The organism is Sphingopyxis panaciterrulae (assembly GCF_014199295.1).
Classification (GTDB): domain Bacteria; phylum Pseudomonadota; class Alphaproteobacteria; order Sphingomonadales; family Sphingomonadaceae; genus Sphingopyxis; species Sphingopyxis panaciterrulae.
In genome coordinates, this window is the sequence record NZ_JACIJH010000002.1 from 429,416 (window position 1) to 487,086 (window position 57,671).

The following is a 57,671-nucleotide window of genomic DNA, read 5'->3' on the forward strand; positions in this document are numbered from 1 at the left end:
GCAGGCGCCGGTCAAGGTCAAGCTGACCGGCGATCTCGACGAGGATATATTGCGCGTCGCCGCGATCCGCGCCGCGCGGCCGCGGGCCTGGATCGGGGTCGATGCCAACCAGGGCTATGACCGCCGGACGCTCGAGGCGCTGCTGCCGCTGCTCGTCGAACAGGGGGTTGCGCAGCTCGAACAACCGCTGCGGCGCGGGGCCGAGGCCGATCTCGATGGGCTGAAGCGGCCCTTGCCCTTCGTCGCCGACGAAAGCGCGCTGTCGCTCGCCGACACGCCCTCGCTCGTCGGGCGTTTCGACGTCGTCAATATCAAGCTCGACAAGTGCGGCGGCCTGACCGAGGGACTGGCGATCGCGCGCCAGGCGCGGCAACTGGGGCTCGACGTAATGGTCGGCAACATGATGGGCACCAGCCTGTCGATGGCGCCTTCCTATCTTGTCGGCCAGCTTTGCGACATCGTCGACCTCGACGGCCCGACCTTCCTCGCACGCGACCGCGAACCGGGTGTCACCTATCGCGACGGCATGATTCACTGCCCCGACAGCATATGGGGCGGGGGGAACTGATTTCATCCTATTTGGATTGACATTTTTCCGATTAGGACAATAGTCGTTAAAACGAAAATTGGCTGAGCCGTCCGGGGCTGGCTGGGGCTGCCATGGCTCCATATCCGCTCCGGGCAGGCATTCGGTAGGGGGAAGAGGATGAAGCAGGGCCTCTGGATGGCGGTCAGCCTTGGCGCCGTGGCCGCGAGCCTGCCCGTACAGGCGCAGGAAACGCTGGATAGCGAGATCGTCGTCACCGCGCAGAAGCGCGAGCAGGCGCTGATCGATGTGCCGCAATCGGTCTCGGTGGTCAGCGGCGCGACGCTCGAACAGCAGCAGGCGGTGACCTTCCAGGACTTCGCCAAGCTCGTACCCGGCCTGCAGCTCGAACAGAGCAATGCCGGCGAGGGGCGTCTGGTGCTGCGCGGGATCAACACCGGCGGCGTCGCCTCGACCGTGGCAACCTATATCGACGAAACGCCTTTCGGCTCGTCGAGCGGGCAGAATAATGGCGCGATCCTCGCGGGCGAGTTCGACACGTTCGACGTCGCGCGGGTCGAGGTGCTGCGCGGCCCGCAGGGGACGCTCTATGGCGCAAGCTCGCTCGGCGGCGTCGTCAAGTTCGTCACCAACCGCCCCGATCCCGATGCGTTCGAAGGCCGGGCGCGCGGCACGGCGGAATCGACGGACGGCGGCGACATGTCCTGGATGGGTCAGGCGCTGGTCAATCTGCCGCTGTCGGACAAGGCGGCGATCCGCGCCTCGGGTTTCTATCGATCCTATGGCGGCACTGTCGATTCGATCGGGACCGGCGGTTCGGACGTCGCAAAGAATATCAACGATTCGAAAAGCTATGGCGGCCGCATTTCCGCCCTGATCGCACCGAGCGACAGTTTTTCCATCCGCCTGACCGCGCTGCTCCAGGACTTCGACAGCGACGCGGCCGGCGTCGTCGACGTCGATCCGGCGACGCTGGGGCGGGTCACCGCGGGCCTTACGCAGTCGCAGTTCGTGCCCGAATTCACCAAGGTGAAATACCGGCTCTACAACGGCACCCTCGACTGGGATCTCGGCTTTGCCGAACTGCTCTCCTCGACCAGCTATGCGGTCCAGGACGTGACGCTGCGCGACGATCTGACCACCGCCTATGGCGCCGCGCTCGGCGTCCCCAGCGATATCGGGCTCGCGCAGATGACCAACCTGACCAAATGGACGCAGGAACTGCGGCTGCAATCGCCCGCGCACGAGACGTTCGAGTGGCTGCTCGGCGGCTATTACACGCACGAGAAGGGCGGCATCTTCCAGCGCATCGACCTGTTCACGCCGGGCACGCTGACCGTCGATCCGGACATGCCGCAGGTCGCGGACATCTTCACCACCTCGACCTACGAGGAATATGCCGCCTTCGCCAATGCGACGCTGCATGTCGGGCCGCGGTTCGACGTGACGCTCGGCGGCCGCTACAGCCACAACAGTCAGTTCGCCGATCAGGGCGGCACCGGGCTGCTCGCGCCGCCGGCGCTCGAATCGACCTCGTCGGAAAATGTCTTCACCTGGTCCGGGTCGGCCCGATACAAGGTGTCGGACACGGTCGCCCTCTATACGCGGGTCGCCAAGGGCTTCCGGCCCGGCGGTCCGAATCTGCTGCCGCCGGGCGTCCCGGCCGGCACGCCGCAGGCCTATGGCTCGGATTCGCTGATTAGCTATGAAGCGGGGATCAAGGCGGAGACCGCCGACCGGAGCTTCGCGATCGACGCCGCGGCCTTTCACATCGACTGGACCGATATTCAGTTGTTCACCGTCATCAACGGCTTCGGCCTCAACGCCAATGGCGGCAAGGCGAAGAGCGACGGCTTCGAATTCACCGCGACGCTAAGGCCCGCACGCGGCTTCGTCTTCTCGCTGAACGGCGCCTATACCAATGCGCGGCTCAAGGCCGATACCGACCCCAATGTCGGCGGCCTGTCGGGGGATCGCCTGCCCTTCACGCCGAAATTCAACTGGAACGCCAATGTCGACTATAGCTGGAGCCTCGGCGGCGACACCGAGGCCTATGTCGGCGCTTCGCTTCGCTCGCTGTCGAAGCAGCGGGCGAACTTCGACGGCGGGTTCGGGGCGCTGTACGGCGTCGACCGGCCCACGGTTCCCGCCTATGAGGTGATCGACCTGCGCGCCGGCCTCGACTTCGGCCGCTATTCGGTCGAGCTGTTCGCCAAGAATCTGGGGAACAGCCACGGCATCACCGATGTCGCCACCGGCGGCGGCCTGCCTGTCGCGCCGGGCGGCGCGATCACCGCGGGCATCATCCGCCCGCGCACCATCGGCATCACGCTGGGCGCAGGGTTTTGACGCCATGACCGTTCCGAAGGTGGCGCTGGCGCCGCATGGCATGACCGACACAGCCGCGCCGCGGCTACCGTACCCCTATCTGCTCTTCCTCGGTGACACGACGGAGCCGAGCTTCGCCAAGACCGCCTTCGGGCTCGCCGACTGGGCGGCCGACCGCTGCGTCGGCGAGACGGCGGCGCCGGGCTGCACCGTCTCGACCGGGCTGCCGCGGCTGACCTCGGCCGAGGCGCAGGCCGCGGGCGCGCGCGCGCTGGTCATCGGCGTCGCCAATCAGGGCGGGGTGATCGGGGAAAGCTGGATCGCGGTGCTGGTCGAGGCGATGGAGGCGGGGCTCGACATCGTCAGCGGCCTTCATGCCCGCCTCGCCGACGTGCCCGCGCTCGCCGAGGCGGCCCGGCGCACCGGGCGGCGGCTGATCGACATACGCACCCCGCCGGCGGGCATTCCCGTCGGTACCGGGCGCAAGCGTAGCGGCAAGCGGCTGCTGACGGTCGGCACCGACTGCGCGCTCGGCAAGAAATATACCGCGCTTGCGCTGCATCGCGCCTTCGCCGAGCGCGGCCTCGCCGTCGATTTCCGCGCCACCGGTCAGACCGGCATCATGATCGCGGGCGGCGGCATTCCGATGGACGCCGTCGTCTCCGACTTCGAGGCGGGGGCGGCGGAGATGTTGAGCCCCGACGCCGCGCCCGATCATTGGGACGTGATCGAGGGGCAGGGGTCGCTTTTCAATCCCGCCTATGCCGCGGTGTCGCTCGGGCTGCTCCACGGCAGCCAGCCCGACGTCTTCGTGGTCTGCCACGATCCGGCGCGCAAGGTCATCCTCGGCATGGAAAGTTTCGCGCTGCCCTCGGTCGAAGAGGTGATCGAACTGACGATCCGCCTCGGCAGCCGCACCAATCCTGCGATCCGCTGCGGCGGGGTCAGCCTCAACACCGCAAGCCTCGGCAGCGGCGAGGCCGAAGCGCTGCTCGGCGCGGAAAGCCGGCGGCTCGGGCTGCCGGTCGCCGACCCCATTCGTGGCGGAACCGCCTTCGCCGCGCTCGTCGAGGCGTGCCTCGCATGACCGCCGTGGCGGCCGGCGGCAGGGCGAGCTGGTTCCAGCGCTTCCTGCTGCCCGGTTTCGCGCTGAAGGCGGTCATCATCGGCGGCGGCTATGCGACCGGGCGCGAACTGGCCGAATATTTCGTGCCCGCGGGGCCGTGGGGCGGGCTCGCCGCGATGCTGCTCGCGACCGCGGTGTGGAGCCTCGTCGCCGCGCTGACCTTCGCACTGGCGCGGGCGCTGGGCGCCTATGACTATCGCGCCTTCTTCAAGGGGCTGCTCGGACCCGCGTGGGTGTTGTTCGAGGCCGCCTACATCATCTTCGTCATCCTGATCCTTGCGGTGTTCGGCGCCGCGGCGGGCGCGATCGGCGCCGCGACCTTCGGCTGGCCCGAACCGGTGGGGTCGGCGCTGCTCGCGCTGCTGATCGTCGCGGTCACCGCGCGCGGAACGGGGGTGGTCGAGCAGATGTTCAAATATGTCTCGATCCTGCTCTACACCGTCTATGCGCTGTTCCTGATCCTCGCGCTCGCGCGCTTCGGCGGGCTGATCGGGCAGGGGTTCGCCGATGCGCCGCCGCCGTCGGGCGACTGGATGACCGGCGGGCTGACCTATGCGAGCTACAATATCGTCGGCGCGGTCGTGATCCTGCCGGTGCTGCGTCATCTGACGAGCCGGCGCGACGCGCTGGTCGCGGGGCTGATCGCGGGGCCGCTGTCTATGCTGCCCGCGATCCTCTTCTTCGTCGCGATGATGGCCTTCTATCCCGCGATCGGCGCCGAGGTGCTGCCCTCCGACTATCTGCTCCGCCAGATGGAGGTGCCGGGCTTTCACATCCTGTTCCAGGTCATGATCTTCGCCGCGCTGCTCGAAAGCGGCGCGGGGGCGGTCCATGCGATCAACGAGCGTATTTCGGGCGCGGTCGAGAGCCGCGGGCATGCGCCGCTGGGGATCGGGGCGCGGGCGCTGATCGGCGCCGCGATCCTGACCGGCTGCATGTTCGTCGCGGGTGCGATCGGCCTCGTCGACCTGATCGCCAGCGGCTACCGCTTCCTCGCCTGGCTGTTCCTCGCCGTCTATCTCGCGCCGTTGCTGACCATCGGCACGTGGCGCCTGCTGCGCCGTCCTCCCATGCTTCAGGAGAATGTGTCATGAAAGCCCTGCATATGCTCGCCGCATCGCTGTCGCTCGCGTTCGCGGCGCCGGCCTTTGCCGAACCGCCCGCCGATATTGGCGAAAGTGTCGAGGCGCTGCGGCAGAAGATCGGCGCGGTCGGCGTGTCGATCGCGATCGTCGAGGACGGCAAGACCACCCTCGCGCGCGGCTGGGGCCCGCGCAAGCTCGGCGAGACGGCGCCGGTCGATGCCGAGACGCTGTTCCAGACCGGGTCGACCGGCAAGGCGATGACGGTCGCGGCGCTCGCGATCCTCGTCGACCAGGGCAGGATCGCATGGGACGATCCGGTCATCCAGCACATGCCCTGGTTCCGCATGTACGATCCGTGGGTGACGCGCGAGATGACGATCCGCGACCTGCTCGTCCACCGCAGCGGACTGGGGCTGGGGCAGGGCGACCTGATGTTCGTGCCGCGCACCAACCTGACCCGCCGGCAGACGGTCGAACGCGTCGCGTACCTCAAGCCCAAGACCAGTTTCCGCTCGGCCTATGCCTATGACAATATCCTCTATGCGGTCGCCGGCCAGCTCATCGAGGAGGTCACGGGGCAGCGCTGGGAAGAGTATATGCGCGACCATGTGCTGCGCGCGGGCGGGATGAAGAATGCCACCGCCGACAGCGAGGACCGCTTCCGCACCGCCAACCGGAGCTGGCCGCACGCGCGTCTGTCGGGCGCCTTGCGCGGCCTCGGGCCGCAGCAGGTGCTCGACGAGCGCGACGAGCTCGGCCGCAACGGCGCCCCGGCGGGCGGGCTCGCGCTCAGCGCCGAGGATATGGCGACCTGGCTCAAGATCCAGCTCGCGCACGGCGCGCTGCCGACCGGCGGCCGGCTGTTCAGCGAGGAGCAGGCGAAGCAGATGTGGACGCCGGTGACGCCGATGCCGATCACCCCGCTTCCCGACAGCCTGAAGCCCGCGCAGCCGCAGCAGCAGAGCTATGCGCTCGGCTGGCAGGTGCAGGATTATCGCGGCCACCGCATCGTCCAGCACAGCGGCGGCGTCTTCGGATCGATCACCCGCGTCGTGATGATCCCCGACCGGAATGCCGGCTTCGCGATCATGATGAACAGCGAGGACAGCGGGATGATTCTCGGCCTGACCTATGAGCTGCTCGACCATTATCTGGACCAGCCCGATTTCGGCTGGCCGACCAAGTGGCAGGACTGGTTCGAGGCGCGGCTCGCCGACGGCAAGGCCTATCTCGAACAGACGCAGGCGTCGCCCGCGAAAATCGGGCCGTCGCTCGACCTTGCGCGTTACGCGGGGCGCTATCGCGATCCCTGGTATGGCGATGTGGTGATTGGATCGACGGCCAAGGGGCTGACGATCGACTTCACCTCGACCCCGCGCATGGCGGGGCGATTGAAGCATTGGCAATATGACAGCTTCGTCACCGATTTCGACGATCCGGCGATCGAGCCCGCCTATGTGACCTTCGCGCTCGACGCCGACGGCAAGGTCACGCGCGTGACGATGAAGCCGGTAAGCAAGATCGCCGATTTCAGTTGGGATTATCAGGACCTCGACCTGAAACCCGTGGAGGATAAGAAGTGAAGACCATCGCGCTCCTGCTCGCCGTCCCCGCGCTCGCGTCCTGCACGGCGGGCGACGCGCCGCCGGCGGCCGAAGCGCCGCTGCACGGCCGGCTGCTGACGCTCGACACCCATCTCGACACGCCGATGCATTTCGAGCGCGCCGGGTGGAACTTCGCCGACCGGCACGAGCTCGCGACCGACCTGTCGCAGCTCGACATCCCGCGGATGAAGGACGGCAATCTCGATGGCGGCTTCTTCGCCATCTACACCGAACAGGGGTCGCTGACCGCCGAGGGCTATGCCGCCGCGCTCGCGCACGCCCGCAAGCGGTCGGACGAGATCGACCGGATGGTCGCCGACAATGCCGGCGTCATCGGCGCCGCGCGCACCGCGGACGATGCGCGGCGGCTGAACAAGGAAGGCAAGCTGATCGCCTTCAAGTCGATGGAGAACAGCTACCCGCTCGGGCTCGATCTGTCGCTGCTCAAGGAATTCTACGAGCGTGGCGTGCGGCTCGCGGGCCCGGTGCACGGGCTGAACAACCAGTTCGCCGACAGCGCGACCGACAAGCCGAAATGGAACGGCCTCAGTCCGCTCGGCAGGCAGTGGGTCGCCGAAATGAACCGGCTCGGCATCGTCATCGACGCGAGCCATTCGTCCGACGCGACCTTCGACCAGCTTCTCGCGCTGTCGAAATATCCGATCCTGCTCTCGCATTCGAGCCTGCGTTCGGCGCACGATCATCCGCGCAACCTCGACGAGGGGCGGCTGAAGGCGCTTGCGGCAAAGGGCGGCGCGATGTGCATTTCGACCATCTATATGTCGGAGATGAACATGTCGCCCGAGCGCGCGAAGCTGTTCGGCGAATATGAGCATATCGGCGAGATGACGCCCGAGGCGCAGGCCGAACTCACCCACCAGTGGCGCGAACTCGACAAGAGCGAGCAGATGTGGGCGGCCGATTTCGAAGATTATATGACGATGGTGCTGCGCGCGATCGAGGTCGGCGGCGTCGACCATATCTGCTTCGGCGCCGACTGGGACGGCGGCGGCGGTCTACCGGGCATTGCGGACATATCGGCGCTGCCAAAGGTCACCGAGCGGCTCAAGCAGGCCGGCTATTCGGACGCCGACCTCGAAAAGATGTGGAGCGGCAACATCCTCCGCGTCCTCGCGGCGCAGGGGAAGGTTTCAGACTGACCTCTATGTCCGTTCGTGTCTCGACTTCGCTCGACACGAACGGGAAGGGGGGACAGATTTAGAGCGCCATGCGTTAAATCTGCATCATCTTTTCTTCCGTTCGTGCTGAGCTTGCCGAAGCACTGTCCTTCCTCTTGCGGCGCCAAAAGAAAGAACGACCCTTCGACAAGCTCAGAGCCTGCCCCCGCGGAGGCGGGGGGCGAACGGTTCAGATCAACCGCACGCCGCTCTGAGCCCGCCGCACGCAAGGACGCGATCGTCAGGCCGTCCCCTCCCACTCGACCGCCGCCACCGCGACCGCTTCGCCCAGCTTGGCGGCGATCACCGCGGCCTGCTGCGGGGCGAGGCCGGCGACCGCGACCTCGATCCGCATCCAGCCCTGGTCGCGTTCGGCGGACAGGCCTGCGGGGATGATCGCGCGCTGCGCGAAGAAGCCGGCGACGCGCGCCAGCGACTGCGGATCGGCGAGCGCGTCGATGCGGAAGCGGTGCATTCAGGCGGCGACCCGCTGCGCGCCCGCGATGGCCTCTTCGGCCATTTCGTCGGCGACGACCGCCGGCGAGCGTCCCTCCCGCGCTGCGCGGGCGAGCAGGTCGGCGACGCGCGGCGCGATCGCGCCGACGCGGACTTCGACGTCGCTCTCGTCCTCGCCCAGATATTCGGCGGATACGCTGATGATGCCGCCCGCGTTGGCCACATAGTCGGGAACATAGGCGATGTCGCGGTCGAGCAGCAGGTCGGCGACCTCGGGGCTGGCGAGCTGGTTGTTCGCGGCGCCGCAGACGAGGCGCGCCTTGAGCCGGCCGACGCCGTCCCGGTCGAGCGCGCCGCCGAGCGCGCAGGGGGCGAAGATATCGGCCTCGACCCCGGCGATCTCGTCGACCCCGACGACCGCGGCGCCGTGGACCGCGCTCAGCCGGTCGCGCCGCGCCGGGCTCGGGTCGGCGACGACCAGCCGCGCGCCGGCGGCTGCGAGGCGGCGGCAGAGCTCGGCGCCGACATTGCCGGTGCCCTGCACCGCCACGGTCAGCCCGGCCAGCTCGCTGCCGAGCGCGAAGCCAGCAGCGGCGCGCATCGATTCGAACACGCCCTTCGCGGTCCATGGCGACGGATCGCCGCCCGCGCGTCCCTTCGCCGGGGGCAGCCCCGCGACGTGGCGCGAAACGCTCGCGATCTCCTGCATGTCGGCGACGGTGGTGCCGACATCCTCGGCGGTCACATAGAGCCCGCCCAGTGCCTCAACGGCGCGGCCGAAGGCGCGGAACAGTTTCGTGCGATCGAATTCGCCTGCGGGCCGGCGCAGCACCGCCTTGGCGCCGCCCAGCGGCAGGCCGGCGAGGGCATTTTTGTAGCTCATCCCCTCGGCGAGCCGCATCGCATCGGCAAAGGCCGCGTCGAAGTCGGGATAGGACCAGAAACGGCACCCGCCCGCGCCCGGGCCCAGCGCGGTCGAATGGATGACGATCACCCCGTCGAGCCCGGCCTCGGCGTCGTAAAGGCGCACGCATTCGACCGGCGGGGTCAGGCGGGTGGGACGGGAAACCATCGAATCTCTCCTTGCAGTCGGCGAGACGATTGATCGCATGCCCGGGTGGAACAAACTTGCTCGCTTTTGCGGCCCCGATCGCGAAGTTCGGGATTTTCCGACCCATATTTATCAGCTATCGGGAAGGAATGACCGATCTTGATCCGTTCGAGGTAAAAATTCTTCGCGAACTGCAGCGCGATGCGAGCCAGACCACGGCCGAGATCGCCGAGCGCGTCGGCCTGTCGGTGTCGCCCTGCTGGCGGCGCATCGACCGGCTCGAACGCGAGGGCTATGTGCGCAAGCGCGTCGCGATCCTCGACCGGCGCAAGGTCGGGCTCAACGCCCATGTCTTCGCGCAGGTGAAGCTCAACGCCCACGGTCGCGCCAATCTCGACGAGTTCAGCGCGGCGATCCGCGGCTTTCCCGAGGTGCTCGACGCCTATGTGCTGATGGGCACGACCGACTTCATGCTGCGGATCGTCGCCGAGGACATCGACGCCTATGAGCGGTTCTTCTTCGACCAGCTCAGCAAATTGCCCGGCGTGCAGGAAATCAATTCGACCGTCGCGCTGTCGGAGATCAAGGCGACCACCGAGCTGCCGCTGCGATAGAGCCTATTCGGGTCTCAGCCGCCGCAGCACATCGTCGAGCGCATGGTCGAGATTGTCGATGACCCCGTCCCGCGTCACCGTGCGGAAGACCTGTTCGTTGATGCCGCCCCGCGTTTGATGCTCGTCCGCGAGCGCGGCGAAACCGGCGTCCGGAGCGATGGCCGCGGTTTCGCTCAGGCCCTTCAGCATTTGCGCGACGAACCGGTGCGCCTGGGCCGCGTCGGTTCCGTGGCGCTGCATCCATGCCGTGATGCTGTGCGCGAAGGCGAAATAGCTCGCCATCGTCGCGGACGCCGCAGTGAAGATATCGAACGCGCTTTCGTCCGCGAGCTCGATCGCGGTGCCGAGCCGGTCGAAGAGCGCGCGTGCCTCCTTGTCGGGCGGGAAGATTGGCGTCGGCCCTTCGCCGCGGGCGACAGGGGGCAGGGGCACCCCGCGCACGACCGTGGCGGCGGGCGCCGTCCACTCCCGAAGGCGCGCGAGCGATACGGTCGCGATCAGGCTCAATATCCGGTGGTCGGGGCGAAATTTCAGGTCTTCGAGCACCGAGTCGGCGATCTGCGGGCGAACCGCGAGGATGACGAGGTCGCTCTGGTCGAGTACGGCCTGATTGTCGTTCGCCACGCCGACATGGGAAAAGCGGTCCGAAAGGCGGGCCGCGATATCGGCGTTGCGCGGTGAAAGAAGGATCGGCTCCTCGCCGGACAGCGCCAGTCCCTCGACGATCGCGGCCGCGATCGTGCCGGTTCCGATGAAGCCGAGGCGGGCCGGGGTGCTGTCGGTCATGGTCGATTCCGTTTTTTCGTGCATGCGGTGATCCTGGTCAACAGGTGAGCCAGCTATCATTCAGGCGGTAGCCGGTCGGGAAGGGGTCTTCGGGATCGCAGCCATAGTGTGAGATGCCCGTCAGCCATGCCCGTCCGCCGACCCGCGTCACCACCGCGTCATGGCCGCCGACGGTCGCCTCCTCCTCGATCGCGCATTCGAATATCGTGTCGAGGATCGAGCTATGGACGAAGCGCTCGCCGACCGCCAGTTCGCCGCGGGCGTGCAGGGCCGCCATCCGGGCCGAACTGCCGGTTCCGCAGGGGCTGCGGTCGATCCGCCCCGGTGAGACGACGACGGCGTTCTTCGCGGTCTTGACGCCGTCCCGTTCGTGCAGTGGCCCTGCGAACAACGTCTGGTTGATCGTGTGGATGCCGGGATTTTCGGGATGGATCGACGGCAATTGCTCGGCCGCCGCGATCTTGATACGCTCGCCCGTCTCGACCAGCGACCGCGCCTCCTCGCGTGCCAGGGTGAAGCCCAGGGCTTCGGCCGACACAATGACATAGATCATCCCGCCATAGGCGACGTCGACCGTGAGGAGGCCCAGTCCCGGCACCTCCACCATGGCGTCGCGATGCATCAGAAAGGCGGGGACGTTGCGAAAGGACACGCGCCGGCATTTGCCGTCCGCGCATTCCGCTGCGACCCGCACGAGGCCGGCCGGCGTGTCGACGCAAAGCCGGGTGACCGGCTCGGTCATCGGTACCATGCCGGTCTCGAGCGCCACGGTGACCGTGCAGATCAGGTTCGATCCCGACATCGGTGGATAATGGTCGGATTCGATCACGATCATGCCCAGGTCGGCGTCGGGGGCGACCGGCGGGGTAATCAGATTGACCGCGGCATTCACGCTGCCGCGTGGGTCGGAAAGGAGCATGCCGCGCAGCCCGTCCTGCTCGGCGATGATCTTCTGCTGGCATTCGAACATCGAGCTTGCGGGCGGCGCCAGCACCCCGCCGGTAATCACGCGGCCGACTTCTCCCTCGGCGTGGGCGCCCACCACCGTGACCAGTTGTTGCAGGCGCATACGAAACCTTCCGGGACCGAGAGACGGACGCATCGGCTGGCAGCCGTGATGCTAGGGGTCAGTATATTGTATACATCAATCGGTCAACGCGGAATCAGAGGGCCGTCTGAGCGCGGTGCGCGCGCAACGCCGCGACGAGGCTGGTGCCGGTGTCGAGGATATGGGCGCGCAGGAAGATGCGTGCGCCTTCGATGTCGCGGTGCGCGCAGAGGCGCAGTAGCTCGCGATGGTCGCGTGCGGCGCCGGCCTGGCCTTCGGTCATCAGCAGGTGGAGGCGGATATAGCGTTCGGTCTGAAGGTGGATCGCCTGCAGCATGGCCAGGGTGCGGGGGCGCCGCGCGGGTTCATAGAGGCGGCGGTGGAAGGCCCAGTTCAGCCGGCCCCAGGCGGAAATATCCTCCTTCCGATAGGATTCCTCGAGGCCGTCCAGCGCCTCGCGGCTTCCGGCGACATCCCTGTCGGTCATGGCCGGGATCGCGCGGACCAGAAGGTCGCATTCCAGCATCGCGCGGACCTCGAACAATTCCTCGACTTCTTCGGTCGGAATCGTCGAGACGACGGTGCCCTTGTGGGTCTCCATCGACACGAGCCCGCAGGCTTCGAGCTGCCGCAAGGCTTCGCGCACGGGAATCCGGCTCGCGCCATATTCCTCCGCGACCAGCTCCTGGATCAGCGCATCGCCGTCGCGGAACTCGCCGGCGACGATCCGCTCGCGGAGCGAATCGCGAATTTCCTCCGCGAGGCTTCGCCGGTCGACCTGATGCCGAACCCTGGACTGCTTCTGCTTCGTCATGCCGTTGCCTCGCAAATGTTGCTGCGCGCCACCTAGGCGGAAAGATCGGCTCCATTCAATAGGTCATCGACAGGTTGGCGATTATTGTATACAGTATACATTCTTTCATCATCCTGTTACCTCAAGGAGCCTTGAAATGTCCCATCCCTGGTCCGGCGTGTTTCCGGCGGTCACCACCAAAATGTCCAGGTCCGGCGATCTCGATCTGCCGGCGATGCGCGAAAGCCTTGAGCGCCTGATCGCGAACGGGGTGTCGGGTGCCATCGTCCTTCCCATGCTCGGGGAAAATGCCTCGCTGACCCTCGCCGAGCGCGAAGCGGTCATTCGTACCGCCGCGGAGGTGGTGGATGGGCGCATTCCGCTGCTCTCGGGCCTCGCGGAAACCACTTTGGGCACCGCGATGGCGAATGCGCAACTCTATCGGTCATGGGGCGCGCAGGGCCTGATGGTCTTCCCCAGCCTGGGCTACAAGAGCGACCCGCGCGAAACCGCGCAATGGTATCGCGAAATCGCCGCGGCGGCGGCGCTGCCCATCATGATCTACAACAATCCGATCGCCTATGGTGTCGACGTCACGCCGGCGGTGCTCGAGGCGCTCGCCGACGTGCCCGAGATCGTCTGCGTCAAGGAAGAGACCGGCGACATTCGCCGCGTCACCGACATCTATGTGGCGTTGGGTGATCGGTTCAGCGTCTTTTGCGGCGTCGACGACCTGATCGTGGAGAGCCTGTCGCTGGGCGTGACCGGCTGGGTCTCTGGCATGACCAACGTCTGGCCGAAGCAGTGCGTCGCGCTGTTCGAGCTGTGTCGCCGCGAAGAGTTCGCGCGCGCCCGCGATCTGTATCGCATGCTCACGCCGTCCTTCCACCTCGATACGCATGTGAAGCTGGTGCAATATATCAAGCTGGCCGAGCATCTCGTCTATGGCGCGCCCGAATGGACCCGTTCCCCGCGCCTGCCGCTCGTCGGCGAGGAGCGGGCGTTCGTGATCGACACGATCGAGGATGCGAAAGCGCGGCTCGCGGCATCCGACTGGGCCTGATCCGCATTTGAGGTGGCTCCGCCCGCCCCGATTTCCTCCCTCTCTATGAATCGGAGACCGTGACCATGTCCGATATCCAGCGCTGGCGTCCGACGATCCGTATGAACCAGGCGGTCGCATATGCCGGCCTTTTCCATACTGCGGGTCAGGTGGCCGATACCGCCGCGGACGAAGATGCCGAGGCGCAGACAGTGGCGATCCTGAACAAGATCGACGCGCTGCTTGCAGAGGCGGGCATCGGCAAAAGCCATATTCTCACCGCCTGCGTCTACCTCGCCGATATCTCGGATTTCGACGCGATGAATCGCGCGTGGGACGCCTGGGTGTCGCAGGATCATAAGCCCGCGCGCACGACCATCGAAGCGCGCCTGACCGAGCCCGCGCTCAAGGTCGAGATCAGCGTCGTCGCGGCGCTGCCGCTGCAGGGCCCGTGCGCATGACCGAGCGGCGGACGCTCGCCCACTGGATCGATGGCAGGGCGGTCGCGGGACCGGCCGCCCTCTTTCAGGACAATCCGGCCGACCCGGCCGATCTGCGGGTGGAGGTGCCGGAGGCGGGTGAGGCGCTGGTCGACGAAGCGATCGCTGCCGCGTGTAATGCGCTCGATCCGCTCGACCGCCACGGCATCGAATGTCGCGCCGACGCGCTGGCCGCGATGGCCCGCATCCTGCTCGCCCGCGCCGACGCGCTGGCCGAACTGATCGCTCGCGAAACGGGCAAGCTGCTGGCCGACGCGCGGGGCGAGACGGTACGGGCGGCGCGGATCTTCGACTTTTTCGCGGGAGAAGCGCTGCGCAACGTCGGCGAGCGCTTCGCCTCGACCCGTCCCGGCGTGACGGTCGAGGTGGGCCATGTGCCGGTGGGGGTGGTGGGCCTGATCACGCCGTGGAATTTCCCTATCGCCATCCCGGCCTGGAAAATCGCGCCTGCGCTCGCCTATGGCAATGCGGTCGTCTGGAAGCCGTCGGAGCTGTCCTCCGCGGTCGCTGACGCGCTGATGCGGATTCTGGTCGAATCCGGGCTGCCGGCAGGGGCGATCAACATGGTGCTCGGTGGCGGCTCGACGGGTGCCGCACTCGCGAATGCGACGGCGCTCGACGCGCTTTCCTTCACGGGCTCGGAACGGACGGGGCGGGCGGTTCGCCTGGCAGCGGCTGCGAACAACGTCCGCGTCCAGACCGAGATGGGCGGAGTGAACGGCCTGATCGTGCTGGCCGATGCCGATAAGGACAAAGCGGTCGACTGCATCGTCAATGGCGCCTTCTTCGCCGCCGGCCAGCGCTGCACCGCCACGTCGCGCATCATCGTCGAGGAAGCTGTCGCCGATGACCTCGCCCAGCGTTTGATCGCGCGGATCGCGGACCTGCCGATGGGCGATCCGCGGGCGCCCGGAACGGCGATCGGACCGCTCGTCTCGCTTTGGCAGAAAGAGGGTGTGGCGGCCGCCGTTCGTGCCGTCGAGGCGGAGGGGCTGCGTCCCGCGGCCGGCGGCAGCGCCGTCGATACTCCGCACGCCTTCTACCCGCCGACCCTGTTCCTCGACGTGCCGGCCGACTCCGCGCTCGGGCAGGAGGAGATTTTCGGGCCGGTCGCCGCGTTGTTCCGCGTGTCCGACTTCGACGCCGCGATCGACCGGCTCAACGGCAACCGCTTCGGGCTCTCCGCGGGCCTCTGCACGCGGTCCTTCGCCCATGTCGAAGCGTTCAAGGCCCGGGCCCGGGCCGGGATGCTGATGATCAACCAGCCGACCGCCGGGGTTGATTATCACGCGCCGTTCGGCGGGCGCGGCGCGTCGAGCCACGGTGCGCGCGAGCAGGGCAGGGCGGCGCGCGAATTCTACACGACGACGGTGACAAGCTATCAGTTGCCGATCTAACGGTGCCGGATGACCGGGGCCTCGCGAACATGATTGCCAGCGAACGGGTGCCGTCCGGCCGTCCTGTCGCCATCGGCGTCGCGGCGCTGCTGTCGTCGCTGGTCGTGCAGAATATCGGTGCGGCGCTGGCCAAGCTGATCTTTCCGCTCGTCGGCGCGCTCGGCGTGACGGCGATCCGCATCGCGCTGTCGGCGCTGCTCCTCGCCGCTCTGCTCCGCCCCTGGCGCCGGCGGGTCGCCCCGGCGCTGCTGCCGGCATTGCTCGGCTATGGCGCGATGCTCGGGCTGATGAACCTGCTGATCTATCAGGCCTTTGCGCGAATCCCCATCGGCATCGCGACGGGCATCGAGATATTGGGGCCGCTCGCGGTCGCATTGACGGGCTCGCGGCGCGCGGTCGATCGGCTCTGGCTGGCCGCAGCCGTCCTGGGCCTGTTGCTGCTCGTCCCGATCCGGGCTGACAGCCATCTCGACCCGCTCGGCCTTCTGCTCGCAGCCGGAGCGGCGGCGTGCTGGGCGTTCTACATCCTGTTCGGGACGCGGATATCGCGGGCGCTCGGCGGCGATGCGGTCGCGTGGGGCATGGCGATCGCGATGCTGCTGACGATGCCCTTTGGCCTGGCGTCGGCGGGCGCCGCGCTCTTCACGCCGACGATTCTGCTCATCGGCCTTGCGGTGGCGTGCCTTTCCAGCGCCTTGCCCTATTCGCTCGAAATGAAGGCGATGGGGCATCTGCCCGCGCCGGTCGTGGGCCTGCTGCTCAGCCTCTATCCGGCCGCCGCCGCGCTTGCGGGTTTCGTCATCCTCGGCGAGCGGCTGAGCGCGGCGCAATGGATCGCCATCGCCTGCATCATCGTCGCCTCCGCCGGCTGCGCCGTGACCGCGGCGCGTTCGGGAGCGGCGGCCGAATGACGGCAATTGCAATGTTCTATTGGGTGAAGTAGTACATTTCCTTCGAAGCCGCCTGATCGAGAGAGGCCGATATGGAAACGTCCGACGCCGCATTGGGCCATATCATCGGCGCGATCGGCGAGCCCGATTTCGTTGCGCGCACCGCCGCGGCCTTCTGCGCCTTCACCGGCTTCGACCTCGCGGCGCTGATCCTGCATCGCGACGCGCACCGGGCCGAGCTGCTGTTCGACAATTTCGACCGCGTCGACGGGCGGAGCGGGGTGGAAACCTATGTCCGCGCGACGCGCCGCATCAATCCGATGATCGCGGACGGACGCGGACCCCGCGCGCTGCGGGCGCGCGATTTCGCCAGCCGCGCCGCGCCGCCGCCGGTCGGACGCGATGTCGTCCGGGCCCCCGACGAAGAACTTGGCTATCGGACGGTCGGCTGGCCGCGGCGGCAGGAGGAAATCGCGCTGCATGTCCCCCTCGGCGGCGCCGTCGTCGAGATCGGCCTCTATCGTGCCCGGCGGCGGGATGCCGCGCCCGCCGCGCTGCTCGATACGCTGGCGGCGATGGGGTGGCCGGTTGCCGCTGCCTTCGAGCGCCACGCCCACTTCGCTCGTCGACCGGCACCGGCCCGCGCCCCGCTCACGCCGCGCGAGGCAGAGGTGCGCGACCTGCTACTCCGCGGCTGCTCGACCGAGGCGGTGGCGCTGCGGCTGTCGCTCAGCCGCCACACGGTCAAGGATCACCGCAAGGCCATCTTCCGCAAGCTCGGCATCGCCTCGCTCGCCGAACTCTTCTCGCTCGCGCACCCATCCCCCTCCTTGGGGGGATGGGATCGCAGGCCCGCCTGACCGACAATCGGCTTTTCAGTCTGGGGAATTCAAGATGCGCTATGTGAGAATGCCGATCGAGGTCGAATCGCCTGAAGAATATGGCTATGGCAAGATTCGCTACAATCTGTCCGAAAGCTCGATCGCCGACCAGTCGCTCGGCAGCCTCGGCCTGACCGTCCCCGACCTCACCCTTCTTTATGGCGAGCATCGCGGCAGTGAGCGGCTGCGCGAGCTGGTTCTCGAAGATATGCCGGGGCTCGGCATCGACGATGTGCTGATTACCGGCGGTGCCGCGGGCGCGCTGTTCATCATCGCGACCGCGTTGCTCGGGCCGGACGATCACCTCGTCGTCGTCAAGCCCAACTATGCGACCAATCTGGAAACGCCGCGCGCGATCGGCTGCGCGATCAGCCTCGTCGATCTCGAATTCGAGCAGGGCTTCGCGCTCGACTTCGACCGGCTCGCGGCGGCGGTGACCCCGCGCACGCGCCTGATCAGCGTCACCTGCCCGCACAATCCGACCGGCACGATGATGAGCGCGGCCGATCTGGACCGCCTCGTTGCCTTCGCGAAGGAGCGCGGCTGCCTGCTGCTGGTCGACGAAACCTATCGCGATCTGGCGCTGACCGCGAAGCTGCCGCTCGCCGCCTCGCTCGGCGACCATGTCATCGGCGTCGCCTCGCTGTCGAAGGCGTTCGGGGTTCCCGGCATCCGCGTCGGCTGGGTCATCAACCGTTCGCCCGCGCTGATGGAGCAATTTCTGGCGGCGAAGGAACAGATCAGCATCTGCGGCAGCGTGATCAACGAATGGGTGGCGGAGCAGATTCTCGCGCAGCGCGATGCTTTCCTGACGCCGACGCTTGCCGAATGGCGCCGCCGGCTCGACCGGGTGGCCGAATGGATCGCGGGTGAACCGATGCTCGAATGGGTGCGTCCGGCGGGCGGTGTCGTCGCCTTTCCGCGCATGGTCGCCGATCCGCCGGGCGGGACCGACGCCTTCTACCGTCGTCTGCTGGAGGAGCATGGCACTTATGTCGGCCCCGGCCACTGGTTCGAGATGCCCGATCGCTATTTCCGCCTGGGCTTCGCCTGGCCGACCGCCGATGAGCTCGAAGGCGGCCTCGCCGGCATTTCGGCGGCGTTGAAAGGATAGGGCGATGGATCTCGCACCGCTATTCGCCCGCATCGAAGAGGCCGATCGCGGCATCCGGCCGCAGGTGATCGAAACGCCGCTCGATCGCAGCCGGATGCTTTCGGACGAGTTGGGGGCCGACGTCTGGCTGAAGGCCGACCATCTTCAGCCGACCGGAACCTTCAAGATCCGCGGCGCGACGAACAAGATCCGTACGCTGACCGACGCCGAGCGCGCGCGCGGCGTCCTCACCGCATCGACGGGCAACCACGGCCTCGGCGCCGCGCGCGCGGGGGCGCTCGCGGGCTGTCCGGTCACCGTCTACGTCGTCCCCTCCGCGCCGGCGGCGAAGCTCGCGGCGATCCGTTCCTTTGGCGCAGAACTGGTCTTCGTCGAAGGCGCGCCGCTCGATGCCGAGCTCGAGGCGCGGCGGCAGGCCAAGGTGCAGGGCAAGGCCTATGTCGCGCCCTATAACGACATCGAAACGATGGCGGGGCAGGGAACGCTGGGAATAGAACTCGCGCGCCAGGCGCCCGATCTCGACGCGGTCTTCGTCTGCGTCGGCGGCGGCGGGCTGATCGGCGGCGTCGGGGCCGCGATCAAGACGCTGTCGCCGCAGACGCGCATCGTTGGGGTCTGGCCCGAGGCGTCGACCTGCATGCGCGATTCGATCGCGGCGGGCGAGATCGTCGCGACGCCTGAGCGCGAAACCCTGTCCGAAGCCTCGACCGGCGCGGTCGAGCCGGGATCGGTGACCTTCCCGGTGTGCCGGGCGGTGATCGACGAGATGCTGACCGTGTCGGAAGTCGAGATCGCCCGCGCGATGCGCCGGATCGCGATCGGCGAGCGCTGGATGGTCGAAGGCGCGGCGGGAGTCGCGGTCGCGGGGCTGGTCCAGGCGGCCGAACGCTATCGCGGGCAGAAGGTCGCGGCGGTACTGTGCGGCCGCAACATCGCGCTCGACCTGTTCCAGCAGGCGATGCGGCTGGCCGGGGATTGAAGGAGAGAGCGATGGCGCGAGCGATTTGGAGCGCGGGCCTGGGACTGATTGGCCTTGCCGCCTGCGCGGCGGTCGCGGCGACCACGCCGTCGGCCGAGACGGCGGAGGTTCTGGCGAAGACGAACCGCGCCGATCCTTTCCCCGTGCTCGAAGCCGCCTATCCGGGCGGCATCGTCGTGCGGCCGCATGTCGAATTCGCCAACTACACCGGCTACCGTCCGCTCCAGCTCGACCTCTATCTCCACGCCGACCGTGACCGCGTGGCGCCGCGGCCGCTGGTCCTCTGGGTTCATGGCGGCGGCTGGCAGCGCGGCGACGCGCGCCAGTCGGGCGCCTTCGCGGACTGGCCCGCGGTGCTCGCGTCGCTCGCGGCGCGCGGGTTCGTCGTCGCCTCGGTCGACTATCGGCTGACCGGCGAGGCGCGTTTCCCGGCGCAGGTGCAGGATGTGAAGGCGGCGATCCGCTATCTGCGCAGCCAGAGCGCGGCCTTCGGCATCGACCCCGCGCGCGTCTATCTGTGGGGCGGATCGGCGGGAGGGCATCTCGCCGCGCTCGCGGCGGCAAGCTGCGGCGTCGCGGCCTTCGATCCGCCGGCGTCGACGGGCCGGCTGCCGGGTTCGCTGGCCAAGGCCGCACGGCCGCTACCGCAGTCCGATTGCGCGCAGGGCGCGGTCATCTGGTACGGTGCCTTCGACCTTGCGGACGCGGGCGAGCCGCAGGGCAGCGCGCTCGGCCCCGAAATGCGCGAACGCGTGCTCGGCTGCGAGCCCGACCGCTGCGCGGCCGCGGCCGCCGCCGCGAGCCCCATCGCCTATGTGTCGAAGGCGACGCCGCCGATGCTGCTGATCCACGGCACGGCCGACACGACCGTCCCGATCCGCCAGTCCGAAGCGATGGCGGCGCGGATGCGCGCGGCGGGCGCGCGGGTCGATCTCGTCGCCCTGCCGGGGTCGGAGCATGGCTTTCTGGGGGCGACGCCCGATGCGACGCGCCGCGACAGCCGCGACGCGCTCGCGCGCTCCTTCGCCTTTTTCGATCGTCTTGCGCAACAGGAGTGACGGCAGAGGGGCCGTCAGGCGGCGCGCTCCCTGATGGCGGTCCACACCGCTTTGGCGATCGCCAGATCCTGAACGGCGATGCCGGTCAGGTCGACCACGACCGTTTCGCCGTCGCCGAAATCCTGCGGAGTGCCGAGCAGCAGACCGAGCTCCCGGACCGCCGCCGGGTCGATCAGCCCGGCGCGCACCGCCCAGCCGGTCTCGCCATGATCGACGCATTGATCCACCGAATCGACGATGACCGTGGCCGAGGCGAGGATCGCCGGGTCCAACTCGCGCTTGCCCGGCGCGTCGGCGCCGACGGCGACGATCCGCGAGCCCGGCCGGACCCAGTTGCGGGCGATCAGTATCTCGCGTGACGAGGTCGCGGTGACGATGATGTCGGCGCGCGCGCATAAATCCTCGATCGACGTCGCCGCGCCGCCGATCGTCTCCGCAAGCGCCCGCGCCGCCTCGGGCCGCCGCCCGGCGATCAGCACGTCGGCACGCGCGATGCCGAGCGCGTCGGCGACCGCTTCGGCCTGCCGCTGCGCCTGGCCGCCGGTGCCGACGACGCCCAGAATGCGGCTGCCCGGCTTGGCGATCAGCCGCGCGGCCGCGACACCGGCCAGCGCGGTGCGCAATTCGGTCAGTTCGCCGCGATCGTGCAGGATGGCTTCGATCGCGCCGGTTTCGGCATTCGACAGGATCACGACACCGTCCTGCACCGGCAGGCCGCGCGCGCGATTGGCGGGGACGCCGTTCACGAATTTGGCGGCGAAGAAAGGCTCGGCGTCGGCCAGCGCCGCCTTGATGTGGCAATCGCCGCCGCCGCCGAGATCCAGATAGCCGACCGGCGAGAGCTGGACTTTGCCCGCGCTATAGCTGCGAAATCCGTTTTCCAGCGCGGCGACGATGGCGTCGCGGTCGATGGCGGCCAGAATCCGGTCGAGTTCGATGATCTGCATGGGTCGTCTTTTCTTCGTTCGGGGCGGTCAGCCCGCCAGATAACGCCGCAGGATCAGCGGAATGATCCCACCGGCGCGCAAGGTTTCCACTTCCATCTCGGTCTCGACCTCGGCCCGCGCGGTGAAGGTCTCGGTGCGACCATCGGCGCGCGCGATGGCAACCGCGATCGGCGCGCGCGGCGCTAGCGCCTCAGCCTCGGCGTCGATCTCGATCCTGTCTCCGGGCCGCAGCGCGAGCCGCTCGGGATGCCGGTTCGCGGGCAGGACGAGCGGCAGCAGGCCCATGTTGACGAGGTTGGAGCGATGGATGCGCTCGAAGCCCGCCGCGAGCACCGCGCGCACGCCGAGCAGCGCCGCGCCCTTCGCCGCCCAGTCGCGCGACGATCCGGTGCCGTACCGTTCGCCGGCGACAAGGACGAGCGATTCGCCCGCGTCCGCATAGCGCCCCGCGGCCTGCCACAGCGGCAGAATGTCGCCGCTCGGCGCGTGGATCGTGCTTCCCGCCGGGACCGCTTCGTCCAGCAGGTTGCGGACATTGGGGTTGGTGAACAGCCCGCGCAGCATCACCTCCCAATTGCCGCGGCGCGACGAAAAGACGTTGAGGTCGGCAGGGTCGGCGCCGTGCGCGATCAGCCAGCGCGCGGCTTCGCTATCGACGGGGATCGCGCCCGCGGGGGATATGTGGTCGGTGGTGACGTCGTCACCGAGCACGAGCAGCGGTGCTGCCCGATAGCGGCCCAGCCGCGCGCCGCCGTCGGCGCGCACGAAGGGCGGCGGTCGCAGATAGGTCGAGGCGGGATCCCAGGGAAAGACCGGCGCCGCCGGCGCTGCAAGGTCGCGCCACGCCGCGCTTGCTTCGGCCGACGCATAGCATTCGGCATAATCGCCGGCGCGCATCGCCTTGGCGGCTACGGCATCGATCTCGCCGCCGCGTGGCCACAGGTCGGCGAGCCGCACCGCGCGCCCGTCGGTGGTCGTCGCGATCCGGTCGCGCACGATGTCGATGGCGGCATCGCCCGCCAGCGCAAAGGCGACGACGAGCGCGGGCGAGGTCAGAAAAGCGTCGCGGATGCGCGAATGGACGCGGCCGGGGAAATTGCGATTGCCCGAAAGCAGCGCGACGGGCTCGACATGGCCCGCCGCCATCGCCGCCTCGACGGCTGAAGTCAGCGGCCCCGAATTGCCGATGCACACGGTGCAGCCATAGCCGGTGATCGCGAAGCCGAGCGCTTCCAGATCGTCCATCAGCCCGGCTCGGGTCAGCAGGCGCTCGGCGGTCGGCGATCCGGGCGCCAGCGAGGTCTTGACCCAGTCCGGCACGGTCAGCCCGAGCGCGCGGGCGTTGCGGGCGACGAGCCCGGCGGCGATCAACTGGCGCGGGTCGGAGGTGTTGGTGCAGCTAGTGATCGCGGCCAACGCGACCGGGCGTGCGGGCAAGCCCGGCGTGCGCAGGCCGGGACCGCCGAGCAGCGTGGGAAGATCGCCCGGCGCGACCAGATCCTGCGGCCGACGCGGTCCTGCGAGCGACAGGGAGATCGCGCCGAGGTCGATTGCGACCGTCTCGGCATAGACGGGAGCGGCCTCGGGGTCGAACCACAGCCCTGCCGCGCGGGTGGCGTCGCGAACCAGCGCGACCTGCTCCTCGCTTCGCCCCGTCTCGCGCAAATAGGTCAGCGTTGCGTCATCGACCGGGAAATATCCGGTCGACGATCCATATTCGGGGGCCATGTTGGCAACCACCGCGCGCTCGCCCGCCGAGAGCGTCGCTACGCCGGGACCGAAAAATTCGACGAAGCGTCCCGCCAGGCGAATCTGCCGCAACCGGTGGGTGACGTGGAGCGCGAGATCGGTCGCGGTCACTCCTTCGCGCAGCCGCCCGAACAGCCTTACTCCAACGACCTCGGGGACGCGCAGCATCACCGGCGCGCCGAGCATCACGCTTTCGGCCTCGAGCCCGCCGACCCCCCAGCCGAGCACGCCGATGCCGCCCACCATCGGTGTATGGCTGTCGGTGCCGATCAGCGTGTCGGGCAGCGCCCAGCATTCGCCGTCGCGCTCTTCGGTCGTGACGACGCTCGCGAGACGTTCGAGGTTGATCGTGTGCATGATTCCCGTGCCCGGCGGGTGCACGGTGAAACCGTCGAGCACCGCGGCGCCCCATTTCATGAAGGCGAAGCGTTCGGCGTTGCGCGCCATCTCGCGCGCCATATTCTCCGCATCGGCGCCGCGGCGGCCGAAGACGTCGACCGCGATGCTGTGGTCGGTCGATACGTCGACCGGCACCACCGGGCCCAGCCGCGCGGGGTCGGCGCCGGCCGCCGCCAGCACCGATCGCGCCGCGGCGAGGTCGACGAGCGCCGGGCCGCACGTCGTGTCGTGCATCATGATCCGCGTCGGCCAGAAGGGAATCTCGGCGGTGCTGGCGCCGGTTGTCAGCCAGCCGGCGATTATGTCCGGATCGCCGCCGCCGCGGCGCAGCAAATTTTCGAGCAGGATGCGATGGACGACCGGCAACCGTGCGGCGCCGAGCGCCTCCAGGTCGACGATGCGATAGCGCCGCCCGCGGCTTTTGATGACGGTCGAGGACATGGAACCTCAGTCGTGCGGGGGATTTTCGCAGGCGAAGCTGCTTGCCTTCTCGGTCGGCCCGCCGCGATAGACCGGCCGCTCGGGATAGACGCAAACCGGCCGCTGAAAGGCGATCGGCGCCGTACCGGGGGCATGGTCGACCCCATCGTCGACATACCGGGTCGCGATCAGCGCGCCCGGCGCTTCGCCCTTTTCGACCCAGGCATAAAGCGCTGCTTTCACGTCATGCGTCGCGTCGCTGACCGGCGGCACCGAATCGCGCGTCGAGGAAGAGAAATGCGTCGCGCCCGGCCCCTCGGCCGAGTGCCCCATGCCGGGCACCATATAGAGGCGCAGGAAGTGCTGCGTGTCGGCGCGGCGTTCGGCGACGGTCTCGCCGCGGCCCAGCGCCTCGACCTGCTCATAATAGTTGATCGCCTCGATCGGCGAACCGACCGGATCGAGCCAGCCCATCACCATCATCATCTTGCCGCCGCTCGTCGCGAACCGTTCGAGGTTGGGGTCGACCGCGTCGAAGATCGGTGCCAGGCGCCGGTGCATCGCATCGACGTCGGCGGCCCAATCGAACGTCCACCAGTTCCACTTCGGGTCGTTGAACACCCAGTAACGGAGCATGTCCGCGCGCGACGGCTCGCCCGGATTCGCGGTTTCGGACCAATAGCCCGACCAGCCGGGCCTGGTGGCATGCGCATCGGGCACCACGCCCTCGCTGCCGAACGGATAGCCGGGATAGAGCTGCTCGCCGGTGCGGGCGTGTTTCGGCCCGGCATAGATTTTCCGGGCTGCTTCGACCTGTTCCTGCGTCAGGCAGGTGCCGGCTTTCGCCTCGCCGCGGCAGGCAAGCGTGGCGATGTCGAAACGACATGCGGGCGGATAGGCGATGACCCCATCGGCGACGCCGTCGATCGTGTCGCAGGCCGCGACGACCTGGCGGTTGAGGAACCGAAGGTCGTCGTTCGACAGGATCTGCCGACTGTCGTCGCCGGGCCGATGGTTGGCCAGATAGTTCCAGAGGAATGCGAGCGTCAGGTTGGTGCGGTTGTTCCCCGGCGCGCAGGAAATGATGCCGTCGAAATCGTCGGGATAGCGCTGCGCTTCGCTCAGTCCCTGATAGCCGCCGGTTGAACAGCCGCTGAAATAGCTCCATTTCGCCGACTCGCCATAGAAGGCGGCGGTGACCGCCTTTGCAGCGACGACCGATTCATGGACGGCGCGATAGCCGAAATCGATGATACGGTCGCGGTGGTTCCAGCCGAAGATCAGGTCGGTGCCGCTATGCCCGGTATCGGTGCCGACCGCGACCTCGCCGTCGGTCAGCCGCGGGATCATCTCCTCATAGGAAATGTTGGAGACATAGGCGCCGCCGCCGATCATGTGCAGGCGCCCGGTCCATCCCTTCATCGGCATCCACACCTCGAATCCGATCCGGGATTCGGGCACCGGTCGCGCGAAGCCATAGACGCGGCAGAAGGCGGGAAGATTGTCATAGGTCCGCATCGGACGCCCCACCGATACATCCTCGGTGTAGCTGCCCTCAACGACCTTGGCGATGCGGATTTCGACATTCGGAATGTCGAGCGTCCTGAGCGCCGCGCAGTCCCCCGGCGCAGCCGCCGTAGCGGGAAGAGCCTGGGCGCCGAGGAGGCAGGCGAGGGCGACGCCGATGCGTCTGCAACGACCCGCCAGCGATCGTCGCGTTTCGCTCTTCATTCCCATCGACACTCCCCTCGTCACCGCCCGCCGACCGGCCAGGCTCTGCCGATCTATTATGTATCAATGTCTTTTAAAATACAATACCTATGCCGCGAGCGGAAGGCTATGAGACCGAAAATGGCTGAAATTCGGGAAAGCCAATTTTGTCTTTTTAAATTCAGCAAAACAGTGCTACCGATTCGCCGTCCACAGGAAAGGGGTGTTGACGTCCATGGCTGCAGCGTGCCGACTCATCGAAATCTGGGGTCCGCCCCGCGACCGCGGACTCCGCTACGGCGTGGCAGCGGAGCCGGAAATCCGGCGAGGGGTCAAGCATTATCTGAACCAGATGGCGGCATCGGGGCTGGCCGAGGCATCGGTCGCCGAACTGGCCGAAGCCTATGTGCCGCGCATCGCCGATTTCGATGCGGATCATGTCGAGGAAATGCGCGGCATCGCCGAAGGGGCCGATGTTCCCTTCGCGCATATCCTGCTACTCAACGCGCGCACCGAGCTGCTCAAGATGGCGGGAAATCCTGCGCTGCGCCGGGGGTTGCTCGCGGAGCGCGGCGCCGACGGCTGCACGACGATCATCGTGCAGCCCGAACGGACGCCCGACGGAACGCTGATCCACGCGCACAACTGGGACTGGAAGGCGAGTTGCGCCGAAACCTGCGTCGTGCTTCGCGTCCGTGGCGACGGCGGCCCCGACATATTGACCTTTACAGAGGCCGGCACGCTCGCGCGCTTCGGCTTCAACGGTGCGGGGATCGCCGTCACCGGCAACTATCTGGAATGCGAGCGCGACTATACGCAGATCGGCGTGCCGCTCGCGCTGATCCGGCGCAAGGTGCTTCAGCAGGACAATCCCTCGCTCGCCTTCGACGCCATCTATTCGACCGCCAAGTCGGCGTCGAACAATCTCGCGCTCAGCCATGCCGGAACCGGCATCGTCCACGACCTCGAATGCGCGCCTGACGAGACTTTCGTGGTAGAACCGAGCGATGGCGTGCTCGTTCACTCCAACCACTGGCTCAGCCCGGTCGCGCTCGCCAAGTTGCGCGAAACCGGCATCTCCGGTTCGCCCTGCAGCTTCTGGCGCGATCAGCGCGCGCGGCGCCTGCTCGCCGCCTCGCCGGTGATCGGGATGGAGGAGGTGCGCGCGGTGCTCCTCGACGATGCGGGCTCGCCGCTGTCGATCTGCGTGCCGCCGCGGCCTTCCTCACTCACCGGAACCACCGCCACGGTCGCCTCGATCCTGATGCGGCCCGCGCTCGGCGAGATGGAGATTGCGATGACGCCATCGCAGGGCGCCGACTATCGGCGTTACGCCCTGTCGGCCGAAGCGGCCGATGCCTAGCATCCGTCGCGCGCTGGTTCTGGGCGCGGCCGCTATGGCGGCGCTGCTTTCGGCTTGCTCGCCCGCGGCGCCCGAACCCGAGGGCAGCGTGCTGCGCGCCAGGCTCAACGCCGACATCATCTCGTCCGATCCGGGCATGAAGCGCGACGCGAACACCGACGCCGTCATCCTGCACGTGGTCGAAGGGCTGGTGGCGGCGCGCGAGGACGGGTCGGTCGGCCCGATGCTCGCCGACCGCTGGACGGTGTCGCCCGACGGCCGGACCTATCGCTTTCACCTGCGCGACGGGGTCCGCTTTCACAATGGCGCGCCGCTGACCGCCGCCGCCGTCGTCTGGTCGCTGAACCGCTATCTCGCGCCCGACAGCCGCTGGCGCTGCAAGGCCGATCTGTCGCACGGCGGCGTCGCGCCGGTCGAATCCGTTCGCGCGGACGGCCGCGATATGGTCGAGGTCCGGCTGGAACAGGCGGCACCGCTGTTCCTGGCCGAACTGGCGCGGCTCGATTGCGGCGGCACCGGCATCGTCCACCGCGATTCGGTCGACGCCGCTGGTCGCTGGCGCTATCCGATCGGCACCGGTCCCTTTCGCTGGGGCGAATGGCGGCACAAGCAATTTATCGACTTGCCGCGTTTCGACGGATACCGCTCGCTTCCCGGCGCGCCCGACGGGATCGGCGGCGGCAAGCAGGCGCTGGTCGACCGCGTCCGCTTTTCGGTCATCCCCGACGGATCGGCGGCGGCGGCGGCGCTGGTGCGCGGCAGCCTCGACGTGCTCGATGCGCTGGCGCCGAACGAACTGGCCAATGTCACCGGGGTTCCGGGCATCCATTTGTCGTCGGCGCCATCGCTCGATTTCTATGGCGTGCTGTTCCAGGTCAAGGACCCGCTGCTTGCCGATCCGCGCCTGCGCCGCGCGATCGCGCTCAGCATCGACGTCGGCGCTCTGACGCGCGTCGTCACTCACGGCACGGGCAGCGCCGACAGCTCGCCGATCCCCACCGCAAGCCCCTTTTTCGGCGCGGTCCAGCGCCCCCTGATCAAACGCGACCTCGCGGCCGCGCGGGCGCTCGCGAAGGAGGCCGGCTACAAGGGTCAGCCTATCCGGCTGGCGACGAGCCACAGTCCGCCCGAAATGTACGACGCGGCGATCCTGATCCAGGCGATGGCGCGCGACGCGGGCATCAACATCGAGGTCGAGACGATCGACTGGGCGAGCCAGCTCGCGCGCTATACGAACGGCAATTACCAGGCGATGGTGTTCGGCTTCTCGGCGCGGCTCGATCCGTCGCTGACCTATGGCGTGCTGATCGGCGACAAGCGCGAGGAACCGCGCAAGGCATGGGATACGCCGGAGGCGCACGCGCTGCTCCGCCAGTCGATCGCGACCGCCGATCCCGCGGCGCGCCAGCGGATTTTCGACGCGCTCGAACGGCGGTTCCGCGCCGAGGTGCCCGCGATCATCCTCTATAATACGCACCGCGTCACCGCGCTGCGCGATCGGGTCACCGGCTATCGCAACTGGCCGGGACAGACGCAGCGGCTGTGGAACGTCGCGCGGGAGGCGCGCTGATGCTGACCTATATCTTCAAGCGGCTGCTGCTCGCCATTCCGACCCTCTTTCTCGTCGCGCTCGCGGTGTTCCTTCTCGTCCGGCTCATTCCCGGCGATCCCGCGCAGGTGATGCTGGGCGAGGGCGCGTCGCCCGAGGCGATCGCGTCGTTGCGCACCGAGCTCGGGCTCGATGAGGCGGTTCCGGTGCAGTTCGCGACCTGGCTCGGCCGCAGCCTGGGCGGCGACCTCGGCAATTCGGCGATCACCGGAGAGCCGGTCGGCGCGCTGATCCTGTCGCGCTTTCAACTGACGGCTGTGGTCGTCCTGATCTCGGTCGGCCTCGCGACCCTGATCGCCGTGACTTTCGGCCTGCTCGCCGCGTGGCGCCAGAACAGCCGCCTCGATCTCGCCGTGCTCGGCATGGCCAGCTTCGTGCTCGCGGTGCCCAGCTTCTGGCTCGGGCTTGTCCTGCTGCTCGTCTTCGGCGTGATGCTGCAATGGCTGCCGGTGGTCGGCTATGTCCCCTTCTCGGAGGATGCGCTCGGCGCGGTGCTGTTCCTGGTCCTGCCGATCGTGACGCTGACCATTTCCGAAACCGGGGTGCTGACGCGGATGATGCGGTCGAGCACGATCGACGTGTTGCGGCTCGACTATGTCACCCATGCCCGCGCCAAGGGGCTTTCCGAACGTACGGTGCTGATGCGCCACGTCTTTCCCAACGCCTTCGCGCCGACCCTGACGCTGGTCGGGCTGACGCTCGGGCGACTGTTCGGCGGCATCGCGGTGATCGAGACGGTGTTCACCCTGCCGGGGCTCGGGCGGCTGATGGTCGATTCGGTGCTCGCGCGCGATTATCCGGTGGTGCAGGGCTGTCTGCTGTTCACCGCGACGCTCTATGTCCTCGTCAACCTGCTCGTCGATATCCTCTATCCACTCTTCGATCCGCGGGTGACCGTGTCATGAGGGGACGGGCGCACCAATATCTCGGCTTCGGGCTCGTCGGGCTGCTGCTGCTGGTCATCCTCACCGGCTTCGTCTGGCTGCCCTATGATCCGCTCGCGATCGATCTCGACAATGTGCTCGCGCCGCCCTCGTGGGCGCATTGGCTCGGCACCGACCAGTTCGGCCGCGACGTCGCCGCGCGCGCGATGCTGGGCGCGCGGATCAGCGCCTTCATCGCGCTCCAGACGGTCGCGCTTACCGTCCTCGCCGGGCTCATCGTCGGGCTCGCCTCGGGCTTCCTGCGCGGCTGGACCGACCGCATATTGATGACCTTCAGCGACGCCCTGCTCGCCTTTCCGGGCATCCTGCTCGCGCTGTCGCTGATCGCGGTGCTCGGGCAGAGCCGGCACAGCATCGTCATCGCGCTGTCCATCGCCTATCTGCCGTCGGTCGTCCGCGTCGTGCGCGCCGCAGCCCTCTCGATCCGCGAGCGCGAATATGTCGAGGCTTCGCGCGCTGCCGGCGATGGCCCGCTCTATACCGTCTGGCGTTATGTGCTGCCCAATGCGCTGCCGCCGGTGCTCATCATCGCGACCAGCCTGTTCGGCTGGGTCGTGCTTTCCGAAAGCGCGCTCAGCTTCCTCGGCGTCGGCGTACCCGCGCCCGCACCGACCTGGGGCAATATGCTGTCGTCGGCGCGGCCCTATATGGCGAGCGCAAGCTGGCTCAGCATCGCGCCGGGCCTGTGCATCGTCGCGACCCTGCTTGGCATCAACATGCTCGGCGACGCGCTGCGCGATCGCCTCGACCCGAGGAATGCGGCATGACCGACGCTCTGCTTCAGGTCTCCGGTCTGCGCATCGAGGCCGACCAGCCGGGTCTCGCGCCGCTGCTCGAAGGACTCGATTTCGAGGTCGCGGCGGGCGAGCGGCTCGCGATCGTCGGCGAATCGGGCAGCGGCAAGACGATGGCAACCCGGGCCATCCCCGGCCTGCTTGCCGCCGGCGTCCACCGCGCGGCGGGCTCGATCCGCTTCGAGGGAGAGGAACTGACGGCGCTGGAAGAACGCGACCTGCGCGCGATCCGCGGTGCCGGCATCGGCATGGTGTTCCAGGAACCGATGACCTCGCTCAACCCGGCGCTGACGATCGGCAAGCAACTCGCCGAGGGGTTGAAGCTCCACCGCCGGCTCGATGATGCTGAGATCCGGCGCCGCTGCATCGACATGCTCCGGCGGGTGCAGATCGCCGATCCCGAACGCTGCCTCGCCGCTTATCCGCACGAATTTTCCGGCGGGATGCGCCAGCGTATCATGCTCGCCTCGGTGCTGATGCTCGAACCGCGGCTGCTGATCGCCGACGAGCCGACGACTGCGCTCGACACGCTCAGCCAGCGCGAGGTGCTCGAACTGATGGTCGCATTGACGCGCGAGATGGGGACCGCGCTGCTGCTCATCACACACGACCTAGGCCTCGTCGCGCAATATACCGACCGCGTGCTGGTGCTCGAAAAGGGCGTGCTGGTCGAGGCCGGCCAAACCCGCGAAGTGCTCGCGGCTCCCAAACATCCCTATACGGCGAAGCTCGTCGGCTCGTTGCCGCGGCCCGGCGATGGCGGGGCCACGGGCGGTGGCGGCGACGTGCTGCTGTCGATCGAGCAGGCGGTGGTCGAATATCGCGGCAAGCCGGGATTGTTCGGCGCGGGCGCGCCCAAGCGGGTGATCGACGGCGTCGACATCGCGGTGCGCAGTGGCGAGATCGTCGCGCTCGTCGGCGCCAGCGGCTCGGGCAAGACGACGCTCGGCCGCGCCGCGCTCGGGCTGAAGGAACTCGCGGGGGGCATGGTCCGCTTCGACGGGGTCGATATCGCCGCGATGGATCGGCGCCAGGAACGTGATTTCCGCCGCGCCGCCCAGATCGTGTTCCAGGACCCCTTCTCGTCGCTCGCGCCGCATCTGCGGATCGGCGAGATCGTCGGGGCGGCGCTGCGCCATGTTCCCGGCCTGACCGCGGCCGAGCGCGCCGAGCGCGTGACCCGCACGCTCGAGGAAGTCGGATTGGCGGGCTATGAACGGCGGCGGCCGCATCAGATGTCGGGCGGCCAGCGCCAGCGCGTCGCCATCGCCCGCGCGATCGTGTCGCGGCCACGGCTTGTTGTGGCCGACGAGCCCGTCTCGGCGCTCGACCTGACGATCCAGAAGCAGGTGATCGAATTATTGCAGGCGCTGCAGCGCGAGCGCGGCTTCGCCTGCCTGTTCGTCACCCACGACCTCGCCGTCGTCGAACAGGTCGCAGATCGCGTCGTGGTCCTCGAAAAGGGCCGAATCGTCGAGGAGGGCGCGACCGCCGCGGTCTTCGCGAACCCGCGCCACGACTATACCCGGCGCCTGCTGGCCGCATCGCCGGCCCTCGCGATCGCGGAGGGCTCGGCAAGCTGATTGTCAAGAATGTATTTTTCACTTTACAAAATGCAATCTGACATTATCGTCAGCAATAAGACATAAAAATGGCGACTCCGCCAGGGCGGGACGAACCAGCAAGAAGGGGATGAGACAATGATTGCCAGACAATGCCGTATCATGTTGCTCGGGACCACCATGATGGGGGGCATTCTGCTCGCCGCACCGGCGCTGGCCCAGCAATCGGCGCCGGACGCTGATACCGCGGCCCAGACGGACGAGCAGGGCAGATATGGCGAAATCGTCGTCACCGGCGATCGCGCGAACCGCTTCGGCACCGACACGGTGCAGTCGGGCAGTTTTCGAAACGCGAAGATTCTCGATGTGCCGCTGACCATATCGGTCATTCCTTCGGAAGTGCTGAAGTCGCAGCAGGCGGTCGACCTGATCGACGCCGTGCGCAACACCGCCGGCGTCTCGACGACCGGCACCGGCCCGGTCGCCTACAACAATCTGACGGTCCGCGGCATCGCGGTGGACACGCAGACCAACTTCCGTCTCGACGGCGCGCTCAACATGCTGTCGGCGACCGCCTTTCCGCTTGAGAACAAGGATCGCGTCGAAGTGCTCAAGGGGGCATCGGCGCTCTATTACGGCTTTTCTTCTCCTGCGGGCATCGTCAACCTGACGATGAAGCGCGCGACACCCGATTTCAGCTATTTCGCCAATGTCTTTGGCGATGCCAACGGCGGTTATGGCGCGCATCTCGACGTCGGCGATACGATGGGGGCATTCGGCTATCGCCTGAACGGCGTCGCCGCGCATCTCGACACCGGCATCGATTATTCGCAGGGCAGCCGCTACGTCGCGTCGGGAACCTTCGACTTCAAGCCGACCGACCGGCTGACGATCACCGCCGACGTCGAATATTTCGAAAAATCGATCGTCGAGCCGGCGCTGTTCCTGCTCACCATACCGTCGGGCGCGACGTCGGTGAACATTCCCGATGTCAGCCTTGTCGATCCGCGCGTCAACATCGCCGCGGCGGATTGGGACTTCAACCGGACGCACGAACTCAACCTGCTCGGCAAGGCGGTCTACAACTTCGCCGATGATTGGGATTTCACCGCCTATTGGGGGCGCTCGCGCATGTCGCGCAAGCGTAACAATCCGCAGTTCCAACCGGCAAATCTCACGACCTCCTTCGACCCGTCCAGCCCGGACTATGGCGCGGGCCGCGTTCGCTTCTCGGCGCAGCAGGCGGAATTCGAAACCATCAACTATGCCGCCGAACTGGCCGGCACGATCCATTTCACCGACGATATCAGCAACGAAGTCCTGCTCGGGGCTTCGCGCGTGATCCGGACGCTCGCATCGTCGCCGAATATCCGCACCTTGTTCGATCAGAATTTTGCCAATCCGGTCTTCATTCCGGATCCGGGTCTCGAATATAGCGCGCTGCCCCCGGCGTCGAAGATCGACGACAAGGGCATCTACCTGTTCAACCGCCTGAATTTCTACGATGTCGTCCAGGTGCTCGCGGGCGTTCGCAAGAGCGACTACAAGAATGACGGGTCGATCAACAACGTCACCAAGACGCCCTATACCGCCAGCCCGACCTCCTATTCCGCGGGCCTGGTGCTGAAGCCGGTCGATTGGGCCAGCGTCTACGGCACCTATATCGAGGGTCTGGAGGAAACGCCGGCGGCCCCGTCGACGACCGACAATGCGACCGAAGTCTTCCCGCCGACGAACAGCAAGCAATATGAGGCGGGCCTCAAGATTCAGCCCAAATCGGACCTGCTGATCCAACTCGCCTATTTCAAGATCGATCGCGGCGCGGCCTATGCCGCCAATCTGCCCGGCACCGACACGCTGCATTTCTACACCAATGGCCGTGAAGTCTATGAGGGCGGCGAGCTCAGCATCACCGGCTATGTCACGCCCGACCTTGCAGTCTATGCGACGGCGACGATCCTTTCCGCCCACTATCGGGGCCAGCCTGGCATCGCGGGCAATCGCGTCGACGGTACGCCCAAGGGGACATGGTCGCTCGCCGGCGAATATCGGCCGTCGTGGCTCGATCCCGGTCTGAAGGTCACAGGCGGCGTCTATCATACCGGTACCCAGGCATTGAACGCGAACAATGTCGCCTTCACGCGCGGCTATACGACCTATGACCTCGGCGCGTCCTACAGCTTCGACATCGGCGATCACAAGCTGGTCGCGCGCGTGAACGGCCAGAACATCACGGGCAAGCGCTATTGGGCTTCGGTGGGCGGCAATTCGCTCGCCGCCGCGCTGCCGGGCACGGTGAAATTCTCCTTGAGTGTCCAATACTGACGGATTCCTCGCGCGCCGGAATCCTGCGGCGGCGTGACACTCATGAGCACGATCGGCTTCGCCGGTCGTGCTCTCTTCTTTTGGGGGAGCGCCGCGGCGATAAGGCGCTAAGCGGCTACCATTGCATCATTGACACGAAGAGTATAATCTCCCCCGCAAGTCCCGAGAGGACGAATTTTGTAGAACGGATTCAGGAAACTATCGCCCCCATGCCCATCGCCGCGGCGCATAAGATCGAGGAAGGCGACGCGCCGCGGGCCAGCCGCCTGCAGGCGGATCTCGCGTCGCGCATCGTACGGATGCTCAAGGAACAGGGGGCCGGGCCGGGACATCATCTGGTCGAGCTCGACCTGTGCCGTCAATTCGACGTTTCGCGTACGCCGGTTCGCGGCGCGCTGCGCCTCCTGGCCGACCAGGGCGTCGTCGAATCGCGCGCCAATCGCGGCTATGTGCTGCGCGATACCATCAAGGCCCTTCCCGACCTCGACCTTGCCAATCCCGAGGAGGAGGAGGACAAGCGGCTGTTCATCGCGATCGCCGAGGCGCGCAACTCGGGCGTGCTTCCCGACCAGTGCAGCCAGCAGGAAATCCTGCGCATCTTCGACACCAAGCTGCCGACCGCGCTGCGCGTCCTGCGCCAGCTTGCCGACCTGGGGCTCGTCGAGCGCAAGCCCGGCAACGGCTGGTCCTTCGCGCAGCTCATCAACTCGGCCGACGCGCGGACCGACAGCTACGCCTTTCGCAGCATCGTCGAGCCAGCCGGCCTGCTCGAACCGGGCTTCGAACTCGATCTGGACTGGCTCGATCGCAGCCGCGACGAACATCTGGCCTTCCGCAAGCTGCGCTGGCGCGACACGATGGCGGTCGAGCTCTATGCGATCAACTCCGATTTCCACGAAGGACTCGCCCGCTGCTCGGGCAATCGCTATCTGCTCGACGCGGTGCAGCGCCAGAACCGTCTGCGCTCCTTCCTCAACATCCAGTGGGTCAACGGCGTGGAACGGGTCGAGGCCTCGATCGACGAGCATCTCGAAATCATGGACGCGCTGGCCGAAGGCAAGAATTTGCGCGCCCACGCGCTGATGAAGCTCCATCTCGATAGCGCGAGGGACGTCGAGCCCACGATTAGCTGATCATTTCGATCTTGCATTTTTAAACTTAACAATACAATCTCTCTCCAGGATAGCGGACGGAGGGACGAATTGTGGCCGATCGATCGATTTTGCTGTTCGGTGGCGGTCGCATGGGCCTCGCAATGGTGCGCGGCTGGGTAGCGGCCGGCTTCGATCCCGCGGCGATCGCCATCGTCGAGCCCGCGCCGGGCGCGGCGCTTCTGTCCTTCGCGCAATCGTCGGGCTGCCGGCTCAATCCCCCGCTTGCGGCGCGCGAAGGGCAGGCCGTCGTCCTTGCGGTCAAGCCGCAGATGGCGGCCGATCTCGCGGCTCCCGTCGCGGCGCTGGCGCGCGCCGACACGCTCGTCCTGTCGATCATGGCGGGCAAGACGCTGCGCGATCTCGGCCGTCTGTTCCCGGGCGTCGCCGCTTTCGTTCGCGCCGCTCCCAATCTGCCCGCTGCGGTGGGGCGCGGCATGACCGTCGCCCTTGCCGGTGCCGGCTGCTCCGCCGCGGATCGCGATTTCGCCGCGGACCTGCTCGCGGGCACCGGCGCGCTGCTGTGGTTCGAGGACGAAGCGCTGATGGACGTCGCGACGGCGCTGTCGGGCTCGGGCCCGGGCTATATCTTCTATATCGCCGACTGTCTGACCCAGGCCGGCATCGCCGCAGGTCTTGCCGAACCCGTGGCCGAAACGCTCGCGCGCATGACGCTCGCGGGTGCGGGCGAGATGTTGCGCGTCAGCGACCGAAGCGCGGCCGATCTCCGCCGCGACGTCACCTCGCCCGCCGGGACCACCGAGGCGGGACTGCGCGTGCTGATGGCCGACGGCGCGCTTCAGGCGCGTCTGACCGCGACCGTCGCCGCCGCGCTCGCCCGCTCGCGCGAACTGGCCGGCTGATGGCGGACCTGCCGCCGCCCCGGATGATCTCGGCCGAACAGGCCCGCGCGGCGCTTCCCTTCGCCGCGCTCGTCCCCGCGCTTCGCGAGGCGTTCGCGCGCGGCGCGACGGTGCCGCTGCGCCATCATCACGCCATCGCGCAGCCCGACGGGAGCGAGGCGACCCTGCTCCTGATGCCCGCATGGCAGGAGCAGGGCTATCTTGGCATCAAGGTGGCGACGATCCATCCGGGCAACGGCCGCCACGGCCTGCCCGGCGTGTTCGCGACATACGTGCTGGCCGATGCCGCAACCGGCCGGCCGCTCGCGGTCGTCGACGGCAGCGAGCTGACGGCGCGGCGCACCGCCGCCGTTTCGGCGCTGGCCGCATCCTTCCTCGCGCGGCCCGATGCCCGCACCCTTCTCGTCGTGGGAGCGGGGCGCGTCGCGTGCCTGCTTCCCGCGGCCTTTGCGGCGGTGCGGCCGATCGCGCGCGTGGCGGTCTGGAGCCGGCACGCCGACAAGGCGGCCGCGCTTGCCGACGGACTGCGCGGACAGGGGTTCGACGCAAGGCCCGCGCCGTCGCTCAGGGCTGCGGCGGAAACGGCGGATATCGTCAGTTGCGCGACCCTCGCCACCGAGCCGTTGATCGAAGGCGCGTGGCTCGGGCCCGGTACCCACCTCGATCTGGTCGGCAGCTTCACGCCCGCGATGCGTGAGACCGACGACGCCTGCGTCGGGCGCGGGCGCATTTACGTCGATACCATGGCGGCGCTGGAGGAATCGGGCGACCTCGCTGGTCCGCTCGCCCGCGGCGTGATCCGCAGGGACGCGATCGCCGGAACGCTCGACGACCTGTGCTCACGCGCCGTCGAAGGGCGCCGAAATGCCGACGAGATAACGCTGTTCAAGGCGGTCGGCACCGCGCTCGCGGATCTCGGCGCGGCGGCGCTCGCCTATCGGGCGGCCTGCGAACCGGAAGGAGATTGATCGGATGCCATCGACAGAAGAGCCGCTACGGCTGTGCGTGGTGGACATGCACACAGCCGGCGAACCCGTCCGCATCATCGAACAGGGCTATCCCGAACTGACCGGCGCCACCATCCTTGCGCGCCGCCGCGATGCGCGCGACCGTTTCGATCATCTGCGCCGCATGACGATGCTCGAACCGCGCGGCCATGCCGGCATGTACGGCGTCATCCCGACCGCGCCCAGCCTGCCCGGCGCCGACCTCGCCGTGCTGTTCACGCACCAGGAGGGCTACAGCACCATGTGCGGCCATGCGACGATCGCCCTCGGGCGCTGGGCGGTCGACAGCGGCCGGGTCGCGATGGCGGACGGCCGGGCGGCCTTCGGGCTCGAGACGCCGTGCGGCCTCGTAGCGGTCGAGGTCGACCGGGACGGGGGCGACGCGCCGCTGGTCTCCTTCGTCAGCGTCCCTTCCTTCGCCAGCCATCTCGACCGGCGCATCGAGGTGCCCGGCTGGGGCGAGGTCGCCTATGACATCGCGTTCGGCGGCGCCTATTACGCCATCCTGCCCGCCTCGCGGCTCGGCCTGTCGCTGATGGACACTCCGGTCGCGCGGCTCGTCGAGGCGGGGGTGGCGATCACCGACGCGGTTCGCGCCGCCGTGCCGATCGCGCACCCGGCCGAACCCGATCTCGGCTTCCTCTATGGCACGATCCTCACCGACGATGTCGCGCTCGGCGCCGGCGATGGCCGCGCGAGCTATAACCTCTGCATTTTCGCCGAGGGGCAGATCGACCGCTCGCCGACGGGCAGCGGCGTGACCGCCCGCTTCGCGCTCGCCGCCGCGCGGGGGGAGATCGGACCGGGCGATTCCTGCGAGATACGCGGCGTGTCGGGCGAAGGCTTCGTCGGAACGCTGTGGGCGGCCGAGGGGGAGGGCGGCCAGCGCGTATCGCGGGTCAAGGTTGCGGGCCGCGCCTATTATGCGGGCCGCACCGAATTCGTCGCCGAGCCGGAAGACCCGTTCGGCCACGGTTTCGAGCTGCCCGCGCGCTTTCGCGACCTTCCGGCGCGCTAGGGTCCTGACCCTAGGCGCGGACCGCGGTGAGCAGCGGCCAGGCGCGGTCGCCCGAATTGATGTTGACGAAGCGCTCGATCGCCAACTCGCCGCGCGCATAGCGGAAGCGGAACGTATCGCGGAACGCCGATTCGACGAAGTGCAGCACCAGCTCATATTCGTTCGCGGCGATCCAGCGGCCGCCCGCCACCGTCGGCGCGTCCTTCAGCCGATATCCGTGATGTAGCGATGCGCCGCGCAGGTCGGTCGTGGTTTCGACCCAGCGCTCGTGCCCCGCGACGACGCCATGCTCGCTCTCGGCATCGGTTAGCGACAGCCGCATCGTGTCGCCGCGGAATTCCAGCCGGACGGCGGATATCCCCAGCATATTGTCGTGCACCGACCAGTCGCCGGCCAGCGCCGCCGCGTCGCCGGCGACAAGCGAGGGCAGGGGCGGCGTTGCCGGCCAGCCGGCCAGGCGGCCGGCCAGCGCCGCGTCCGCCGCTGCGCTGCCCCCGCCAGCGAAGGCGGCGGGAAAATGCTTGCGCAGATGCGGAAGCAGCACGCGGCTTTCGTCCATCGCGCTGTTGAGCGCGATCACCGCATCGGCTTCGGGAAACACGACGACCATCTGCACGAATACGCCGAGCGCCGCATAGTAGCCGTCCCCGACCACCCAGTGATAGCCATAGTCGGGAACGCCGTGCGCGCGCGTCGCCGCCTCGACCCACGCGCGCGGCAGAATCTGCCGGTCCTGCCAGACGCCCTTCTGGGCGTGCAGGATGCCCAGCTTCAGCGCGTCCGCGGTGCGCATGCTGATGCCGTTTCCGCCCGGATTGACCCCGTCCGGGCCGATATCCCACCGCACCTCGGCCATGCCGAGCGGCTCGAACAGGCGCGGGGTCAGATAGGCCTCGATCGTTTCCCCCGTGATCCGGGTGACGATGGCGGAGAGCATATAGCTCGCCGCGCTCGAATAGACATGGCGGGTGCCGGGTTCATAGACGACCGGAATGCGAAAGAATTCGCGGACCCAACTCGTCTCGATGCTGCGCCAGATCGACCCCGACACTTCGCTGGCGTGGCCCGACCGCATCGTCAGCAGATCCTCGACCGTCATGCGCGCCTGGCGCGTGTCGGGGGCGATCTCGGCCTCGGGAAAGAAGCTTGCGACCCGATCGGAGAGCGCCAGCCGTCCCTCGTCGATCAGCAGCCCGATCGCGCAGGCGGTGAAGCTCTTCGTCATCGAATGCGTCATGCGCAGCCGGTCGGCGCCATAGGGCCAGCGCCACGCTTCGGCGACGACGGCACCGCCGCGCCAGATCATCAGGTCGTGCAGTTCGAGCCCCGCCGCTTCGACGTCGTCGATGAAGGCCAGGATTTGGGCGGCATCGACACCGGCGGCCGACGGCGCGCTGCGGGCGAGCCCATCGTCTTCGACGGGCGAGGGGGCGGATATCGATCCGGACACGGCAAATCCCTGTTCAACGGGTCGGTCATTGTCGACCCCAATCATGGGGTTCGCCTAGGCTCGCGGTATCGCGCCGTCAATGTTTTTGTATTACTGTTGCGAAAAATTCAAAATTGCTCTAGGGCGCAACCGGAACGGCCGATGGAGCCGGAAAGCATGAACCGATGGATGCAAAGGGCGGGCGGATATGAAGAACAGGCAGGCGTTGCTAACGATCCATCGCTGGCTGGGTCTCGCGCTCGCGCTGCTGCTCGTCGTCCAGGGCGGCACCGGGATCGCCATGGTGTTCCGCGACGAGATCGAGCCGGTCCTTCATTCCGAACTTCGCGTCGCGCCCGGGCCCGTGCGGCTTTCGATGCAGCGCCTGTTCGACACGGTCGAGGCGGCGCATCCCGAGGCGTCGATCGCGCGCGCCGAAATTCCGCAATCCGCCGATCAGGCGGTGCTGTTCAAGCTCAAGCGGCGCGCCGACAAGGCGCCGATCCTCACCGCGATCGACCCCTATCGCGGCCGTATCGTCCGCGACGGCGGCCTGTCCACCTGGCCGGTGGAATGGCTGTTCGTGGTCCACGAACAATTGCTGTCCGGGCCGGTCGGCGAATATGTGATCGGCTTCGAGGGGATCGTCTTGTTCATCATGTCGGCGACCGGCCTGTGGTTCTGGTGGCCCGGTCGAAAGCGCTTCAAGAGCGGATTCCGGGTAATGTGGCGCGGCAGCACCGACATCCGGTGGCGGACGCTGCATCGGGTGGTCGGCGCGGTCGCCGGCCCGGTCCTGCTCGTCACCGCGCTCACCGGAATCCTGATGGTGTGGAAGGAACCGCTGCGCGGCCTGGTCGGCGCTGAGGGCAAGCCCACGCCGGCGGTGGCCGAACAGGCGGGGCGGCCGCTCGCCCCGCTCGATGATCTCGTCGCGCGCGCGCGCGCCGATTTCGGAGGAACGCCGCTGCGCCAGATCCGCTTTTCGAGCGGCGGCCGCGTGGTCGCCGTCTATCTCGACAGCAACCGCAGCATCCGCCCCGACGGAACCGCCCAATATTATTTCAACGGCTATGACGGCGCCTTGCTCGCGACTTATATCGCCGGTGAGCAGTCGACGCCGAGCGAACTGATCGACTGGATCTACACCGTTCATACCGGCCTCTGGGGCGGCTGGTTCGGCCGGTCGTTGCTGCTGGCGGGCGGGATCACGCTCCTCGGGCTGGGGCTGACCGGCCCATGGCTCTGGTATTCGCGGCGTTCGCGGCGGAAACCATCGCGCGCAAGGTCAAAGCCGGCGCACGACATGCTGTCGTGAATGAATTTCGCCGGATGATAATGCAACGCCGGCATACCGGCGCCGCAAATGGGATGGCGCGAAGCAAGATGAGGAACGGACGGAACAAATGGCCGCTGACATGATCGATATTCTGGTTCTTCCCGGTGACGGCATCGGTCCCGAGATCACCGCGGCGACGCTCGCCGTGCTCCGCGCCGCGGCGGGCGAGCGCCTGGCGTTCACCGAAATGGCGATCGGGGAGGCGAGCCTGGCGGCGGAGGGATCGACGCTGCCCGACGCCGTGATGACGGCGATCCCCCGCGCCGACGGTGTCGTCCTCGGCCCCGTCTCGCACTACAGCTATCCCGCGGGTCAGCCCAATCCCTCGGCGGCGCTGCGCACCGGGTTCAACCTCTATGCCAATGTCCGGCCGTGCCGGTCGCGCCCGGGGCTCAGCCTGCTGCGCGATCCGATGGATCTCGTCATCGTGCGCGAGAATACCGAGGGTTTCTACGCCGACCGCAGCATGTACATGGGCCCCGGCGAGTTCATGCCCGACCCCGACAGCGCCTTTGCGATCCGCAAGATCACCGCGCCCGCAGTGCGCCGCGTCGCGCGCTCCGCCTGCGAGATCGCGATGACGCGCCGCAAGCGGCTGACCGCGGTGCACAAGGCGAATGTGCTCAAGCTGACCGACGGCCTCTTCCTGCGCGAGGTGCGCGCGGTGGCGGCCGACTATCCTGAGATCGAACTCGACGAGGTAATCGTCGATGCCGCCGCGGCGCTGCTGATCCGCGACCCCGGCCGCTTCGACGTCATGGTCACGACCAACATGTTCGGCGACATATTGTCCGACGAGGCATCGGAACTCAGCGGCAGCCTCGGCCTCGGCGGTTCGATCAACGCCGGCGACGATATCTGCGTCGCGCAGGCACAGCACGGCTCGGCGCCCGACATCGCGGGGCAGGGCATCGCCAATCCGACCTCGCTGATCCTCTCGGCGGCGATGCTGCTCGACTGGCTCGGGCGGCGCCGCGCCGATGCGGCGCTCCGCGAGGCCGCGGCCCGGATCGAAGCGGCGGTGGAAGCCATCCTCGGCGACCCGGCGCAGCGTACGCGCGATGTCGGCGGGCCGCTCGGGACGACCGACTTCGCCGTCGCGGTCGTGGGCGAACTCGCATGATCGCCTCGACCAATCCCGCGACGGGCGAGACCGTCGCGCGCTTCGACGCCCACGACGATTCCGCCCTCGACGCGCGGCTGGCCGCCGCCGAGCGGGCCCAGAAGGAGTGGCACCGGACGCCGCTCGCCGCGCGCACCGATCTTCTCCGCCGTCTCGCCGCGCTGCTGCGGGCACAGAGCGCCCCGCTCGCCGCGCTGATCACGCAGGAGATGGGCAAGCCCGTCGCCGAGGCGCTGGCCGAAGTCGACAAATGCGCCCGCAATTGCGACTATTATGCCGACGCCGCGCCCGCGATGCTCGCCGATGCGCCGGTCGCCGGCTTGCCGGGCACCTTCCTCGCCTATGAACCGATCGGGGTCGTCCTCGCGATCATGCCGTGGAACTATCCGCTGTGGCAGGTGGTGCGCTTCCTCGCCCCGACGCTCGCGGCGGGCAATGGCGCGATCCTCAAGCATGCCGCGAACGTCCCGCAATGCGCGCTCGCGATCGAACGGCTCGTCGCCGAGGCGGGCGCGCCCGCGGGCCTGTTCGCCAATATCTTCGTCGAGCCCGACGCGGTGGCCGGCGTTATCGCCGATCCGCGCATCGCCGCGGTCACGCTGACCGGATCGACCCAGGTCGGGATGATCGTCGCCGCCCAGGCGGGAGCCGCGCTCAAGAAGCAGGTGCTCGAACTCGGCGGCTCGGACCCGTTCATCGTCCTCGCCGACGCCGATATCGAGGCGGCGGCGGCGATGGCGATCACCGCGCGCTTTACCAACGCGGGGCAAAGCTGCGTCAACGCCAAGCGCTTCATCGTCGAAGAGGCGGTCGCCGACCGGTTCGCCGCGGCAATGCTCGCCGGGGCCGAAGCGCTGCATATGGGCGATCCTGCTGACCCCGCCACCACGCTGGGGCCGCTCGCGCGCGCGAACCTGCGCGCCGCGATCCACGATCAGGTCGAACGCAGCGTCGCGGGCGGCGCTCGCCTGTTGACGGGGGGACGGCCGGAACCGGGGGCGGGATATTTCTATCCGCCGACATTGCTCGATCATGTCGAGCCGGGGATGGCGGCGTTCGACGAGGAAACCTTCGGTCCCGCCGCCGCGATCGTCCGCGCCGCGGATGCCGAGGCGGCGGTCGCGCTCGCCAACCGCACTGCCTTCGGTCTCGGCGCGTCGATCTGGACTGCTGATATCGCCCGCGGCACCGCGCTCGCGCGCCGCGTCGATGCCGGGGCGGTATTCGTCAACGCCGTCGTCGCCTCCGACCCGCGCGTGCCGTTCGGCGGCATCAAGCATTCGGGCTACGGCCGCGAGCTCGGCGAGCTCGGGCTCAGGGAATTCACCAATGCGAAGACGATCAAGGTCGTCGCGCCCGAGGCGGAGAAAACGGCATGACCGCGAAACTGTTCCATCCCGAAGGATTGCCCGTCAAGGACCGCGGCGGCGGCATCGTCACCACCCCGCTCGCCACCGCGGCGCGCGGCGCGCGCGCGATGCTCACCGGCATCACCACCATCGCGCCCGGATCGGCGGTGCCGCTCCACACGCATAATTGCGAGGAATCGGTCGTCGTCCTCTCGGGGCAGGGGATCGCGCATATCGACGGCGCCGATCATCCGGTCGCGCCGCGCGACACGAGCTGGATTCCCGCCGGCGTTCCCCATTGCTTCCGCAACGAGGCGGGCGACGAACCGTTGGTGATTTTCTGGACCTATGCGTCTATCGACGCGACGCGCACGATTGTCGCCACCGGGGTGACGACGCGAATCGACGAGGAAAAGTGAATGGCGACCGAAATCGCGCGTATCGACGTTGCGCCCGGTGATGCAGAGGCTTTCGTGGCGGCTGCCGGACAGGCGGTCGCGCTGTTTCAGGGTGCGCCCGGTTGCTCGGCGATGCGATTGCAGCGTTCGCACGAAGTGGAAGGGCGTTTCTGGCTGATCGTCGAATGGCAGGATGTCGCCGCGCACGAAGCGTTCCGCGCGTCGTCCGCCTTTGCGCAGTGGCGTGGCCTCGTCGGTCCCTATTTCGCAGCGCCGCCGGCGGTCGAGCACGGCCTGCCGACGGGCGTGGGATTCTGACCTCTAAACCGAACTTAACAGCAGGCTCGTCTCGCTGTTGAGAACGCCGTCGATGCTGCGCACCTCGCGCAGCACGCGGTCGAAATCGGCAAGATTGGCGGCCTTGATCTCGGCGACCAGATCCCAGCCTCCATTGGTCGTGTGCAGCCGCTCGAGCTCGGGCAGGCCCTTGAGTCCGCGGATGACCGCCGCGGTCGATCGTCCAGCCACTTCGATCAGCATCACCGCGCGCACCGTCGCGGGCGTGTCGTCGCGTGCGCGCACCGTGAAGCCCAGGATCGTGCCGCTGTCGATCATCCGCGCCAGGCGTTTTTCCGCTGTCGCGCGCGCGATGCCCAATTCGCTCGCCAGCCGCGACACCGGCTTGCGCGCGTCGATGCGGAGCGCGGCGATGATCTGGCGGTCGATCGCGTCGAGAGGCTGCATGGATCAATTTGCCTAGGCGGATGATACACATTGTATGAATTTTAACGCGCGAAAATGCAATGATGGAATTTCGCGCGACAGGGCGAGGGCGCATCCTCTCCGGACAATCGAGGAGGATGATATGCGTCTGGTCGAAGTCGAACATGTCGTGGCGCTCGTCGCCGACCGCGGGCTCGAAACGGTGCTCGCGGATCTGGTCGATCATATCGAGGCCGATTTCCGGCGCTGGGACGAATTCGACAAGTCGCCTCGCTTCGCCAGCCATTCGCCGGGCGGGGTGATCGAACTGATGCCCGCCGCCGACGCCCGCGCCTTCGGCTTCAAATATGTCAACGGCCATCCCGGCAATCAGGCTGCGGGGTTGCAGACGGTCACCGGCTTCGGCGTGCTTGCCGACGTCGCGACTGGCTATCCCTATCTGATTGCGGAGATGACCCTGATGACCGCGATGCGGACCGCGGCGATGTCGGTGCTGGCGGCGCGCCATCTCGCGCGGCCTGACGCGCGGTCGATGGCGCTGATCGGGCTCGGCGCTCAGTCCGAATTCCAGGCCGTCGCCTTCCACGCGCTGCTCGGGATAGAGGAACTCGTCGTGTACGACGTCGACCCTGCCGCGACCGACAAGTTTCGCCGCAATCTCGATGCGCGCGACATCCGGGTACGGGTCGCCGCGTCGGCGCCCGAGGCGACTGAGGGCGCCGACATCATCACCACCGCGACCGCCGACAAGCGCCACGCGACGATCGTCTCGGCAAACATGGTCGGGGCGGGGGTGCATCTGAACGCGATCGGCGGCGACTGCCCCGGCAAGACCGAGTTGCAGCCGGCGATCCTCGACCGCGCCAGCGTCTTCGTCGAATATCTGCCGCAGACGCGGATCGAGGGCGAGATTCAGCAGATGCCCGCCGATTTCCCCACGACCGAGTTGTGGCGCGTCATCGCGGGCGAGGCGCCCGGCCGCCGCCATCGCGACGAGGTGACCCTGTTCGATTCGGTTGGCTTCGCGATCGAGGATTTCTCGACGCTGCGCTATCTCGCCGAGGCGACCGCGGCGCCGCATCTGCACCGCGAGGTTGACCTGCTCGCGCAGCCCGCCGACCCGCGCGACCTGTTCGGCGTCCTCGGCCGGCTGCCCGTCGCGAACCACGCCTGACCGCTTCTCCGCGCGAAAGGGGGTTGCCAAAGCGCGGCTTCAGATTGTACTATCAAAAGGAAATATACAAAATCGGCACCGCCCGGTCGTCCCGGTGCGACCTCGCCGGTCGAGGGGAGAATCCTTTTGAGCAGCTGCAACGCCCAGCGTCTCGACCGTTCCGCCGGCGCGCGCGTTTTCGGCGCGGACATCGCCGGCTATGAGGCGGTGCGCATGGGCTATCCGCCCGCGCTCTATGACGCGATCCGCGCGCGGCTTGGCGGCGATGCGGGCGCGGTGCTCGAAATCGGACCGGGAACGGGCCTGGCGACGCGTGATATCATGGCGCGCCTGCACCCCTCGCGCCTCGTCGCAGTCGAGGCCGATGCCCGGCTCGCCGCCCATCTCGAAGCGCGGCTCGCCGATCCCCGCGTCGCGGTGGTTGCCGACGGCTTTGTCGAGGCATCGCTAGCCGGTCCCTTCGACCTCGCCTGCTCGGCGGCCGCTTTCCACTGGCTCGACCCCGTCCCCGCCTTTGCGAAGCTGCGGCGCCTGCTGCGCCCCGGCGCGACGCTGGCGCTGTGGTGGAACAGCTATCGCCAGCCCGGCGAGGACGACCTCGCCGACGCGATCGTGCCGCTGCTCGCCGACGTGCCGCTCGCGCCGTCGGAGGGAGCGGCAGGGCATTATTCGCTCGACGTCGACCTCCACCGCGCGGCGATGACCGGGGCGGGCTTCGACCGGTTCGAGCCGTTCCGCTTCCGCCGCGAGCGCGAACTGGACGCGGCCGGCGCCCGCGCGCTTTACGCCAGCTATTCCTATGTTCGCGCGCTCCCTGCCGTGCGCCGCGAGCGCCTGCTCGACGCCATTGCCGACCTTGTCGACACGCGCTTCGGCGGCCGCGCGCGCAATGTCGTGCTGACCGCCCTCTATCTCGCGATCGCGCCCGGCGCGGCGCAGGGCTGACGCCGCGATGCTGTCCTTCCTCGCCTTCGCCATGGTCGCGACCTTCATGACGCTGATCATGACCAAGCGATTGTCGGCGATCGTCGCGCTGATCCTCGTTCCGCTGATCTTCGCGCTGATCGCCGGCGCGCTTGCCGGCGTCGACCTCGGCGATCTCGGCGGCATGATGATGCAGGGCGTCGCCGATCTCGCGCCGACGGGCGTCATGCTCGTCTTCGGCATCCTCTTCTTCGGCTTGATGATCGACGTCGGCCTGTTCGATCCGCTGATTGCCGCGATCGTGCGGCTGGTCCACGGCGACCCGCTGCGGATCCTCGTCGGCACGGCGGTACTCGCGCTGACGGTGTCGCTCGATGGCGACGGGACCACGACCTACATGATCACCACTGCGGCGATGCTGCCGCTCTACCGCCGGATGAAGCTCGACATGCGGATGCTCGCCTGCATCGTCATCATGGCGGGGGCGGTGATGAACGTGCTGCCCTGGGGCGGCCCGACCGCGCGCGTGATGAGCTCGCTCAAGCTCGAGGCGCACGACGTCTTCGTGCCGCTGATCCCGGCGATGATCGTCACCGCGCTGTGGGTGATCCTGGTCGCCTGGTATTTCGGGCTCAGGGAGCGCGCCCGGCTGGGCCGGCTCGCGGCCGAGCGGATCGGCGCGCCGCCACCGGGCGACGATCCAGAGATCAAGGGCGCTGTCGATCCGGGGAAGCGCAAATATTTCTGGGTCAATCTCGCGATCACCGTCGCGCTGATGGCGGCCCTGCTGACCGCCCTGCTGCCGCTCGCGGTCCTCTTCATGCTCGCCTACGCCGTCGCCGCGACGATCAACTATCCGTCGATCCAGGCGCAGCGCAAGCAGCTCGCGGCCCATGCGGGCAACGCGCTCTCGGTCGCCGGCCTCGTGTTCGCCGCGGGCATCTTCATGGGCATATTGTCGGGCACGAAGATGGTCGACGCCATGTCGGCGACGGTCATCGCCGCCATCCCGCCGGCCTGGGGCCCCTATATGGCGCCGATCACCGCGGTAATCAGCGCGCCCTTCACCTTCTTCATATCGAACGACGCCTTCTATTTCGGCGTCCTGCCGATCCTCGCCGAAACCGGCGCCGCCTATGGCCTGAGCCCGGCGGAGATCGGGCGGGCGTCGCTCGTCGGCCAGCAGGTTCACCTGCTCAGCCCGCTCGTCGCCTCGACCTATTTGCTCGTCGGCTTCGTCGGCATCGAATTCGGCGAGCATCAGCGGTTCACCCTCAAATGGGCGCTCGGCTCCTTCCTGATCTTCTTCGTGGCGTCGCTCCTGTTCGGCATTTTCCCCTTCGCAGCATAAATGTACTATTGACTTTAAAAGAACTATAATGGCAGGAAAGCCTTGGGGAGGACGGGAGCCTCCCGGCCGGGGGAGAGCAATCGATGACCCGCTTCGGAATCGGACTTTTATCGGCGGCGACCCTTCTGGGTTCCGCGGCGCCGGCGAGCGGATCGGAGGGTGGGATCGTCCCGACCCGTGCCCCCGTCCCGCCTTTCGAATGCAAGGCGTATGTTGCCTATGACCGCGACATGGAATTGCCGGGATACTGGATTGCGACATCGGCGGGCGACAGGACCTGCGTCCCCTTTACCTCGACACTGAACCAGCCGCCGGAGGGTTATCGCGGCGACTATTATGTCGACGAATTCACCGATACGAAGCTGCGCGAGGACTGGGAGCGCTGCAAGCGTGACACGGCGTGCCACGACCGCGTGTTCGACCAGGTTCTGAAGCGGCGCCCGCCCAACCGCGAATATGGGCTGACCGATCCGCACGGGCGATCCCTGCTCGGCAAGGTGGACGAGAAGGGGGCCGATACCGACCTGTCGACCGTTCGCCGCCCCGGCTTCTTTGCCCGCGCGCCCTATCGCGAGCCGATCGCGGCGGCTGACGGCGACACGTTCGTTGTCGAATTTTCCGCCCCTCCAGAGGCTTATGAACGGCTGCACGGCAAGGCGGACGGCCCGGTCCGAATCCGCGGCTGGTATATTCGGGGCGCCGGCATCGATGACGGCAGGGGCGGACGGAAGCGGGCACTGGTCATCCATAGCGGCGGTGGCGGCGACCGCGTCGCGGCGATCGACGATCCGGTGGACGTGGCCTATGTGGTCGACCCCGCAACCGGCGTCACCATTCCCAACGACGACTGGCCGAACGCCACGACCGGGGTCCAGGGCCAGCGCCGCTGGCGGCAGGTCTGGGCCGATCTTCATGCCGCCGGATTCGACGTGCTGGCGATCGACCGCCGGGGTGTCGGCATGTCCGGCGGCTTCAGCGACACCAACACGCTGCAGCAGGGGCGCGATTTGCTCGATATCGTCGCCAGCCTGCGGACCGGCGAGGGGATGCGGGCGCTTTCGCCATCGGGCGTGCTCTCGACCGGTGCCGATGCTGCCACGGCCGTCCGGGGGGCCGGCGCCACGGCGGCGCTTCCGACGCTGCTCATGGGCAGTTCGCGCGGGTCGATGGCGACCGGCTGGGCGATGACGGCCAATTTCGACAAGGACTGCGACTACGACCTGGCGGAGATAGGGTGCGCGCCGCCGCGGCGTGATCCGGCAATCAAGGGCGCCCTGCTGGTAGCCGAATTTTCGAGCGGCGTCGGCTATCTGCCGGCGCAGACGACGCCCAAGGACGACGGCCGCGGGCCGGGGCGCGACCGCGGGCTCTTCATCGGCGGGATCGAGGCCGAGCATAATATCGTCTTCTTCCCCAGTTCGGCCATTCTGGCGGGCATGTCGAAATGGCCCGCCGCTTTCTTCGCGCGCGGGCTCTGGTGCTACGCCGATGCGCTCGAAGGCTCGATGGACGCCTATGGCCGCGTGCCCGGCGTCAAGGAGATGGTCGTCGTGCGCGGTCCGCACGCCTTCACCACCTGGCCGGATACCGAGCGAAAGCGCGTGGCGAACCGGATGATCGCCTTCGGCCGGGCGGCGGTGCTGGGTGTGCCGCTCGAGGGCGGGCGGCCCTGGTCCGACATGAAGCAATTGGTCGCGACGAGCAGCGACGTCTGGGAACCGTCGACCCGGCCCACCGTGGGCGACTGATCGGGAAATCGTCGCGGGGCACGGATTGCCCCGCGGTGGAACGGTCGGGCGATTGCGGCCCGAACCGGATGCTTGAAGGGAGATTTGCCTTGAAACTGCGAATGCTGCTGCCGCTGTCGCTTGCCCTCGCCCCGCTTTGGGGCCTTGCGCCCATTACCGATGCGATGGCGCAGGAGGAACTGCAGCAAGGGCCGAACACGCTCGTCATCCACTATCGCGCCGCACGCGGCGACCGGGCCGCGTTCCGCACCTATCTGCAAAAGGATTTCGCCGCGAAACTGCAGGCGATGAAGGCGAAGGGCGAACTCGCCGATTTCCGGATCTTCTATAGCTGGTATCGTCAGCCCGAGGTGTGGGACGGCATGGCGGTGCTCCGCTTTCCCTCGCATGCCGCCGTGCTGCGCTGGAATGCGCTCGAACGCACCGCGCCGGGCGGGCTCGACGCCGCCGGTCTCGCCCTCGCCGATCCCTATGCGACCTATGCCGCCGACCTGTCCTGGTCGCGCAGCCCCGACACGCTGAAGGTCGGCGAGGTCTATTATATCATTCCCTACGAATATAAGGACGCAGGGCAGTATCGCGATTATGTGCAGGGCTATATCCTGCCGCAATTCGACGGCTGGATGAAGAATGGCGCGCTGACGGGCTATGAAATGTACATGAACCGCTATCCCGTCGGGACGCCCTGGGACGCGCTGTTCATCCAGCATTATCGCGACATGGAGGCTTTCGGCCAGCGGCAGAAGGTGACCGAGGAGACCCGGGCCGGGCTCCGCAGCAATCCCGCATGGATGGCGTGGAGCGAAAAGAAGATGGGAATCCGCACCGAAACCGAAAACACGATCGCCGAACTGATCGCGCACTGAAGGCGAAGAGGGGCGGCGGACGGATTCCGGCCGCCGTCCCATCCTTGCGAGGCCGCCGGTTCGATCCGGCCGCCACCTTCCCGATGGGGGTTGCCATCGGCAATATGTTTTTATAAAATTGGAAATGCAATTTCTGGCGAGAAGGACGATCGCGCCTTGTCCCGTTACAGGTCTTTCCCATGCTCTTCGAGCCGCGCCCGGCCGCGGCATTCCATGTCATGCGCCGGCGGGGACATCCGATGAGGCTGCTGCTCGTCGAGGATGATCCCGACCTGGGCGGCGACCTGCGCGACGCGCTGACCCGCGAAGGCTTCGTCGTCGATCTCGTGGCCGACGGGCTCGACGCCTGGTTCCTCGGCGGGACCGAGGATTTTGCGCTCGCGATCCTTGATCTTGGCCTGCCCCGGCTCGACGGGCTCAGCATCCTGAAGCGCTGGCGCGAGGAAGGGCGGAATTTTCCCGTCCTCGTCCTGACCGCGCGCGGCGACTGGACCGAAAAGGTCGAAGGCATCGAGGCAGGGGCGGACGACTATGTCGCCAAGCCCTTTGCGATGCGCGAACTCGTCGCCCGCATCCGCGCGCTGCTGCGCCGCGCCGCGGGATACAGCACGCCGGTCCTCCGGTCGGGGCCGCTGCAGCTCGACACCGCCCGCATGCTCGCCACGGTGCACGATCGCCCGGTGCGATTGTCTCCGCTCGAATATCGCCTGCTCGACATCTTGGCGCATCAGGGCGGACGGGTGCTTTCCGCGGGACAGATTTCCGAGCATCTCCACGGGACGTCGGATGCCGCCGATTCCAACGCGATCGAAGCGCTGGTGCTTCGCCTGCGGCGCAAGGTCGGTCCCGGAATCATCGAGAATCGGCGGGGTTTCGGCTACAGGCTCGCCGAAGCCTGAGGGCGGTGCCGGCTCTGCGTCCCGGCTGTCGCCCTCCTTTCCTGACATCTTCCTGACGCCTCCCGCACGGCGCGTGTCAGCGCCCCTCCGCTAGGCAGTCCGGCGTCGGCTCGCGCCGTACCGGAAACAGGAGGATTCATTGACTCATCGCGTCTCGATCATGCTGCGCTGCGCGCTTTCCCTGACGGCTCTGGCCATGGCGTCGCCTCTCTATGCGCAGACCTCGGACAGCGCCGGGACCACCAGCTATGCCGCCGACTTCTTCACCCGGTCGCAGCCGACGACCGCCTATGACATGGTCGCGCTGCTCCCCGGCTTCCGCCTGCAGGAGGGCAATGCAGAGGTGCGCGGCTATTCGGGATCGGGCGGCAACGTCCTGATCGACGGCACTCGTCCCGCGAGCAAGGAGGAAACGCTCGAAACCATCCTCAAGCGCATTCCGGCACGGCTGGTCGATCACATCGAACTCGTCCGCAACAGCGCCGCGGGCTATGACATGCAGGGCTATGCCCTGCTTGCCAATGTCGTGCGCAAACAGGAGGCGCGGCTGTCGGGGCGGCTCGAGGGCGAATATGCGGTCTTCCGCCACGGCTATTCGTCGCCGCGCGTCGCCGGGACGCTCAGCTACCGGTCGGGCGACCGGCTGATCGAGCTTCAGGCCGCCCGCTATCGTCAGATCGACGACGAACATGGCTTCGGCAGCCGCAACCGCTTCACCCCCGATGGCGCGCCGCTGCGGCTCGTCGATTACGAGCAGCCCGAGGGAACCAGCTATACCGAGATATCGGGCCAATATCGCCAGCCGTTGTTCGGCGGCACCTTCCACGCCAATGGGCTGTTCAAGAGCAGCCAGATGTTCGCCGACGTGCGCCACGATATCTATTACCCCGCCCCGGCGCTGATCCTCGCGACCGAGCGCAACAACACCCGGGCGACCGAGGCGCAGGTGGAATATGATCATGGCATCGGCGCGAGCAGCCGGCTCGAACTGCTCGCGATCCGCCGCGACAACCGCCTGCACGGCGTCGACACCTCCAGCGAGGACGGGCTGGACGAGGTCAATGCCACCGACACGACCGCCAGCGAGACGATCCTGCGCGGCGTGCTGCGCCGCAGCGGCAAGCTGCTGTCGATCGACCTCGGCGCAGAGGGCGCGCTCAACGTCCTCGACAGCCATGTCGCGCTCACCGAGAACGGCGTCGACGTGCCGCTCCCCGCCGACGATGTGCGGGTCGAGGAGAATCGCGCCGAATTCTTCCTGACCGGAACCTGGCGTCCCGCCGCGGGCCTCTCGATCGAGACCGGGATGCGCTACGAGATATCGCGCCTGTCGCAGACCGGCGACAGCGAACTCAGGAAGTCGCTCTCCTATTTCAAGCCGCGCCTGCTGGTGTCCTGGGCCGCATCGCCGCGCGACCGGCTGCGGCTGCAGGTCGAGCGCGAGGTGGGACAGCTCGATTTCGAGGATTTCGTGAGCTCGCCGTCGCTGACCAGCGGCACGGTGACCGCGGGCAACAAGGATCTCGAGCCCGACAGCCTCGTCCGCTACGAGGCGGCGTGGGAACGCCGGATCGGCGACGGGTCGCTGGTCGTCGCGGCGCGGCACGAATCGATCAGCAACCTTGTCGACCGCGTCGTCGTCGTCTCCGACGACGGGACTTTCGACTCGGCCGGCAACATCGGCCACGCCACTCGCGACGAGGTGGAGGCGAACCTCAATCTTCCGCTCGATCCCCTGGGGCTGCGCGGCCTGACGGTGAAGGGGAATGCGCTTTTCCGGCGCAGCCGCGTTCGCGATCCGCTGACCGGCGCCAAGCGCCGCATTTCGGGCGATCCGCCGGTGGAGGCCGATGTCTCGCTGACCTACGACATGCCTCGCCATGGCTTGCGCATGGGGATCAACTATATCGTCAAGAAAACCGAAATCGAGTTCAAGGTCGACGAGATCGAACGCGACATCGTGTCCGACCGGGTCGATGCCTTCGTCGAGTACAAGCCGTCCGCGCACTGGACGCTGCGCGCCTTCGCCAAGAATCTGACCGACAGCCCGACGATCCGCGACCGCGATGTCTATTCGGCCTTGCGGGGCACGAGCGGAGTCGATTTCCACGAAATCCGCACGCTGCGCAGCGGCCGCTATTTCGGAATCAATGTGCAATGGGCCTTCGGCAGTTGAGGCGACGGGCCGCGTGGCAAAATTGTATTATTGACCTCATAATTGTAAAATCGCCGCTTAATCACCGGTGGTGGCGCAGTTTGGCTTTGGAAGGGGAAATTCCCCGCTTTGTCACTCCGCACCTGATCCGTGGCCCAGATAAGCGAGATAACGAAGAAAGCAGGATCACGCCCCTGTTTTCAAACTACGTCACTCCCCGGTCACCTCCTCTATTGACTCTTTACAATCAAAAATACAAAAATGCCCTAGCTCGAAAACGGGCAGGGGATTGGCGTGAGTTGGGAGGATGGGATGAAGCGAGGCGTTTCTTGTCTGTCGATTCTATTGGGCGCGACGATGCTGCCGGGGGCGGCATCGTCGCAGGAGGCGACGACGATGCCGCCGATCCCGCCCTTCGAATGCGAGGCGATGGTCCATTATGATCGCGAGATGAAGCTGCCCGGTTATATCCTGCCGACATCCGCCGGCCCGCGGACCTGCATACCCTTCACTTCCAGCCTGCATCGGCCGCCCGAAGGCTATCGGGGCGATTATTATGTCACCGAATTCACCGACGAGAAGCTGCGCGCACGCTGGACGGCCTGCGAACAGGACAAGGCATGCCGCAAGCGCGTCTTCGACCAGGTGCACAAGCGGCGCCCGCCGAACCGGGAGTTCCGCAACAATGATCCCCGCGACCGCTTCCTGCTGGGAAAGGTGCAGGAGCGCGGCGCCGCCACCGACCTGACGCAGATTCGCCGGCCCGCCTTCTTCGCGCGCCAGCCCTATACCGAACCCTTCGCCTCGGTCGATGCCGACACGTCGGTCGTCGAATTCACCGTTCCGGTCGAGGCCTATGAACGACTCCATCTCGGGATGGACGGGACATGGCGAATTCGCGGCTGGTATATCCGCGGCAAGGGCATCGAGGCCCCCGATGGTACCCGGCGGCGGGCACTGGTCATTTCCAGCGGCGGCGGCGGCGACCGTATCGCCGCGATCGACGATCCGCGCGATATCCACTACACCGTTTCCAAGGACGGAACGACCCATCCCAACGACGACTGGCCGAGCGACCATACCGGCTTCCAGGGCATGCGTCATTGGCGCGAGCTATGGCGCAAGCTGCACGAAGCGGGCTATGACGTGCTCGCGCTCGATCGTCGCGGCATCGGCATTTCGGGCGGCTACAGCGACACCAACACGCTGCAGCAGGGACGCGACCTGCTGACGATCGTCGAAAGCCTGCGGACCGGCGAGGGCATGCGCGCGCTGGCGGCGGACGGCCGGCTGAGCACGGGTATGACGGCGGCGGAGTCGCTGCGGGGCGGCCCGACCGGCGAGGGGCTGCCGGTGTTCTTCATGGGCAGTTCGCGCGGAACCATGGCGAGCGGCTGGGCGATGGCGATGAACTTCGACCGCGCCTGCACCTATGACGAACCCGAAATCACCTGCCGGGAGGCAAAGGGCGACCCGTCGATCAAGGGCGCCATGCTGCTGGCCGAATATACGAGCGGCGCCGGCTATGTTCCGAAGGAAACGACCCCCAAGGACGATGGTCGCGGCCCCGGACGCGATCGCGACCTGTTCGTCGGCGGGATCGAGCAGGAGCATAATATCGTCTTCTTCCCCAGCTCGGCGATCCTTGCCAGTATGTCGCGCTGGCCGAGCGTGTTCCTCGCCCGCGGCCTCTGGTGCTACGCCGACTCGCTGGAAGGCTCGATGGCATCCTACAGCCGCGTCGACGGCCCGAAGGAACTGGTCGTGGTCCGCGGTCCGCACCCCTTCTCGGTCTGGCCCGAGCAGGAGAAGAATCGCGTCATCGAGCGTATGATCGCCTACGGCAAGGCGGCCGTGTTCGGATATCGCGATATTCCGGGCGCGCGGCCGTGGTCCGACATGAAGGAACTGGTGGCGACCGCGAGCGATGTCTGGGAACCGTCAACAAAGCCGACGCAGGTCAAATAGACCGGTGAATTCAGGCGCGGTCGGCTTCCGCTCCCGCCCAGCGCAATTCGGCGGCGAGTCCGCCGAGCGGCGAGCGGCCGAGGCGGAAGCCTGTCTCGGTCGCCTCGGCGAGGTCGCGCACGATAGCGAGGCCGAATCCGTGGCCATTCCCGGTCTCGTCGATCCGGACGCCCCGCTGGGTCGCCCGGGCGACGGCCTCCTCGGTCATGCCCGGGCCGTCGTCCTCGACGGCAAGAACGACATCTTCGCCGTCGCGCCGCCCCGCGATGCGGACCTGGCGCCTGGCGTGGCGCGCCGCATTCTCGACGAGCGCGCCGAGCATTTCGGCAAGGTCGCTGTCCTCGATCGGCAGGCGGAGCGCAGGGTCGATATCGACCGTGAAGATGACGGCCTCGCCATGTTCGGTTCGTTCGATCACTGCGACGAGCCCTTCCGCCACCTGTTGCGGGTTCGCTTCGCCGCTCGCGCCGCGCGCCGCCGCCGCGCGCGAGCGGGCGAGTTCCGCCTCCAGCGCCGCGCCGGCCGCTTCGACGGCGCGGTCGATTCCGTCGGCCGCCGCGTCGGCGCCGGCCTCGCGGGCCCGCCGGCTCTGCGCCGCGACGACGGCGAGCGGTGTCTTGAGGCTGTGGGCCAGATCGGCGGCGCGGCGCCGCGCCCGTCCCAGATCGGCTTCGCGGGCGGCCGCCATCGCATTGATCGCCTCGGTCAGGGGCAGGATTTCCTGCGGATGCCGGCCCGAGAGCCGGGCCGCGGGGCTGCGCCGCAGGCGGTCGAGCTCGTGCCGCAGCCGGTCGAGCGGTCGCAGCCCCAGGCTGACCTGCGCATAGGCCGCGAGCGACAGCACGAGCCACAGGAGGCCGAGCGACAGGGCGAGCCGCGTATCGAATTCGCGCAGGGCTTCGCGCATTTCCTGATCGTTCGCGCCGACGCGGACGATGGCATCGACGGCGCGCACGTCGGGCTGTACGCGGCGGCTGACGAGGGTGAGCTGTTTGTCGAATGGGCCGGCGACGGTGGCGCTCGACCACCCGTCGGTCTTCGCGGGTCTGTCGGGCAGGCTCTGGTCCCAGAGCGACGGCGATTGCGCGGTGCCGCCGGGGCCGGCGACCTGCCAATAGACCCCGCTGGCGAGCGACTGGAAGGCCGGGTCGGCGGGGGCGGGGTCGATCACCGGTTTCCCTGCGCTATCGATGGACAGGCCCGCCACGACCTGCTCGGCCAACGCCGTGAGCTGCGCCACTTCGCGCCGCTCGATATAATCGTGGATAAGCAGCGATATGCCGGCCCAGGCCAGGGCCAGCGCGATGAAGATCGCCACCGCCGCTCCGAGCAGCAGGCGCAGCCGGAGCGAGGTGCGCGTCAATCTATCTTCCCGGTGAGCATATAGCCGAAGCCGCGCTGCGTCTCGATGACCCGGTTGCCGAGCTTGCGCCGCAGGCGGGCGACGATCGCTTCGACGGCATTGGTGTCGTGGCCGTCGCTCGCGCCATAAAGATGGTCGGCGATCTCTCCGGCGGAAACGCGCCGGCTCTGCTGGTGGCCGAGGAAGTTCAGCAGGCGATATTCGAGCTGCGACAACTGGACCTCGCGCCCGCCGAGCGTTGCGGTCATCCGCGCGGTGTCGATCGTCAGCTCGCCGGCGACGAGAAGCGGCGAGGAATGGCCGGCGGCCCGGCGCACGAGCGCGCGCGCGCGCGCGATCAGCTCGCCGATCGCGAAGGGCTTGGCCATGTAATCGTCGGCACCGGCATTGATCCCCTCGACCTTTTCGGCCCAGTCGCCGCGCGCGGTCAGGATCAGCACCGGCATCGTCCGCCCGCCGCCGCGCCAGCGCTTGAGGACGCTGAGCCCGTCGAGGCGCGGCAGGCCGAGGTCGAGGATGGCCAG

General features: G+C 67.7%; 50 protein-coding genes (2 of these 50 running past the window's edge). 38 read left to right on the forward strand and 12 right to left on the reverse strand.

The genetic code is table 11. The features are described 5' to 3' along the window. The 6 genes from FHR21_RS06050 to FHR21_RS06075 all read left to right on the forward strand — a co-directional run. Positions 1-568 carry the 3' portion of a dipeptide epimerase gene (locus tag FHR21_RS06050; protein ID WP_184096266.1) on the forward strand. The gene continues 443 nt to the left of window position 1, outside the view, so 568 of the gene's 1,011 nt are visible here — the last part of the coding sequence; the start codon falls outside the window, past its left edge; its stop codon occupies positions 566-568. Between the two features lie 138 nt (positions 569-706). Then, entirely contained in the window at positions 707-2,896 is a 2,190-nt protein-coding gene (locus FHR21_RS06055; RefSeq protein ID WP_184096267.1) for a TonB-dependent receptor, read from the forward strand. 4 nt (positions 2,897-2,900) lie between these two features. Continuing rightward, positions 2,901-3,962: an N-acetyltransferase DgcN family protein gene (locus FHR21_RS06060; RefSeq protein ID WP_246427076.1), complete on the forward strand. Its 1,062-nt coding sequence runs from the start codon at positions 2,901-2,903 to the stop codon at positions 3,960-3,962. Beyond that, on the forward strand, positions 3,959-5,095 hold the full coding sequence (locus FHR21_RS06065; RefSeq protein WP_184096268.1) for a YkvI family membrane protein: 1,137 nt from the start codon (positions 3,959-3,961) through the stop codon (positions 5,093-5,095). The genes FHR21_RS06060 and FHR21_RS06065 overlap by 4 nt, the downstream gene beginning before the upstream one ends. Beyond that, positions 5,092-6,669 carry a serine hydrolase gene (locus FHR21_RS06070; RefSeq protein WP_184096269.1) on the forward strand — a complete coding sequence of 526 codons (1,578 nt, stop codon included), beginning with the start codon at positions 5,092-5,094 and terminating at the stop codon, positions 6,667-6,669. The genes FHR21_RS06065 and FHR21_RS06070 overlap by 4 nt, the downstream gene beginning before the upstream one ends. Further along, positions 6,666-7,850, forward strand: coding sequence for a membrane dipeptidase (locus FHR21_RS06075; protein WP_184096270.1), 1,185 nt, complete (start codon positions 6,666-6,668; stop codon positions 7,848-7,850). The genes FHR21_RS06070 and FHR21_RS06075 overlap by 4 nt, the downstream gene beginning before the upstream one ends. Positions 7,851-8,109: 259 nt before the next feature. Here the strand turns inward: FHR21_RS06075 and FHR21_RS06080 are convergent, their stop codons facing one another. Beyond that, positions 8,110-8,343, reverse strand: a complete 234-nt coding sequence (locus FHR21_RS06080) for a hypothetical protein (protein WP_184096271.1) — start codon at positions 8,341-8,343, stop codon at positions 8,110-8,112. Beyond that, positions 8,344-9,396: a Leu/Phe/Val dehydrogenase gene (locus FHR21_RS06085; protein ID WP_184096272.1), complete on the reverse strand. Its 1,053-nt coding sequence runs from the start codon at positions 9,394-9,396 to the stop codon at positions 8,344-8,346. It lies immediately after the preceding gene. Positions 9,397-9,524: 128 nt separating this feature from the next. On the opposite strand from FHR21_RS06085, the gene FHR21_RS06090 reads away from it, so the two are divergent. Beyond that, positions 9,525-9,989, forward strand: coding sequence for an Lrp/AsnC family transcriptional regulator (locus tag FHR21_RS06090; protein WP_184096273.1), 465 nt, complete (start codon positions 9,525-9,527; stop codon positions 9,987-9,989). A 3-nt stretch (positions 9,990-9,992) separates the two neighbouring features. Here the strand turns inward: FHR21_RS06090 and FHR21_RS06095 are convergent, their stop codons facing one another. The 3 genes from FHR21_RS06095 to FHR21_RS06105 all read right to left on the reverse strand — a co-directional run bounded on the left by FHR21_RS06095 (position 9,993) and on the right by FHR21_RS06105 (position 12,637). Further along, positions 9,993-10,799, reverse strand: coding sequence for a pyrroline-5-carboxylate reductase (locus FHR21_RS06095; RefSeq protein WP_221235015.1), 807 nt, complete (start codon positions 10,797-10,799; stop codon positions 9,993-9,995). Positions 10,800-10,812: 13 nt separating this feature from the next. After that, positions 10,813-11,844: a proline racemase family protein gene (locus FHR21_RS06100; RefSeq protein WP_184096274.1), complete on the reverse strand. Its 1,032-nt coding sequence runs from the start codon at positions 11,842-11,844 to the stop codon at positions 10,813-10,815. A 94-nt stretch (positions 11,845-11,938) separates the two neighbouring features. Continuing rightward, the gene (locus FHR21_RS06105; RefSeq protein WP_184096275.1) at positions 11,939-12,637 is read right to left on the reverse strand and encodes a GntR family transcriptional regulator; all 699 of its coding nucleotides are present in this window, start codon (positions 12,635-12,637) and stop codon (positions 11,939-11,941) included. Positions 12,638-12,773: 136 nt separating this feature from the next. On the opposite strand from FHR21_RS06105, the gene FHR21_RS06110 reads away from it, so the two are divergent. From FHR21_RS06110 to FHR21_RS06145, 8 genes are all read left to right on the forward strand, one after another. Beyond that, positions 12,774-13,679 (forward strand): dihydrodipicolinate synthase family protein, encoded by a 906-nt coding sequence (locus FHR21_RS06110; protein WP_184096276.1) that lies wholly within the window; start codon positions 12,774-12,776, stop codon positions 13,677-13,679. 65 nt (positions 13,680-13,744) lie between these two features. After that, positions 13,745-14,119, forward strand: coding sequence for a RidA family protein (locus FHR21_RS06115; RefSeq protein ID WP_184096278.1), 375 nt, complete (start codon positions 13,745-13,747; stop codon positions 14,117-14,119). Beyond that, the gene (locus tag FHR21_RS06120) at positions 14,116-15,555 is read left to right on the forward strand and encodes an aldehyde dehydrogenase family protein (protein WP_184096280.1); all 1,440 of its coding nucleotides are present in this window, start codon (positions 14,116-14,118) and stop codon (positions 15,553-15,555) included. The genes FHR21_RS06115 and FHR21_RS06120 overlap by 4 nt, the downstream gene beginning before the upstream one ends. A 2-nt stretch (positions 15,556-15,557) precedes the next feature. Next, a complete protein-coding gene (locus FHR21_RS06125) occupies positions 15,558-16,466 on the forward strand; it encodes an EamA family transporter (RefSeq protein WP_338113079.1) in 909 nt (302 codons plus the stop codon). A 71-nt stretch (positions 16,467-16,537) separates the two neighbouring features. Next, positions 16,538-17,305 carry a helix-turn-helix transcriptional regulator gene (locus FHR21_RS06130; RefSeq protein ID WP_184096282.1) on the forward strand — a complete coding sequence of 256 codons (768 nt, stop codon included), beginning with the start codon at positions 16,538-16,540 and terminating at the stop codon, positions 17,303-17,305. Between the two features lie 34 nt (positions 17,306-17,339). Next, a complete protein-coding gene (locus tag FHR21_RS06135) occupies positions 17,340-18,440 on the forward strand; it encodes an aminotransferase class I/II-fold pyridoxal phosphate-dependent enzyme (protein ID WP_184096284.1) in 1,101 nt (366 codons plus the stop codon). A gap of 4 nt (positions 18,441-18,444) precedes the next feature. After that, entirely contained in the window at positions 18,445-19,419 is a 975-nt protein-coding gene (locus FHR21_RS06140; RefSeq protein ID WP_184096286.1) for a threonine/serine dehydratase, read from the forward strand. 11 nt (positions 19,420-19,430) lie between these two features. Further along, positions 19,431-20,477, forward strand: coding sequence for an alpha/beta hydrolase (locus FHR21_RS06145; protein ID WP_184096288.1), 1,047 nt, complete (start codon positions 19,431-19,433; stop codon positions 20,475-20,477). A gap of 14 nt (positions 20,478-20,491) precedes the next feature. On the opposite strand, the gene FHR21_RS06150 is transcribed toward FHR21_RS06145, so the two are convergent. The 3 genes from FHR21_RS06150 to FHR21_RS06160 are packed head-to-tail and all read right to left on the reverse strand — an operon-like array spanning position 20,492 to position 25,729. Continuing rightward, entirely contained in the window at positions 20,492-21,424 is a 933-nt protein-coding gene (locus FHR21_RS06150; RefSeq protein WP_184096290.1) for an ornithine cyclodeaminase family protein, read from the reverse strand. A gap of 27 nt (positions 21,425-21,451) precedes the next feature. Continuing rightward, the gene (acnA, locus tag FHR21_RS06155) at positions 21,452-24,013 is read right to left on the reverse strand and encodes an aconitate hydratase AcnA (RefSeq protein WP_184096292.1); all 2,562 of its coding nucleotides are present in this window, start codon (positions 24,011-24,013) and stop codon (positions 21,452-21,454) included. A gap of 6 nt (positions 24,014-24,019) precedes the next feature. After that, a complete protein-coding gene (locus FHR21_RS06160; protein ID WP_184096294.1) occupies positions 24,020-25,729 on the reverse strand; it encodes a tannase/feruloyl esterase family alpha/beta hydrolase in 1,710 nt (569 codons plus the stop codon). Between the two features lie 208 nt (positions 25,730-25,937). On the opposite strand from FHR21_RS06160, the gene FHR21_RS06165 reads away from it, so the two are divergent. The 10 genes from FHR21_RS06165 to FHR21_RS06210 all read left to right on the forward strand — a co-directional run bounded on the left by FHR21_RS06165 (position 25,938) and on the right by FHR21_RS06210 (position 38,338). Continuing rightward, positions 25,938-27,065: a C45 family autoproteolytic acyltransferase/hydrolase gene (locus FHR21_RS06165; RefSeq protein WP_184096296.1), complete on the forward strand. Its 1,128-nt coding sequence runs from the start codon at positions 25,938-25,940 to the stop codon at positions 27,063-27,065. Continuing rightward, positions 27,058-28,635 carry an ABC transporter substrate-binding protein gene (locus FHR21_RS06170; RefSeq protein WP_221235017.1) on the forward strand — a complete coding sequence of 526 codons (1,578 nt, stop codon included), beginning with the start codon at positions 27,058-27,060 and terminating at the stop codon, positions 28,633-28,635. Before FHR21_RS06165 ends, FHR21_RS06170 begins: the two co-directional genes overlap by 8 nt. After that, on the forward strand, positions 28,635-29,579 hold the full coding sequence (locus tag FHR21_RS06175) for an ABC transporter permease (RefSeq protein ID WP_184096298.1): 945 nt from the start codon (positions 28,635-28,637) through the stop codon (positions 29,577-29,579). The genes FHR21_RS06170 and FHR21_RS06175 overlap by 1 nt, the downstream gene beginning before the upstream one ends. Continuing rightward, on the forward strand, positions 29,576-30,385 hold the full coding sequence (locus FHR21_RS06180) for an ABC transporter permease (RefSeq protein ID WP_184096300.1): 810 nt from the start codon (positions 29,576-29,578) through the stop codon (positions 30,383-30,385). The genes FHR21_RS06175 and FHR21_RS06180 overlap by 4 nt, the downstream gene beginning before the upstream one ends. Then, the gene (locus tag FHR21_RS06185) at positions 30,382-31,995 is read left to right on the forward strand and encodes a dipeptide ABC transporter ATP-binding protein (protein WP_184096301.1); all 1,614 of its coding nucleotides are present in this window, start codon (positions 30,382-30,384) and stop codon (positions 31,993-31,995) included. The genes FHR21_RS06180 and FHR21_RS06185 overlap by 4 nt, the downstream gene beginning before the upstream one ends. 159 nt (positions 31,996-32,154) lie before the next feature. Next, the gene (locus FHR21_RS06190; protein ID WP_184096303.1) at positions 32,155-34,299 is read left to right on the forward strand and encodes a TonB-dependent siderophore receptor; all 2,145 of its coding nucleotides are present in this window, start codon (positions 32,155-32,157) and stop codon (positions 34,297-34,299) included. Positions 34,300-34,508: 209 nt separating this feature from the next. Then, on the forward strand, positions 34,509-35,432 hold the full coding sequence (locus FHR21_RS06195; protein ID WP_184096305.1) for a GntR family transcriptional regulator: 924 nt from the start codon (positions 34,509-34,511) through the stop codon (positions 35,430-35,432). Between the two features lie 71 nt (positions 35,433-35,503). Next, positions 35,504-36,313, forward strand: a complete 810-nt coding sequence (gene proC, locus FHR21_RS06200; protein WP_221235018.1) for a pyrroline-5-carboxylate reductase — start codon at positions 35,504-35,506, stop codon at positions 36,311-36,313. Beyond that, on the forward strand, positions 36,313-37,281 hold the full coding sequence (gene lhpI / locus FHR21_RS06205; protein ID WP_184096307.1) for a bifunctional Delta(1)-pyrroline-2-carboxylate/Delta(1)-piperideine-2-carboxylate reductase: 969 nt from the start codon (positions 36,313-36,315) through the stop codon (positions 37,279-37,281). The genes proC and lhpI overlap by 1 nt, the downstream gene beginning before the upstream one ends. Before the next feature lie 4 nt (positions 37,282-37,285). Next, positions 37,286-38,338: a proline racemase family protein gene (locus FHR21_RS06210; RefSeq protein ID WP_221235019.1), complete on the forward strand. Its 1,053-nt coding sequence runs from the start codon at positions 37,286-37,288 to the stop codon at positions 38,336-38,338. A 10-nt stretch (positions 38,339-38,348) separates the two neighbouring features. Here FHR21_RS06210 and FHR21_RS06215 read toward each other — a convergent pair whose 3' ends face one another. After that, positions 38,349-39,788, reverse strand: coding sequence for a serine hydrolase (locus tag FHR21_RS06215; protein ID WP_184096309.1), 1,440 nt, complete (start codon positions 39,786-39,788; stop codon positions 38,349-38,351). A gap of 187 nt (positions 39,789-39,975) precedes the next feature. On the opposite strand from FHR21_RS06215, the gene FHR21_RS06220 reads away from it, so the two are divergent. From FHR21_RS06220 to FHR21_RS06240, 5 genes are all read left to right on the forward strand, one after another. Beyond that, the gene (locus FHR21_RS06220; RefSeq protein WP_184096311.1) at positions 39,976-41,085 is read left to right on the forward strand and encodes a PepSY-associated TM helix domain-containing protein; all 1,110 of its coding nucleotides are present in this window, start codon (positions 39,976-39,978) and stop codon (positions 41,083-41,085) included. Positions 41,086-41,173: 88 nt separating this feature from the next. Further along, positions 41,174-42,229, forward strand: coding sequence for an isocitrate/isopropylmalate dehydrogenase family protein (locus tag FHR21_RS06225; RefSeq protein WP_221235020.1), 1,056 nt, complete (start codon positions 41,174-41,176; stop codon positions 42,227-42,229). Next, complete coding sequence (locus FHR21_RS06230) at positions 42,226-43,608, forward strand: aldehyde dehydrogenase family protein (protein ID WP_184096313.1); 1,383 nt, start codon at positions 42,226-42,228, stop codon at positions 43,606-43,608. The genes FHR21_RS06225 and FHR21_RS06230 overlap by 4 nt, the downstream gene beginning before the upstream one ends. Continuing rightward, the gene (locus FHR21_RS06235; RefSeq protein WP_184096315.1) at positions 43,605-43,997 is read left to right on the forward strand and encodes a cupin domain-containing protein; all 393 of its coding nucleotides are present in this window, start codon (positions 43,605-43,607) and stop codon (positions 43,995-43,997) included. Before FHR21_RS06230 ends, FHR21_RS06235 begins: the two co-directional genes overlap by 4 nt. Further along, positions 43,998-44,294, forward strand: a complete 297-nt coding sequence (locus FHR21_RS06240; protein ID WP_184096316.1) for an antibiotic biosynthesis monooxygenase family protein — start codon at positions 43,998-44,000, stop codon at positions 44,292-44,294. A 3-nt stretch (positions 44,295-44,297) separates the two neighbouring features. On the opposite strand, the gene FHR21_RS06245 is transcribed toward FHR21_RS06240, so the two are convergent. Continuing rightward, the gene (locus FHR21_RS06245) at positions 44,298-44,720 is read right to left on the reverse strand and encodes an Lrp/AsnC family transcriptional regulator (protein WP_184096318.1); all 423 of its coding nucleotides are present in this window, start codon (positions 44,718-44,720) and stop codon (positions 44,298-44,300) included. A gap of 121 nt (positions 44,721-44,841) precedes the next feature. Between FHR21_RS06245 and FHR21_RS06250 the strand changes: the two genes are divergently transcribed. From FHR21_RS06250 to FHR21_RS06285, 8 genes are all read left to right on the forward strand, one after another. Next, entirely contained in the window at positions 44,842-45,873 is a 1,032-nt protein-coding gene (locus FHR21_RS06250; protein ID WP_184096320.1) for an ornithine cyclodeaminase, read from the forward strand. Between the two features lie 126 nt (positions 45,874-45,999). Continuing rightward, positions 46,000-46,818, forward strand: coding sequence for a class I SAM-dependent methyltransferase (locus tag FHR21_RS06255; RefSeq protein ID WP_184096322.1), 819 nt, complete (start codon positions 46,000-46,002; stop codon positions 46,816-46,818). A gap of 7 nt (positions 46,819-46,825) precedes the next feature. Then, positions 46,826-48,148: a CitMHS family transporter gene (locus FHR21_RS06260; protein WP_184096324.1), complete on the forward strand. Its 1,323-nt coding sequence runs from the start codon at positions 46,826-46,828 to the stop codon at positions 48,146-48,148. An 83-nt stretch (positions 48,149-48,231) separates the two neighbouring features. Further along, positions 48,232-49,896 (forward strand): lipase family protein, encoded by a 1,665-nt coding sequence (locus FHR21_RS06265; RefSeq protein WP_221235021.1) that lies wholly within the window; start codon positions 48,232-48,234, stop codon positions 49,894-49,896. A gap of 89 nt (positions 49,897-49,985) precedes the next feature. Next, on the forward strand, positions 49,986-50,762 hold the full coding sequence (locus tag FHR21_RS06270; protein WP_184096325.1) for a hypothetical protein: 777 nt from the start codon (positions 49,986-49,988) through the stop codon (positions 50,760-50,762). Between the two features lie 239 nt (positions 50,763-51,001). Next, positions 51,002-51,661, forward strand: coding sequence for a response regulator transcription factor (locus FHR21_RS06275; protein WP_184096327.1), 660 nt, complete (start codon positions 51,002-51,004; stop codon positions 51,659-51,661). A gap of 139 nt (positions 51,662-51,800) precedes the next feature. After that, complete coding sequence (locus tag FHR21_RS06280) at positions 51,801-53,837, forward strand: TonB-dependent receptor domain-containing protein (protein WP_184096329.1); 2,037 nt, start codon at positions 51,801-51,803, stop codon at positions 53,835-53,837. 291 nt (positions 53,838-54,128) lie between these two features. After that, positions 54,129-55,784 carry an alpha/beta fold hydrolase gene (locus FHR21_RS06285; protein WP_184096331.1) on the forward strand — a complete coding sequence of 552 codons (1,656 nt, stop codon included), beginning with the start codon at positions 54,129-54,131 and terminating at the stop codon, positions 55,782-55,784. A gap of 10 nt (positions 55,785-55,794) precedes the next feature. On the opposite strand, the gene FHR21_RS06290 is transcribed toward FHR21_RS06285, so the two are convergent. After that, on the reverse strand, positions 55,795-57,147 hold the full coding sequence (locus FHR21_RS06290) for a sensor histidine kinase (RefSeq protein ID WP_221235022.1): 1,353 nt from the start codon (positions 57,145-57,147) through the stop codon (positions 55,795-55,797). Continuing rightward, a protein-coding gene (locus FHR21_RS06295; protein WP_184096333.1) for a response regulator transcription factor crosses the window boundary here: on the reverse strand, positions 57,144-57,671 show its 3' portion. The gene runs 138 nt beyond the window's last position; the window shows 528 of its 666 coding nt (coding positions 139-666); the start codon falls outside the window, past its right edge; it ends in the stop codon at positions 57,144-57,146. Before FHR21_RS06295 ends, FHR21_RS06290 begins: the two co-directional genes overlap by 4 nt.

Excerpts from the sequence above, each read along its gene's own strand:
- FHR21_RS06235 (WP_184096315.1), top strand. The coding sequence starts at position 43,605 with ATGACCGCGAAACTGTTCCATCCCGAAGGATTGCCCGTCAAGGACCGC.
- FHR21_RS06060 (WP_246427076.1), top strand. The coding sequence starts at position 2,901 with ATGACCGTTCCGAAGGTGGCGCTGGCGCCGCATGGCATGACCGACACA.
- FHR21_RS06135 (WP_184096284.1), top strand. The coding sequence starts at position 17,340 with ATGCGCTATGTGAGAATGCCGATCGAGGTCGAATCGCCTGAAGAATAT.
- FHR21_RS06275 (WP_184096327.1), top strand. The coding sequence starts at position 51,002 with ATGAGGCTGCTGCTCGTCGAGGATGATCCCGACCTGGGCGGCGACCTG.
- FHR21_RS06180 (WP_184096300.1), top strand. The coding sequence starts at position 29,576 with ATGAGGGGACGGGCGCACCAATATCTCGGCTTCGGGCTCGTCGGGCTG.
- FHR21_RS06185 (WP_184096301.1), top strand. The coding sequence starts at position 30,382 with ATGACCGACGCTCTGCTTCAGGTCTCCGGTCTGCGCATCGAGGCCGAC.
- FHR21_RS06070 (WP_184096269.1), top strand. The coding sequence starts at position 5,092 with ATGAAAGCCCTGCATATGCTCGCCGCATCGCTGTCGCTCGCGTTCGCG.
- FHR21_RS06220 (WP_184096311.1), top strand. The coding sequence starts at position 39,976 with ATGAAGAACAGGCAGGCGTTGCTAACGATCCATCGCTGGCTGGGTCTC.
- FHR21_RS06245 (WP_184096318.1), bottom strand. The coding sequence starts at position 44,720 with ATGCAGCCTCTCGACGCGATCGACCGCCAGATCATCGCCGCGCTCCGC.
- FHR21_RS06230 (WP_184096313.1), top strand. The coding sequence starts at position 42,226 with ATGATCGCCTCGACCAATCCCGCGACGGGCGAGACCGTCGCGCGCTTC.
- FHR21_RS06195 (WP_184096305.1), top strand. The coding sequence starts at position 34,509 with ATGCCCATCGCCGCGGCGCATAAGATCGAGGAAGGCGACGCGCCGCGG.
- FHR21_RS06105 (WP_184096275.1), bottom strand. The coding sequence starts at position 12,637 with ATGACGAAGCAGAAGCAGTCCAGGGTTCGGCATCAGGTCGACCGGCGA.
- FHR21_RS06150 (WP_184096290.1), bottom strand. The coding sequence starts at position 21,424 with ATGCAGATCATCGAACTCGACCGGATTCTGGCCGCCATCGACCGCGAC.
- FHR21_RS06260 (WP_184096324.1), top strand. The coding sequence starts at position 46,826 with ATGCTGTCCTTCCTCGCCTTCGCCATGGTCGCGACCTTCATGACGCTG.
- FHR21_RS06160 (WP_184096294.1), bottom strand. The coding sequence starts at position 25,729 with ATGGGAATGAAGAGCGAAACGCGACGATCGCTGGCGGGTCGTTGCAGA.
- FHR21_RS06080 (WP_184096271.1), bottom strand. The coding sequence starts at position 8,343 with ATGCACCGCTTCCGCATCGACGCGCTCGCCGATCCGCAGTCGCTGGCG.
- FHR21_RS06210 (WP_221235019.1), top strand. The coding sequence starts at position 37,286 with ATGCCATCGACAGAAGAGCCGCTACGGCTGTGCGTGGTGGACATGCAC.
- FHR21_RS06090 (WP_184096273.1), top strand. The coding sequence starts at position 9,525 with ATGACCGATCTTGATCCGTTCGAGGTAAAAATTCTTCGCGAACTGCAG.
- FHR21_RS06115 (WP_184096278.1), top strand. The coding sequence starts at position 13,745 with ATGTCCGATATCCAGCGCTGGCGTCCGACGATCCGTATGAACCAGGCG.
- FHR21_RS06190 (WP_184096303.1), top strand. The coding sequence starts at position 32,155 with ATGATGGGGGGCATTCTGCTCGCCGCACCGGCGCTGGCCCAGCAATCG.
- FHR21_RS06265 (WP_221235021.1), top strand. The coding sequence starts at position 48,232 with ATGACCCGCTTCGGAATCGGACTTTTATCGGCGGCGACCCTTCTGGGT.
- FHR21_RS06145 (WP_184096288.1), top strand. The coding sequence starts at position 19,431 with ATGGCGCGAGCGATTTGGAGCGCGGGCCTGGGACTGATTGGCCTTGCC.
- FHR21_RS06100 (WP_184096274.1), bottom strand. The coding sequence starts at position 11,844 with ATGCGCCTGCAACAACTGGTCACGGTGGTGGGCGCCCACGCCGAGGGA.
- FHR21_RS06095 (WP_221235015.1), bottom strand. The coding sequence starts at position 10,799 with ATGCACGAAAAAACGGAATCGACCATGACCGACAGCACCCCGGCCCGC.
- FHR21_RS06225 (WP_221235020.1), top strand. The coding sequence starts at position 41,174 with ATGGCCGCTGACATGATCGATATTCTGGTTCTTCCCGGTGACGGCATC.
- FHR21_RS06085 (WP_184096272.1), bottom strand. The coding sequence starts at position 9,396 with ATGGTTTCCCGTCCCACCCGCCTGACCCCGCCGGTCGAATGCGTGCGC.
- FHR21_RS06240 (WP_184096316.1), top strand. The coding sequence starts at position 43,998 with ATGGCGACCGAAATCGCGCGTATCGACGTTGCGCCCGGTGATGCAGAG.
- FHR21_RS06120 (WP_184096280.1), top strand. The coding sequence starts at position 14,116 with ATGACCGAGCGGCGGACGCTCGCCCACTGGATCGATGGCAGGGCGGTC.
- FHR21_RS06130 (WP_184096282.1), top strand. The coding sequence starts at position 16,538 with ATGGAAACGTCCGACGCCGCATTGGGCCATATCATCGGCGCGATCGGC.
- FHR21_RS06250 (WP_184096320.1), top strand. The coding sequence starts at position 44,842 with ATGCGTCTGGTCGAAGTCGAACATGTCGTGGCGCTCGTCGCCGACCGC.
- acnA (WP_184096292.1), bottom strand. The coding sequence starts at position 24,013 with ATGTCCTCGACCGTCATCAAAAGCCGCGGGCGGCGCTATCGCATCGTC.
- FHR21_RS06285 (WP_184096331.1), top strand. The coding sequence starts at position 54,129 with ATGAAGCGAGGCGTTTCTTGTCTGTCGATTCTATTGGGCGCGACGATG.
- FHR21_RS06110 (WP_184096276.1), top strand. The coding sequence starts at position 12,774 with ATGTCCCATCCCTGGTCCGGCGTGTTTCCGGCGGTCACCACCAAAATG.
- FHR21_RS06175 (WP_184096298.1), top strand. The coding sequence starts at position 28,635 with ATGCTGACCTATATCTTCAAGCGGCTGCTGCTCGCCATTCCGACCCTC.
- FHR21_RS06055 (WP_184096267.1), top strand. The coding sequence starts at position 707 with ATGAAGCAGGGCCTCTGGATGGCGGTCAGCCTTGGCGCCGTGGCCGCG.
- FHR21_RS06170 (WP_221235017.1), top strand. The coding sequence starts at position 27,058 with ATGCCTAGCATCCGTCGCGCGCTGGTTCTGGGCGCGGCCGCTATGGCG.
- FHR21_RS06140 (WP_184096286.1), top strand. The coding sequence starts at position 18,445 with ATGGATCTCGCACCGCTATTCGCCCGCATCGAAGAGGCCGATCGCGGC.
- lhpI (WP_184096307.1), top strand. The coding sequence starts at position 36,313 with ATGGCGGACCTGCCGCCGCCCCGGATGATCTCGGCCGAACAGGCCCGC.
- FHR21_RS06065 (WP_184096268.1), top strand. The coding sequence starts at position 3,959 with ATGACCGCCGTGGCGGCCGGCGGCAGGGCGAGCTGGTTCCAGCGCTTC.
- FHR21_RS06165 (WP_184096296.1), top strand. The coding sequence starts at position 25,938 with ATGGCTGCAGCGTGCCGACTCATCGAAATCTGGGGTCCGCCCCGCGAC.